The sequence below is a fragment of the Anaerobacterium chartisolvens genome (assembly GCF_003337415.1).
Lineage (GTDB): Bacteria > Bacillota > Clostridia > Acetivibrionales > DSM-27016 > Anaerobacterium > Anaerobacterium chartisolvens.
Genome location: NZ_QPJT01000016.1, coordinates 1 through 57,671, shown reverse-complemented (window position 1 = coordinate 57,671; position 57,671 = coordinate 1). Strand labels below are relative to the sequence as shown.

Genomic DNA, 57,671 nt, shown 5'->3' with positions numbered 1-57,671 from the left:
ATACTAACCGACAGCGGCAAAAATACTGTTTTAATGTTTAACGGCAGTACGGAGAAATTGCGTATAGACCCTATGGGAAATGATAATGAAGCTCTGTTTTCGCTTAACGGCAAAAGGTACAGGGGAGGGCTTGAGGCCGTCAGGCTTGCGGGAAGCGATATGACAATTATAAATGTAGTTCCCTTTGAGCAGTACCTATATGGAGTAGTGCCCTGCGAAATAGGGGCATACCCCGCAAAGGAGGCAATAAAAGCACAGGCTGTTGCGGCAAGGACATATGCAATGGTCAGCATGGGACAGCACGGAAAGCTGGGCTTTGACCTTTGCGCCACACAGCACTGCCAGGTGTACGGGGGGGCAGACAAAGAGGCCGCGGCCTGCACAAATGCCGTAAACGAGACTAAGGGCAAAATTGTAACATATGACGGAAGGCCCGCCCAAACCTTATACTTTGCATCAAGCGGAGGCAGGACGGAGGATTCTGAAAACGTTTGGGGAGGCAGCTTTCCATACTTGAAAAGCGTTGAGGATAAATATGAGCTTACAAATTCGGCTAATTATTATTGGACAAAAAGCTATAGCAACTCGGAGCTGTCAAATATAATAAAAAGCAAGGGAAGGGACTTAGGAAGCATAACGGGAGTTTCGGTGCTTCAGTATACTGCCGCGGGCAGGGCTTTGGAGGTTCAGGTTGAGGGGACAAACGATAAATACATTTATATCAGGGAAGCATTTAAAAGCGCGCTCGGCTTAAAAAGCGGAATGTTCACTATTTCCACCGATGCCGATATTAGCGCGAGAAAATCCGACAATGCCACAATCAAGCTTCAGGCCGCCGGAAAGAAAGCTGTTTCGTCCTCGGGAATCAAAACCGTCGGTACAAACACGAAAGTAACCGTTATGGGGGCAGACGGAGTTAAAAAGACATTTGCCGCGTATCCCACGGGATATGTCTTTACGGGAAAGGGATGGGGACATGGAGTGGGCATGAGTCAGGAGGGAGCTATGGGCATGGCTGAGGCGGGGTTTACTTACGATCAGATTCTGGAATATTATTATACCGGAGCAAAGGTGGAATAGAACTGAAAAAATTTTATTTTACCGCTGCGGCTTGTAAATTTGCTTATTATGCTGTATCATTTTGTCCTGCATGGATAAAATGATACAGGGTGTATAAAAAATATGAACATTAAAGAATTCGATTACTGTTTGCCTCCGGAGCTGATAGCTCAGGAGCCTTTAGAGGAAAGAAGCCTGTCAAGGCTTATGGTGCTGGACAAGCAGACAGGAGAGCTTTGGCACAAAAGCTTTACGGACATTGTACATTATTTGAATAAGGGAGACTGCCTTGTCTTAAACAACACAAGAGTAATTCCTGCCAGGCTTTTGGGCCAAAAGGAGGATACCGGGGCTAAAATTGAATTTGTGCTTTTAAAAAGGCTGAACGGGGACGTATGGGAGGTAATTTTAAAGCCGGGAAAAAGAGCAAGGGCGGGAAGCAGATTTGTCTTTGGAGACGGGCTTTTAAAGGCCGAGATAATTGAGGTGATTGAAGGCGGAAACAGGCTTGTAAGATTTGAATATGAAGGGGTATTTGAAAAAATACTTGACAGTGTAGGTGTTATGCCTCTGCCCCCATATATAACCAAAAAGCTTGAGCATCCCGAGCGCTACCAGACAATATATTCCGAGCACAGGGGCTCTGCGGCTGCTCCGACGGCGGGACTGCATTTTACGGGGGAGCTTCTCGAGGAAATTCAAAATAAGGGAATCGGTATTGCATATGTCACTTTGCATATAGGGCTGGGAACCTTCAGACCTGTAAAATGTGAAAACATATTGGAGCATAAGATGCATTCGGAGTTTTACACAATATCTCAGGAGGCCTGCGACAAAATAAACGCGTCTAAGTCTTTGGGAAACAGAGTTGTAGCGGTCGGCACTACAAGCTGCAGGGTTTTGGAGACGGCCTCCGGCGATGACGGAACATTGTTTCCCGGCACAGGCTGGACCGATATATTCATTTATCCCGGCTATAAATTCAAAGCGGTTGACTCTCTTATTACCAATTTTCATTTGCCGGAGTCAACTCTTATAATGCTGGTCAGCGCCCTTGCGGGGAGGGAGAACACGCTTGCTGCTTACGGTAAGGCGGTAGAGCTGGGATACAGGTTTTTCAGCTTTGGGGATGCAATGCTTATAAAATAAGCAGTAAAACTAAAATGAGGATAAGGGGAAAGCACTATGGCAGCGGTTAAATATGAGCTGATAAAGACATGCGGACAGACAGGGGCAAGGCTGGGAAGGGTGCATACCCCCCACGGCTCCTTTGATACCCCCGCCTTTATGCCTGTGGGTACTCAGGCAACCGTCAAGGGGATGTCTCCCGCAGAGCTTAAGGATGTTGAGGCTCAAATAATATTAAGCAACACATATCATTTATATATGAGGCCGGGAAGCGATATTGTCAGAGAGGCGGGAGGACTGCACGGCTTTATGGGATGGGACAGGCCTATTCTTACCGACAGCGGAGGCTTTCAGGTTTTCAGCCTGGGAGGCATGAGAAGCATAAAGGAAGAGGGGGTAACCTTCAAGTCTCATATTGACGGTTCAAGCCACTTTATTTCACCCGAGAGGGCAATAGAGATTCAGAATGACCTTGGAGCGGATATAATAATGGCATTTGATGAGTGCATACCTTATCCGTGCGATTACAATTATGCAAAGAATTCTCTGGAGCGTACCTCAAGATGGGCCAAAAGATGCAGGGATGTTCATTCCGATACCGAAAGACAGTCGCTTTTCGGCATCGTACAGGGAGGAACCTTCAAAGACCTCAGGGTACAGAGTGCAAACGAGCTTTTGGAGCTTGATTTCCCCGGGTATGCGATAGGAGGGCTTAGCGTTGGGGAGCCTGCGGCTGAAATGTACGATATGCTTGATGTCACCGTTCCGCTGCTTCCCGGTGACAAGCCAAGGTATCTGATGGGAGTGGGCAGTCCCGATTATCTTATAGAGGGCTCTATAAGGGGAATTGACATGTTCGACTGTGTGCTTCCCACCAGGATAGGAAGAAACGGCACCGTTATGACAGGCGCGGGAAGGATAATTATAAGGGATGCAAAATATGCAAGGGATTATTCCCCTATGGATCCTGAGTGTGACTGCTATGCATGCAAAAACTTTACGAGATCGTATATAAGGCACCTCATCAAAGCAGGGGAGGTGCTTGGAATAAGGCTCACCACATGGCATAACCTGAGGTTTTTGTTAAACCTTATGAAAAATGTACGAGAGGCTATATCCGAGGACAGGCTTGGGGATTTCAGAAATAAATTTTTTAGTGCATTTGGGTATAAATAATGGTATTATATTCAATGTCAGATAGAAATAAATAAAAAATATACAGTGGGAGGTTGTTTATGCAACAGTTAATTACTCTGGTACCTTTAGTGTTAATGTTCGGGCTCATGTATGTAATTCTTATTCTGCCTCAGAGAAAGAAGGAGAAAAAGACGCGTGAAATGCTGAATGCTCTTAAAGTGGGTGATAATGTAACTACTATAGGCGGCGTGATGGGAAGAGTCGTAAACATTAAAGACGATGAAATAACTATTGAGTCCGGGGTGGAAAAGACTAAGGTAAAATTCAAAAGGTGGGGAATAAAAGAGGTTGAGAAGGTAATAGAGTCGTAAGGCCGGGTATTTGACAACTTTTTAGTTCTAACCTTAAGCTGCCCTCAATATACTGTATCAGAGAAGTCCTTCGTATATGAAAGGAAGTCTCTGGGATAAGCGTATTGGGGGTATTTTAACATGGAAAAGCAATCAAATCAGGGGATTCCCGATGCCGTAAAGAAGCATATATGCTTTGCCTCAATAGGAAAGGGCATTATTATTTCCTATGCTGTCACCATACCGGTATTTCTAATATTTTCTTTCATTCTTTCACATACCGATTTCCCTGAAAAATATATTTCCTCCGCCGTCATAATAGGCACCATGATAAGCGTGTTTACGGCAGGGTTCATAGCCACAAGGAATGTATCAAGCCGCGGGTGGCTGAACGGAAGCGCGGTAGGGCTTATTTATGTATTGGTGCTCTATCTGGCAGGCAGCGCAGCCTTTGGCAGCTTTAAAATAGACAGAAATGTAATTTATATGACGATAATATGTGTTTTGACAAGCTCAATAGGGGGAATTATCTGTATAAACCTTAAAAGGAACAGTGGCGCGAGACATAAAAGAACAAGAAAATAATACTTTTCAATAATCTCCCGATATGCTATAATTTTTATGCCATATTAGTGAATGTTGTGTTTTGGCGCCGTGTGCCATTAGCACTTTGTGCCATTAGCGTTTTGTACTAAAAGGTATTACGTTAAAAATTTATAGGGGGAAGAGCAATGAAGCATATCAAAACAATAAGCGGTTCTACATTAAAGGAAAGCATGAGCCATGGGGGCTGCGGGGAGTGCCAGACATCCTGCCAATCCGCCTGCAAAACATCTTGCACCGTAGCAAACCAAAGCTGCGAAAAGAAATAATAAATTATTAATTGAAGAAACGTACATAAGCGGAATTCAAAAAGTGGAAGGTGAAGCGTTTATTCACTTTTCATTTTTTTGCTATAGGGGCAATGCTATGAAGGCTACTCATCCTCCTTTAAAGCAGTATGCATATTGCTTTTTTCAGGGAAGGAATATTTTTTTGGAGGTCACAGCATAAAATGATTCACAGATTTAAAATGCATGGAACAAACATAGTAGTAGATGTAAACAGCGGAGCTGTACACATTTTTGACGATGTAGCCTATGACGCGCTGCAGTATTATGAGGACGGGGATAAGAAGAATACCATAGACCGGCTGTCGGGGAGGTATAAGCCCGAACAGACACAAGAGGCGCTTTTGGAAATTGACGGCCTTATTGAAAGAGGACAGCTTTATTCAAAGGATGAATACCGTCAGGTTATGCCGTTATTGGACAAGGAGCCTGTTGTAAAGGCTCTGTGCCTTCATGTATCTCACGACTGCAACCTAAGGTGCAGGTATTGCTTTGCATCCACAGGGGATTTCGGCGGAAGCAGAATGGTTATGCCTCCCGAGATCGGCATAAGGGCAATAGACCTGCTCATACAAAAGTCCGGAAGCAGGAGGAATCTTGAAATAGATTTTTTTGGCGGGGAGCCGCTGATGAACTTTGAAACCGTCAGGACTGTTGTGGAATACGCCAGAAGCAAGGAGCGCGAGCACAATAAAAATTTCAGGTTTACCATTACGACAAATGCCGTGCTGCTAAATGAAGAATTTAAACGATATATTAATGAAAACATGTCTAATGTTGTTTTAAGCATTGATGGAAGAGAGGGCACAAACGACCGTATGCGCTTTAAGGTGGACGGCTCGGGCACATACAGGCACATTCTTCCTAAAATAAAGGACATGGCTGAATCAAGAAATCAGGATAAATACTATGTAAGAGGTACATTTACGAGGCATAACCTTGATTTTTCCAAGGATGTGCTCCATCTTGCAAACGAGGGTTTTAAGCAGATTTCGGTAGAGCCGGTTGTGGCGGCAAAGGGCTCGGGATATGACTTAAGAGAGCAGGATTTGCCTGTTCTGTTTGAAGAGTATGAAAAGCTGGCGTATGAATATGTAAGCAGGCAAAGGCGCGGAGAGGGCTTTAACTTCTTTCATTTCATGATTGACTTAAGCCAGGGCCCGTGCATTGTGAAAAGGCTGAGGGGATGCGGTTCGGGACATGAATACCTTGCGGTTACTCCTGACGGGGACATATACCCATGCCACCAATTTGTCGGCATGGAGGATTTCAGAATGGGCAATGTGCTTGATGAACAGCTTAACAACAGCATATTAAGCGTGTTTAAAAATTCGAACATATACTCTAAAAAGGAATGCTCTTCATGCTGGGCGAAGTTTTACTGCAGCGGAGGATGTGCCGCCAATGCCTATCAATTTAACGGGGATATAGACATTCCCTACAGTGTGGGCTGCGAGCTTGAGAAAAAGAGAATAGAATGTGCGCTATGGATAAAGTCACAGGATTAAATTATTTCCAAATATATAGCGATAAAGATTTTACATGGAGGATATAATTTGATGGAAGAAATTTTTTTGACCCGTAAGGAATACATCTAAGAAAAGTGCCTGATGACAGACCCGGGAGACATTTCCCCTCAAGGCATCTTTTCGTTGGAGTTAAAAATTTCTGTAAGCAATTATATCCTCCATGCTTGTAAAATCTTTATCGCATCCTATATAAATATAACTTTAAAGACATAAAAAATTTATTTTATGAGAATTATAATTATTATGAGGTATTGATATGGGTATTGTTACATTAAAGGAAGTAAAGGAAAATGAGGAAGTAAAGGCTTTCTTGGAAATATCCGAAAGGCAGCTTGCGCAGAGGGGGTACACTGAGCATTCCTTCAGACATGTAACAATGGTTTCCGACAATGCGGGAAGGATAATGAAAAGCCTCGGATACTCCCAAAGGCAGGTTGAGCTTGCAAGGATAGCAGGCTACCTCCATGACATAGGAAATGCAGTAAACCGTGTGGATCACGCTCATACCGGAGCTATTACAGCCTATAACCTTCTCGTAAAAATGGGTATGCAGTACGCGGAGGCTGCTGAAATAATGATGGCTATAGGGAACCATGATGAAGATTCGGGAACAGCGGTAAGCGAAATTTCGGCAGCCTTAATTCTTGCCGATAAATCGGATGTACACAGGAGCAGGGTAAGGAACCAGGATTTTGCGACCTTTGACATACATGACAGGGTAAACTATGCCGTAGAGGATTCCAGAATATCAGTAAGCAGGGAGGATTCAACCGCCGTTCTGGAATTAAAAATAGACACAAAAATATGCCCGGTTATGGATTACTTTGAAATATTTCTTGTCAGAATGACAATGAACCGAAGGGCGGCAGATTTTCTGGGTCTCAGCTTTCAGCTCATAATCAACGGCAACAGGCTGCTGTAAAAGCTCTTAAAATAACAGCGTTTTGCTATTGACTGGCAGTTGCTATAGTTATATAATATCGTCATGCGGACAACAAAAAAAAGGGGGAATTTTACAGATGAGACGTAGCAACGGGATTAAATTCCTGGCGGTAATTGTCGTAATTGGTATATTGGCTTGCGTGGCAGGCTATGGTATACCTGCCTTGGGAATTAATGACGTTAGAAACATGAGGTTTGGAATAGACATAAAGGGTGGAATATCCACCACGCTGTATCCCGACCTGCCTGAGGGACAAAGGCCTACCGCCGAGGAGCTTGCTTCTGCAAGGGCGGTTATAGAGAGAAGGCTGGATTCTCAGGGTATTTATGACAGAAACATCACTACGGAGAATGAAAACGGACGAATAGTTGTAGAAATTCCATACAAGCCCGGAGAGAAGGATTTTAACCCTCAAAAGGCGGTAGATGAAATAGGGAAAACAGCTCTGCTTACATTTCAGGAGGTTGACGAAAACTTAGTAGATGAAAACAAGCTTTACAAGCCCACTAATAAAATTGTAATAGAGGGAAAGCATGTAAGTGATGCAGGTATTGCCACGGATCCTCAGACGGGAGAGGTGGTTGTTACCCTCAAGCTCAATGGAGAGGGTAAGACGAAGTTTTCAGAGGCCACAGGCAGGCTGATTGGAAAGAGAATTGCAATATTTATGGATGACACCCTTATAGTTGCTCCTACGGTACAGTCACAGATTCCCGACGGAGAAGCCACGATAAACGGACAGAGAGATGCCAAGGAAGCGGGAGAGCTGGCAGCCACAATAAGATCAGGTTCTCTGCCCTTTAAGCTGGTCGCAAGGGATTTGAATTCCATAACCCCCACGCTTGGCGAGGGTGCCTTAAAGGTTACAATAATGGCGGGTATATTGGCGTTTATACTTGTAGCCCTGTTTATGATACTGTATTATAGGCTTCCGGGAGTAATAGCATGTATTGCGCTTTTCGGCCTTGTTGTAATTCAGATGGTAGTTCTTTCGCTGTTCAAAATATCTCTGACTCTCCCCGGTATTGCGGGTATTATTCTCTCAATAGGTATGGGAGTGGATGCAAACGTAATTATATTTGAAAGAATCAAGGAGGAGCTAAGAAGCGGAAAAACACTTGGAGCTTCTGTTGATTCAGGCTTTAAAAGAGCCTTTTCGGCTATCTTGGATTCCAACGTTACAACGATTATATCGGCGGTAGTTCTTTACTTCCTTGGAACCGGAGCAATCAAGGGCTTTGCCGTCACCCTGTTTTTGGGAGTGTTATTAAGCTTCTTTACGGCAGTAACTGCTTCAAGAATAATGCTGAGAGCCGCTGCGGATATTAATATTGCAAAACACCGCTGGCTTTATGGTTCATAGGAGGTGCTTATATGGTAGATTTGTTTAGTAAAAGGCGTTATTTTTTCGTTTTGTCCATAATACTCGTTTTGAGCGGGATTATAGGGCTGATGGTAAAAGGAGTAAAGCTTGACATACAATTTCAAGGCGGCACTCTTATGCAGATTTTTATGAGTGACGACAGCTATAACACTGAGGATATTCAGGCTGCTATAAGCAAAGCTATAGGAAAGAGTGTCACCGCACAGAAAATGCAGACATACAACGCTGAAGATTCAAGCAGTAAGATTAATCTCCTTCAGTTGAGGGTTGCAAAGGACAGCACGCTGACAGGAGAAGAGATAAATCAGGTGGTTGAGCTTCTTAAAAAGGATTTCAACGTATCAGAGGATGCACAAATGCAGATTCAGAGCGTAGAACCCTTTATGGGAAAGGAAATGCTTCAGAAGGGGATATTGGCTGCCATTATTGCCTCTGTTCTTATTGTATTGTATGTGTGGTGGAGATTCAGCGTTATGTCGGGTCTGTCCGCAGCCATATTTGCCAATCTGGCTTTGATTCATGACGCATTTATTATGTTTTCCGTTTACGTTGTTTTCGGACTTCCCTTAAATGAATCATTTTTGGCGGCGGTATTGACTATACTTGGATTTTCAATTAATGATACGATAGTTGTATATGACAGGATAAGGGAAAACACAAAAGCAATGAGAAATATGCCATACTCACAGCTTGTAAATACAAGTGTCATACAGACCATTTCCAGAACAATAAATACAACTGTGACGGTTATGATTTGTGTAATTACATTATACGTATTTGCATTCGTGAATAACATTGATTCAATAAAGGATTTTAGCTTCCCTCTTATGATAGGACTTTTAAGCGGAACCTATTCCACTATCTTTATAGCGAGCCCGTTATGGGCTGTGTGGCAGGAAGCGCGTCTTAAAAGAAGGGTTGCCGCTAAAGCTGCAAAGTCAAATTAATTAAAGCGATACCGATGGACAGCTCTTTAAAACGGGCTGTCCGTTATGTTTTACAGCATAAACATTAAGAATCTACTCACCCCCCTGCCCCCCTCTCTTTTCAAAAGAGGGGGAAAAGGGGAATTTGAGTAAAATATTATACAGCGGCCGTTGCTGCAAAGTGTTGATTTGTGGGCTGCCGGTGTGGTAATATATTATAAGACGACGGCATCATGACTATAAATTGAGCCGTACGGTTTAGGAAATAACTGCTTAATCTTAATAAAAGCTGCTTTGATCCTTTAAGGACAGAGACGGGAAGCCTGTTTTTAGTGAGCAATTACTTTATATTGCATATTTGCTGGCCGATCCTGTCATGGGATGGGCCAGTTTTAGTTATAGCGGCAATAAAATGGAACGAATAAGCATCGATCTCAATACATTTTACTTTTGGGAGGCAGGATTACAATGCAGAAAAGGTTTACAATTAACGAATTCAAAAAAGCGAAGGAGAATAAAAACAAAATCTCCATGCTTACGGCGTATGACTATCCCACAGCAAGAATTTTGGATCAGGCGGGAGTTGATTCCATACTTGTGGGAGACTCGCTGGGAATGGTTGTGCTGGGATATGAAGACACCGTAAGGGTGACAATGGAGGATATGCTGCATCATATAAAAGCAGTGTCCAGAGGCGTAAAAAGAGCTCTGGTGGTGGGAGACATGCCATTCTTGTCCTACCACACCGGAAGGCATGAAAGCGTAAGAAATGCCGGAAGGCTTATGAGTGAAGGCGGATGCAAAGCCATTAAGCTTGAAGGCGGAGAGGAAGTAGTGGAAACCGTAAAGGCTATTATAGCGGCGGGAATACCTGTTATGGGGCATCTGGGGTATACACCGCAGTCCATCAATGTGTTTGGAGGACATAAGGCTCAGGGCAGAACCATAGAGACGGCCGAAAAAATATTTAACGACGCTTTGGCGTTGCAGAAAGCGGGAGCATTTGCCATTGTACTGGAATGCGTGCCGTATAAGCTTGCGGAGTTCATCAGCGGAAGGCTTGAGATACCTTCAATAGGTATAGGCTCAGGGGCGGGCTGTGACGGGCAGGTGCTTGTAGCCCATGATATACTGGGAATGTTTAAGGACTTTAGCCCCAGACATGCAAAAAAATACCTTGATATGGAAGGCGACATAACCCGGGCGGCAGAAATGTATATTAAAGAAGTAAAGGAAGAGCTTTTTCCGAATGAAAGCAATTCCTTTACCGTTGAGGATGAAATACTTGTGCAGCTAAAGGAGAAATACAGATGAGAGTAATTGAAAAAATTGAGGATGTTAAGGCGTTAATAAAAGAGCAGAAAAGCATGGGCAAGACAATAGGTCTGGTGCCTACTATGGGATATTTGCATCAAGGGCATGCTTCACTAATAGAAAAATGCTCACAGAGCAATGATTTTAGCGTTGTCAGCATATTTGTAAATCCCATTCAGTTTGGCGCGAATGAGGATTTCGGAACGTATCCAAGGGATATTGAAAGGGACTGCGGGCTGGCTCAGGCAGCGGGGGCGGATGTAATATTCGCGCCTTCGGCGGAGGAAATGTACCCCGGAGGCTGCGGTACCTTTGTCGAGGTTCAAGGTGTTACCGAAAAGCTGTGCGGCAGGTCCAGACCGGGGCATTTCAGGGGCGTTACTACCGTTGTTGCCAAGCTTTTCAATATAGTGGAGCCCGACAATGCTTACTTCGGTCAAAAGGATGCCCAGCAGGCCATAGTCATAAAAAAAATGACAAGGGATTTGAATATGAATGTGAGAATTATAACGTGTCCTATTATAAGAGAGGAGGACGGACTTGCCATGAGCTCCAGAAATGTTTATCTGAATGCCGAGCAAAGAGCGGCGGCACTGGTATTATCCCGCTCTCTTTTTAATGCGAGGGACATGATACAAAAAGGGGAACGCTCAAAGCATAATATAATTGAATACCTGACCCGAAGCATTTCGGCAGAGAGGCTGGCGGATATAGATTATATTTCAATTTTGGATGCCACAGGGCTTGAAGAAATACCCATGATAGAGGGCCAGGTTCTTATAGCTGCCGCGGTTAAATTCGGAGGCACCAGACTTATTGATAACATAATGGTGGAGGTGTGATTTAATGTTTGTTACTCTTATGAAATCCAAGATTCACCGTGCCACAGTTACAGAGGCAAATTTGAACTATGTAGGCAGCATTACAATAGATGAGGATCTTATGGATGCTTCAGATATTCTAAGGAATGAAAAGGTTCAAATTGTAAATAATAATAACGGAAGCAGGTTTGAAACCTATGTAATACCCGGGGAGAGGGGAAGCGGAACCATATGCTTAAACGGAGCGGCGGCCAGACTGGTGCAGCGGGGAGATATAATAATTATTATTTCATACGGAATGTTCGATTCAAAGGAAGCAAGGGATTTCCAGCCTAAAATTATTTTTGTAAGTGATAAAAACAGTGTTATGGAAATAAATAATAAAGAGAGGCACGGGGAAATAAAAGATTTTTAACAAAAAGCAGACCAACCTATATATAGATTGGTCTATTTCTTTTTAAAAAGATAATCAATAATCAAGCCCCCTATAATTACCTCTGCAAGTATCGTTAAGCTGGATTTTATAATTGACACTGCAATAAGCTGGAAATACGCATCATAAGTAAAGGCGGAACGGTTGAAAAGAATAAGCAGCGTTCCAAAAACCAGAAGTAAAAGAGATATATGAGTGCCAAGCTTGATTACTTTTTTTGTAAGAGGGCTGAGCTTGTAAAGCTCATCAAATATTTTTTCTATGCTCTTAGTTTTATTTGTCTGCAAAGGCCCATCCCCTTTCATCAAAGTAAATATTTACTTCATGTTAACATAATACTTTAGGCATGGCAATGCAAAAAGTTTACCAAACAAGGTTATGGGAATAATTTTACAAGTATTGAAACGAAAAAAATTTTTTTACATAATATGTTCTTTTTTTGAAATAATGTGTTATAATTATTGGTATAATAAATATTTACGCATTCTTTTAATATGCAGGTGGAAAGATGAAAAAAGTATTTGTGAGTTTAAGTGAATGTATGCCGGGAATGCAGATGGCAGAAAGCATATATAACGAATATGGTGCGGTAATAGTAGCTGAGAATACTATACTTGACGACCATATTATAAAAAAGCTGGACAATCTCGGACATCATAGCTTCAGAGTTATGGAGCAGCCCGAGGATATTATAGTGTCAAACGATGCTGAAAGCTTTAATATTCAGTACAATGAAAATGTTGATGAAATTAAAAATATACTTCATGAAATATCCATAGGAAATAACATAAACACAAAGTCCATTAATAACATGTCTGATTCCATTATCAGCAGAATAAACGAAAACAGAGATGTGGTAGGGTGCATAAACCAGATCAGAAGCGTGGATGAATATACCTATACGCATGGTATAAATGTTTCCCTGCTATGTATGCTCATAGGAAAGTGGATGAAACTTCCGCCCGACAAGCTTAAGGCTGTTGTGCAGGCGGGGCTTTTGCATGATATTGGCAAGACTAAAATATTGCCTGATATATTGAGTAAGCCGTCGGAGCTGACTGAAGAAGAGTATGAGGAGATAAAAAAGCATACCGTACACGGTTACAGGCTGTTAGAGAGTAACGGAAGCTTCAGCAAGGATATATGCATGGCGGTGCTGATGCATCACGAGAGAGAGGACGGCACAGGCTACCCTGTAGGGCTTAAAGCGGACAAAATACATGAATTCGCTAAAATAATAGCTGTAGCCGATATATATGACGCGATGACATCGGATAGGGCATACAGAGAAAAGGAGTCGCCCTTCATGCTGCAAGGAAAGCACTATAGGCATACTTGATAAATTAGTCACTAATTCGGTTACCCCTGTAGGTCTGCCTTTTATACTTGATGATATGCTTGGAATGTAGTTTATTCAACGTTAAAAATCAGGCAGGCTTTGTACCAACCTATTATCGGCACCTTTTTTAAGGTGCGGCGGATCTATAGCGATAGGAGGGTATATAAGCCTGCTTTTTGCATACCCCGTAATCATACATAGTCTATATCTTTATTGCCTCCTATGTATTACTGTAAATTTCTTATGAATACATATAGTATAATTTTCATGTACAGGTATAAAATTGTAAAAAACAAGAGAAAATAACAGAGTAAAAGTACTTAATATTTTTTATTCAGGTAAGAAGGGAAAGCGGTTGCTTATGTAGAATACATTTAATGTTTTCTCATCTCTTAAGATTTTTGAGATGAGTTTTTATTTTAACATATTACGCGTTTAATATAATTTCGTACTATTATTTAATAAAAAAGAAGGAATATTAATAATTATGTCGAACAGATATTAAGATAACAAGTTGGGAAAAGTGAGACAAGGAAATATGTATTTAAGGAAATAAAATGTATAATAATTACCCAGAGGAGTTAATTGAAGAAGTAAGAATAAACAATGATATTTTAGATGTTGTTTCGCAGTATGTTAAGCTTGAAAGGAAAGGAAGGGATTATTTCGGACTTTGTCCCTTTCATAAGGAAAAGACACCTTCCTTCAGTGTGGTGCCCTCAAAGCAGATATATTATTGCTTTGGTTGCGGAAAAGGTGGAAACGTTATTCATTTTATAATGAGTATAGAAAATCTCGACTTTATTAACGCGGTAAAATTTTTAGCGGATAGGGCCAGAATACAATTGCCTGACGGAGATGGAGAGGAAGAAAAAAACAAGGCCCGTATAAGACAGGAAATAATTAAGATAAACACCGAGGCTGCCAGATTTTTTTATGGCAGTTTAAACGGTAAGGAGGGTGAAAAGGCCAGACAATATTTAAAAAACAGAAGTATAAGCGGACATATAATAAGAAAGTTCGGTATTGGATATTCCCCTGAGGATTGGAGTATGCTGTACAAGCATTTGTCTGCCGCGGGTTTTGACGAAGGGATTATAGCGGAAAGCGGTCTGGTGCTGACAAACAAAAAAGGTGGATTCTATGACAGGTTTCGGGGCAGAATAATGTTTCCTATATTTGATATACGGGGAAATATAATAGGCTTCGGAGGAAGAGTGATAGACTCGTCAATGCCTAAATACATGAATTCTCCCGAAACTAAGGTGTATAACAAGAGTAAAAACCTGTATGCCCTCAATATGGCTAAAAATTCCGGGGAAAAGCAATTAATTGTGGTAGAGGGCTATATGGATGTTATATCTCTTCACCAGAATGGAATAATAAATACCGTGGCCTCACTGGGAACGGCACTTACAGAGAGTCAGGGAAGATTACTTAAAAAGTACGCGGAGGAGATTATAATAGCCTATGATGCCGATATGGCGGGGCAGGCTGCTACTTTAAGAGGTTTGGATTTATTGAATGATATAGGCTGCAATGTAAAGGTTTTGCAGGTTCCCGAGGGAAAAGACCCCGACGAGTATATCAGAAAGAACGGTGAGGAAGGCTTCAGAGACTTATTAAAAGGTTCTGTTTCTCTCATTGAATATAAGCTTAAGCTTTTAAAAAAGCAAACGGCCACGACGGCTACAGATGAAATAGAAGGAAAAATAGTTTTTTTGAACAAGGCTGCCGAATTAATGGCAAAGGTTGACAATCTGGTAGAGAGAGAAATGTATGTAAAAAAATTCTCTTCAGAGTATGATATATCGCCTGAAGCCTTAAATTCTGAAGTATATAAGAGGCTTAGGCCTAAAGGTGGCTTTAAGGCATTGGCCGGCAGACCGGCCGGTCCGGTAAAAAAAAGCGGGGCAACAAATGAAAACCCCGGAGAGGCCAAAGCCATATATGACGAGAGAATGTTATTGGTGCTCCTTTGTGCCGACAGCAGTATTTACAAGACGGTAAAGGCTGATATATGTATTGATGATTTCACTGATGAATATAATAAACATATCGCGCAAATGTTAGTAGACAGGCTTGATGAAAATAAGGCGGTTACTCCCGCGGAGCTTATGAATTTATTGGATAGCCGGTATTCAAGCGAATTTGCCGGAATAGTCAGTGAGGTAAGCAGGTGTGAAGATTATAAGAAGGCTGTGTATGAAAAGATAAAAAGCATTAAATTACATGCAACAGAGAAGAGAATGAAGGAGCTGCAGTTGTTGCTGGGGAATAACAGTGATAGTTTACAAAAGGGAGATGTTGAAAAATTAAAGTCGGAATATATTTCACTTGCTGTAAAGCTAAAGGAACAAAAGAGTTTGTGAGGATGCTTGGACAAGAAAGGAGGGGGAAGGATTGAAATCGGGCAATGATAACAGAAAGATAATTTTAAAGGAACTGGTTGAAAAGGGTAAGTCTAAAGGTATGCTTACCTATAAGGAAATAATGGACGCTTTTGAAGACGTAGAGCTTGAATCGGAGCAAATAGAGAAGATATATGAAACAGTAGAAAACATGGGAATAGACGTAGTTGGCGATATTGAAGCAGAAATGGAAGACATACAGATTACCGAGGATGATCTTAATATCACTATTCCTGAAGGCATAAGCATAGATGATCCTGTAAGGATGTATCTTAAGGAAATAGGAAAAGTACCCCTTTTATCTGCCGACAATGAAATTGATCTGGCACAGAGAATGGAAAAGGGTGATTCGGAAGCGAAAAGAAGATTGGCCGAAGCTAATTTAAGGCTTGTGGTAAGCATAGCAAAAAGGTATGTTGGCAGAGGAATGCTGTTTCTTGATTTGATTCAGGAAGGAAACTTAGGTCTTATTAAGGCTGTTGAAAAATTTGATTACAGAAAAGGGTATAAATTCAGCACCTATGCGACATGGTGGATAAGGCAGGCCATAACCAGAGCAATTGCGGATCAGGCCAGAACCATAAGAATTCCTGTGCATATGGTTGAAACAATAAACAAGCTCATAAGGGTTTCGAGACAGCTTCTTCAGGAGCTGGGAAGGGAGCCTCATCCAGAGGAGATCGCAAAGGAAATGAGCATGTCTGTGGAGAGGGTACGGGAGATAATGAAAATATCACAGGAGCCTGTATCTCTTGAAACTCCTATAGGTGAGGAGGAGGACAGCCATCTTGGAGATTTTATACCCGATGATGATGCGCCTGCGCCTGCCGAGGCTGCGGCATTTACCTTGCTGAAGGAGCAGCTTATAGATGTTCTGGATACCCTTACTGCGAGGGAGGAAAAGGTGCTCAGGCTTCGCTTCGGACTGGATGATGGAAGGGCAAGAACCTTAGAAGAGGTTGGCAAGGAGTTTAATGTGACGAGGGAAAGGATTCGTCAGATTGAAGCAAAGGCCTTAAGAAAGCTAAGGCATCCAAGCAGAAGCAAAAAGCTGAAGGACTATCTGGACTAAAAAAACTCGAAAAAATCGAGTTTTTTTTTATAGTGTGCAGCAATCAGTATATGTAGAGATAAAGATTTTACATGGAGGATATAACTTGATGGAAGAAATTTTTTTGACCCGTAAGGAATACATCTAAGAAAAGTGCCTGATGACAGACCCGGGAGACATTTCCCCGCAAGGCATCTTGAAGACTCTTAGAGTCTTACGTTGCTATTAAAAATTTCTGTAAGCAATTATATCCTCTATGTTTGTAAAATCTTTATCGCGTCCTATATAGTATATGAGGTGTTTTTGAAAAAGTAAAAATATAACATGGATAAAAAATATACCGTTACAAAAAATAATTTGCGGAGAATATCATGATTTGGCGCAATAAAAATTCTATTGTATGGAAAAAAAGGAGGCAATTGAATGGATTACGGTACAATAAGCACGAATGAGACGGATCTTTTTGCGGGAGTGGAGCTTACCACCTATGACAGACTGCTAAGAGCTTGGGAAAACTCAATGGAAATGGTGAGGGATTTTGAAATGTATTCTAAGCGCATAGAGGATGAAGAGGTTAAGTCGGTATTTAAGAAATTTGCAGAGGATGAGGGAATACACGCCGCCAAGCTGCGTGAAATGCTCATAAAGCATAAGGGAGCAGCATCTCATTAAAGCATCTTAAAAAAAGTTTCAAATAAATAAAAAAAGGTATTGACCTTATGTACCTGTGTAAGTATAATATAGTATGTGCTCGGTGATAAAAATGTCGCCGGCGAAGATGTTCCTCAATAGCTCAGTTGGTAGAGCATGCGGCTGTTAACCGCAGGGTCGTAGGTTCGAGTCCTACTTGGGGAGCCACTGGGGCCTTTAGCTCAGTTGGTTAGAGCAACCGGCTCATAACCGGTTGGCCCGGGGTTCGAGTCCCTGAAGGCCCACCAAAAGGATAGATAAGCTAAAAAAAGCTTATTTATCCTTTTTTTCTAGGAAGGTGTCAATATTTTCACTGTTTAAGCATTTAAAGCTCATGCTTAAGGACTTATCGGAGGATTTTTTATTTCTGCCCTCTGTGGTGAGCTCGGCATTGTGCATTATTGTGTCGGGAGCCGCCTCAACATCCTTTATATTCTTCCCTCTGAAGCTTTGAACCAAATTAAAACACTCCTTATATTTTAAATACAAAATTTTAATTTGCCTGCATGTTATATTTATATTATTATTATGTACGATAATATATAAAATAATATAAAAACAGGGGAAAATATATGGAAATAAAAGGCAGGCTAAAGCTTATAGCAGATAAGGTTCCCAATTGCAGGGTTCTTTGTGATGTGGGCACCGACCATGCATACATACCCGTATGTCTGGTAAAAAACAGAAGATGCGGAAGGGCTGTGGCCTGCGACATAGGTGTTGGGCCTTTGAATGCCGCAAAGCAAAACATAAAGCTTTTTGGGCTTGAAGCTTTTATTGAGGCCAGGCTGGGCTATGGGCTTGACGCTGTATTTCCGGGTGAGGCGGATGCTATAGTAATAGCGGGAATGGGAGGAACTCTTATAAACAATATACTTGAGAAGGGCTTTGAGACGGCAAAAAGGGCAAGCTGGCTCATACTCCAGCCCATGAATGCCGCAGAGCTGGTGAGAAAATGGCTGTACGGAAGAGGCTTTGAAATATATGACGAGGAGCTTGCGGCGGAAGGAAGCAAGCTTTATGGAGTTATATGCTCGCGCTGGACAGGCAAGGAAAGGGAGCTGGATGAAATTTATTATTACATAGGAGAAAAGCTGATTTCAAAAAGAGATCCCCTTCTTGAAAAATATATTGAAAGAAAAAGGAGCCAGCTTGAAAATGCTTTAAAGGAGCTTCAAGCTGCGGGAGATAAAGGAGTTGAAATAAGACAAAAATTTGACGAGAGAATCCGGGAATTGGATAAAATATTAAATATAATATCATAGGAGGGATGGTACATGGACTTTAAATGTGGTGAAATCATAGATATTATGGAGGAAATAGCGCCGCCATTTCTGGCGGAGGACTGGGACAATATAGGATTAATGCTTGGCAGCAGGGAGCAAAGAGTGAAAAGAATACTGATTTGTCTTGACGCTTCGGAAGCGGTTGCAGAAGAAGCGGTATGCCTTGGAGCGGATATGATAATATCGCACCACCCTTTAATATTCAAGGGCTTAAAAAGTATTGTATCCGACAATGCCAAGGGCAGGCTTATATATAAGCTCATAAAAAACGGCATAGCTGTTTACAGTGCCCATACAAATTTGGATGCAGCTTCCGAAGGGGTAAACCAGTGTCTGGCTGAAAGCCTTGGACTGCAAAACATACAAAACCTCAACAGCCACAGGCATGAGAAGCTGTTTAAGATAGCGGTATTTGTGCCTGAAGAGAATGCCGACAGCGTGAGGTCCGCGATGTCGGAGGCGGGAGGGGGATGGATTGGAGGCTACAGCCATTGCTCCTTCACCGGAAGGGGGATAGGGACATTTAAAGCCCTTGAGGGTACAAACCCATACATAGGAAGCATAGGGAAGCTGGAGAGTGTCAACGAGTGTAAAATTGAGACGGTTGCCACTGAAAGAGTTTTGGGCAGGGTTGTAGATTCCATGCTTAAGGTTCACCCGTATGAGGAGCCGGCATACGACATATATCCCTTGGAGATAAAGGGCAGGCAGTACGGCATGGGAAGGTCGGGAGTTCTGCCTGGGCCTGAGAGCATGGAGGAATTCATCGGCAGGGTTAAAGCCGGACTTAACATTCAGACAGTCAGGGTAATAGGCAACACAGACAAAAAAATTGAAAGGGCGGCCGTCTTTTGCGGAAGCTTTGACGGAGACTTGAGAAGCTTTAAACGCTCGGGAGCCGATGTGCTTGTCACGGGGGACATAAAGTACCACATGGCTCAGGATATCAGTGACATGGGACTTTGTGCGATAGACGCGGGGCATTTTGCCACAGAAAGAATTATTGTTCCGCGCATTGTAGGGCTGCTGAAAAACAAATTTCCAAAAGTTGATATTTTAGCAAGCAATATGGAAAATGATCCTTTAAGATTCAGTTGACAGAGCTGATATAACAGAGTAGAATATGTTAGTCGAACATTTTGCAAGGCATATTCTTTACAAAAAGCGAATACATAATTTGAGTAAGCCAGATGATCGCGGGTGCAGTGCCGAAAGGCCGCACACGAGGAAAGTCCGGGCTCCACAGGGCGAAGGTGCCGGGTAATTCCCGGTGAAGGCGACTTCAAGGAAAGTGCAACAGAGAGATACCGCATACCAGATACTAGAAACCAGATACCAGATACCAGAATATCAGAAACGCTTCGAAGCATTTCTAGTCTCTAGTTTCTAGTTTCTAGTATCTGGTATGTAAGGGTGGAAAGGTGAGGTAAGAGCTCACCAGCGGCATGGCGACTTGCCGGTCTATGTAAACCCCACCTGGAGCAACACCGCAGAGGGACATTTTGGCGGCCCGCCAGTCCCGGGTAGGTGGCTTGAGCATTACAGAAATGTATTGCCTAGACAGATGATCATCAAATACAGAACCCGGCTTATACGACTTACTCATATTAAATATCAAAAACACCTGCTTTCAAGGCGGGTGTTTTTGATTATGTTCGGCAATAATTAACCTGTTAGACAATGATTAGTCAGATAGATTCTTTTCTATTTATGGGTGCATAAAATATATCTGACACAGCATTTCGGAAAATCGCCATATGGATTACAATTGAAGCACCTTTTTCACATAACAGCATAATTATCCAAAAAAAATGGTTAAAAAGAGCCAATATATTATGGCGTTTTATTCCAAATCCAGATTTTTAATAAGCTCCCTATCTATCTTCCCCTCACTTCGAGGGGAAGGAAAAGAAGGTCCATGTAGGTTTTGTAGGATGTCTCCTCATTTCTTTCGCTAGCTGCTTTACATGCGCCTGCGTTGTTCTTCTCATTTTCTTCTCCAGTGCCCTTCTTTTTCTTCCCCTCAATGTGAGGGGAAGATAGAAGGGGAGTTAAAATTTGCATTTTCATTTATATTACCACAAAATATATTCGTTGGTAACATTTTCGTCACTTAAATTAAATACACCCTCTATTTATTTTTAAACGGCACAAATATTTTCATCACAAATTATAAATACTAATAATTATCTGGTAAAGCCATAATAATTACATACTAAGGATGTGATGAATTGGAGAATAAAAATAAGGTGAGCTTCGGGAAGCTGTCTGAGGAAGCGGACTGTGAGGATGTTAGGAGCAGAGAGTCAATTGAGGAAATAAAGGAGCTCGGGAAGTCCACTGTTTTAAACCCAAAAGGGAATATTCACTGCCTGACTGTAATAGGGCAGATAGAAGGGCATATGGTGCTTCCTCCCCAAAATAAAACTACCAAGTATGAGCATGTAATACCTCAATTGGTTGCCATAGAGCAGGATCCGCAGATAGAAGGGCTGCTGCTTATTTTAAATACCGTGGGAGGAGACGTGGAGGCCGGCCTCGCTATTGCGGAAATGATTGCCAGCATGTCAAAGCCCACCGTTTCGTTGGTATTGGGAGGCGGGCACAGCATAGGAGTCCCGATGGCGGTATCCACCAACCACTCGTTTATAGCGCCGTCAGCTACCATGACTATACACCCTCTTCGACTGAACGGGATGATTATAGGTGTTCCGCAGACATATGAGTATTTTGACAAAATGCAGGAAAGGGTAGTGGAGTTTGTGTCTAAAAATTCAAATGTCACCAGAGAGAGATTCAGAGAGCTTATGCTCAAAACGGGAGAGCTTGCAAACGATGTGGGAACCGTCCTTTTTGGAGAGGAAGCAGTGAAAAACGAATTGATAGATGATGTGGGAGGGCTTGCAGAGGCGTTAAAAAAGCTGTATGAGTTTATAGAAAAGGACAGATACCTTAATGGGAAGCTAAAGAATGATACAGGGGGTGAATTGCAGTAATGCTGTATTCTATAGTACCAACCGAGCTGGTTATGGGAAATATGCAGGACAAAAGCGGCGATGCGCCGGGGTATATAGAAATTGAGTATATGGGGGAGAGGGTGCAGGCTATGGCTCTTGACGACAGGGGCTATGTTATAAACAGAATCATAAGCACCTCTCCCAAGGCATATCTTAATCCCGGTCTGCAGCCCGGAACTGTCATCGGCGGGATTAAGCCGGGGTTAAAAAATGGCATTGGCTATGGAAAATACTATTAAAATGTGATATATTGTATAGACGGCCGGTGAATTGCAGGCAATACAGTCAGGAGGCACCTTTGTTTCATACTGGAATAAGGGTCTCCGCTTTTTTTGGGGGTATTTAAGGTGACGGCTAAAAAGGTTGGCAGAAAGAAATACAGAAGGAAAGAAAGCGGCTTTAAAAAATATAATCATGAAATAATAGGCATTGTAATATTAGCTATAGGTATTCTTATAGGCTTCGGCTTTTATTACAGAAATTCGGTGGGCCTGTTCGGAGAGACCCTGAGAGTTGTTTTTTTAGGGATGATGGGGCTGCCGGCATTGGCTGTTCCTCCTCTTATGGTGGTTTATGCGTTTTTTCTCATATTGAGAAAAGAGGACAAAAACTTTAATTTAAGGTGTATTTATTGCACTGTGCTTCTGCTGCTGCTTTCGGCTATTATACAGACCGGGTTTTATGATGAGGGTGATTTTGAGAATTTAACGGTGTTTGACAGCCTTATCAAGTTTTATAAAAATGGAATTAATTACGAGGGAGGAGGGGTAATAGGAGGTATTATAAGCATACCCTTTCTAATGCTTTTTAAGGTTTTGGGGACAATAATCATACTTACTGCAATATCGATAATAGATATTGTTCTGCTTACGAATATATCAATCGCAAACTTCATAAGAAATATAAGGGGATTATTTGTTGCCGGATATAAAAAATTCGTGCGGCTTATATCCGAGGGCTTGAAAAAGAAGAAAACAGATAAGGATTTAAGGCCTCAAATTAAGGCTGAGTCCAATGTTATAGATTTTGATATAGAAAAGACCTCCAGAGAATCTCAGGAAAAGACAGGCAGCATTGCTGCCGGTGTGCCGGAGGCTGCCGCGGTGCAGGAGGTTCAGACCATAGAGTTTATAATGAAGGATCTTAAAAAAAGCACCGGGGCTGAGGTGGGAAAAATAAAAAATACCGATAAGCAGCCTCCCGGGGAGGGAAAAGTCGTACAGCAGGATACACCTGAGCCTTTGTGTGAAGAGGCCGGGGCAAGCCTCGATAAGGATAGTGCGGCGGTGGCTTACAGGTATCCTCCCATAGACCTGTTGAATCAGAATTTACAGGGAGATACTGATTTTAAAGCAATAAGAAATTCGGCAATAGAGGGAGCCAAAAAGCTTGAGGATACTCTTAAAAGCTTTGGGGTGGAGGCAAGGGTTATAAACGTAAGCAGGGGCCCTGCGGTAACACGCTATGAGCTTCAGCCCAGTCCCGGAATAAAGGTGAGCAAAATTGTAAATTTATCCGACGATATATCCTTAAACCTGGCGGCCTCGGGAGTGAGGATAGAGGCACCCATACCCGGAAAGGCCGCAGTGGGGATAGAGGTGCCAAACAAGGATATGTCGGCCGTGTTTTTAAGAGAGGTTATAGACTGTGCGGAGTTTGCTGAATTTCCCTCAAAGCTTGCTTTTGCGGTAGGAAAAGACATTTCGGGTGAAATAGTGGTGGCCGATATAGCAAAAATGCCCCATATGCTCATAGCCGGAGCCACCGGCGCTGGAAAGAGCGTATGTATAAACAGCCTTATAATAAGCCTCATTTATAAAGCCTCGCCGGAGGAGATAAAGCTCCTTATGATAGATCCCAAGGTTGTGGAACTGGGCGTATATAACGGCATACCCCATTTGCTGATTCCTGTTGTCACCGATCCCAAGAAGGCTGCAGGTGCCTTGAACTGGGCAGTTCAGGAAATGGTAAACAGGTATAAGCTGTTTGCCGAAAAGGGGGTCAGGGATTTAAAGGGTTACAATGAAATTCAGAAGGAAGCGGGAGAACAGGGGACGCTTCCTCAGATAGTTATAATTATAGATGAGCTGGCCGACCTCATGATGGTAGCTCCCAACGATGTTGAGGATGCAATATGCAGGCTTGCCCAAATGGCCAGAGCTGCGGGAATGCATCTTGTCATTGCCACGCAGAGGCCCTCTGTGGATGTAATTACAGGGATAATAAAAGCAAACATCCCCTCCAGAATATCCTTTGCCGTAACATCTCAGGTGGACTCTCGGACAATTTTGGATATGGCGGGGGCCGAAAAGCTTTTGGGAAAGGGCGACATGCTGTTCTATCCCATAGGCCAGCCAAAGCCTATAAGGGTTAAGGGAGCTTTCGTGTCCGAAAAGGAAGTGGAAGGCATTGTACGGCATATAAAAGCCACGGGAGAGGCTGAATATAATGAAAGCATTATAGAAGAGATAAACAGTGAAGGCGGCGGTGAGGAGGAGAAAAAAAACAGTGATAACGACGAGCTGCTTCCTCAGGCAATAGAGCTTGTGGTTGAAGGGGGGCAGGCATCCGTTTCAATGATTCAGAGAAAATTCAAGGTAGGCTATGCAAGAGCGGCAAGAATAGTGGATCAGATGGAGGAGAGGGGAATTGTGGGACGCTTCGAAGGAAGCAAGCCGCGTCAGGTGCTGATTACCAGACTTCAGTGGCAGGAAATGCAGATGAAGCAGGGAGAGTAGCATTTTTGGCTTTAGGAGTCTGGAATTAAATATAGGGGGTATTATATGTCAATTATTGTGGGTTTTACTATAATACTAAAGATATTGTTTCTTGCTTATATGGCCCGCCGCCTGTTTTGGAGAAAAGAAATACTTACACTGTTGGTTTTTTGTCTTCAAATTGTATCTATGACCGTCGCGCTTTTCAATTTCTTTAATAATGTCAATATTATTACCAGCACAAGTGTGGAGGCTTTGTATATTTGCCTCGGCATAGTCATTCCCGGAGCATTCCTTTTTAGCGATCATTATACCGCAGTAAAAAGACTAAGGGAGCAGGGCGTTTACGTTTCTCTGATAAGGCCTGCCGGAAAAGAAGACGCGCAAAAGAAATCAAAGGCGAAGGTCGGCCGGGCGGCTTCTCATGCCGAAGGCATAGGCGCTTATATCGGGGGAATAATTTCTCATATCAGAGGAATAATTTCTCGTGCTAAAGGTATGAGTGCCAATACTAAAGGTATGAGTGCTAATACTAAGGGAATGGATGATAATGCAGGGAGAGTGAGCGCCCACATAGAGAAAGGAAGGCGCAGGCTTGCCTCAAAGCAGTATGATGCGGCAATACGGGAGCTTAAGCAGGCATGTAGGCTGGACGGCTCCTCAGGAGAGGCTTATGAGCTGCTGGGGAATGCATTGGCAATGGCAGGAAGGCACAGGGAGGCTATAGAATGCTTCAGAAGGATATTGAAGCTTAACCCAGGGGATTATTCCGCTTATTATAACTCGGGTATATCCTTCTACAAGCTTGGAGACAGGCCAAACGCGGCAAAAGCGTATAAAAAGGCTCTTGAAATCAGGCCTGACAGCTATGAAAGCTGGTTTAACATGGGGGTTGTGCTTGACGAGGGGCTGAGGGCGGAGGAAGCGGCGGCCGCTTTCAGAAGGGTGATTGAGCTGAAGCCGGGCTTTATGGATGCCTATAATAATCTGGGAATTATACTGTCTGGGCAGGGAAAGCACAGGGAGGCCCTTGAAATATATAAAAAAGGGCTTAATATTAAGCCGGAGGAGTACCGCATTCATTACAACATGGCAATAACACTTGTGGAAATGGGAAGGTACGAGCACGCCGCTGAGGAGTACAAGGCGGCAATGAAAGCAAAGCCGCGCGACAGCAGCCTGTTTTACGGCATATCTGTGGTATACTCACTTATGAAAAAAAGCGATATAGCCATTGACAGCCTTAAAAAGGCGATTGAGCTTGACGGGGCATATAAAAACGAGGCCAAAAAAAACAATGCCTTTGACGGCATAAGAAACAGCCAGGAATTCCAGAGGCTGATTTCATAGAGCGGGGCAGGAGGATGTAAAAAAATAATCCTTGACACTATTTCCCTAAATATTTATAATTATATCTAATTGAATATTCTCGGATGATTGATGGGGGAGAGTTCTTTATTAAAGACACCGAAGGAGTTGCACTCTCAGGTAAAACAGACCTCATCAGGACGAACCTCTGGAGAGACCAGTAATGGAGCCGAAGGGGCAAGACGGGTGCTTTTAACCGCCCGCTCAATCTCTCAGGCAAAAGGACAGAGTACAAGGCTGTTTGATTCGTTGCACAAAATTTTTTGTGTATCGTGTCTTATTGTGCTTATACAGTGGTCAGATCTTTAACGGTTTGGCATTTTATATTATCTTTTTTGGGAGGTATTGGTTTATGCATAAAAGACTTTTTATTCCCGGGCCGGTAGAAGTCAAAAGCGACATTCTGGAAAAAATGGCCACGCCTATGATGGGACACAGAACTAAGGACGCTTCGGCTCTGCAGAGAAGCATTTCCGAAAAAATGAAAAAACTTATGTACACACAAAATGAGATATTGCTTTCCACCTCCTCAGGAAGCGGTCTGATGGAAGGAGCTGTGCGCTCCTGTACTAGACGGAGGGCGGCGGTGTTTTCCATAGGTGCCTTTGGGGATAGATGGCATAAAATGGCTGTGTGCAACGGGGTGCAGGCCGACAAATTTTCTTCCGAGCCGGGCATGGCGACAACACCTGAAATGGTGGACAAGGTGCTTGCAACGGGAAAGTACGATCTCATTACAATTACTCACAATGAGACAGCCACGGGAGTAATGAATCCCGTTCATGAGATAGCCCCCGTAATGAAAAAATACCCTGAGGTGGTATACTGCGTGGATGCCGTAAGCTCCATGGGCGGCACAAAAATAGAGGTAGACAGGCTTGGGATAGACATATGCATTACCTCAACCCAAAAATGCCTTGGGCTTCCTCCCGGCATGTCTCTGTGCTCTATATCCGACAAGGCTCTGGAAGCTGCAAAGCAGGTTGAATTCAGGGGAGTTTATTTTGACCTTCTGGATCTGTATAACTATATAAAAAAGAAGGATTACCAGTATCCCTCAACTCCGTCGCTGTCACATATGTTTGCTCTCGATTACCAGCTGGACAGAATAATGGAGGAGGGGCAGGAGAACAGGTTCCTTCGCCACAGGGAAATGGCCCGATATACTCAGGACTGGTCAAGGCAAAGCTTTGAGCTGTTTGCCGACGAGAGGTATATGTCCGATACCGTGACGGCTATAAAAAACACAAGGGCAATCGACGTATCAGCCCTTAATAAGAAGCTTGGGGAAATGGGCTATGTGATATCCAACGGATATGGGGCTTTAAAGGATATAACCTTTAGAATTGCCCATATGGCAGATGCGTCTCTTGACGACATAAAGGAATTGACAGGGGTTATTGAGAAACTGATTTAATATATATTTATTGGAGGTAGAACAAAATGAAGGTTATAGTAACTGAAAGAATTGCCGATGAGGGCATTGAATACCTTGTACAGAAAGGGTTTGAGGTTGACACGAAATATGGCCTCAGCCGCGAAGAGCTGCTCGACGTTATACCAGAGTATGACGCTATTATTGTAAGAAGTGTCACAAAGGTAGATGAAGAGCTTATTTCAAAGGCTTCAAATCTTAAGGTCGCCGGAAGAGCGGGAAACGGCATAGACAACATTGATGTAAATGCCTGCACAGGCAGGGGGATTATTGTTGTAAACACCCCTGAGAGCAACATAATGGCGGCGGGAGAGCTTGCGGTGGCACTTGCGTATGCAATATTCAGAAACCTTCCCCGAGTACACATTGCAGCCAAAAACAGGGACTTCAGAAGAAACCTTTTCATAGGAAATGAGCTTGACAGGAAAACAGCGGGAGTTATAGGCTTAGGAAGGATAGGCTCGATAGTGGCTACAAAGCTTAAGGGAAGCAATATGAGGGTGATAGCCTATGACCCGTATATAACCGACGACAAGTTTAAAAAGTTTGGTGTGGAAAAGTGCGAGACTCTCGAGGAGCTTTTGACACAGTCCGATCTTATAACCTTTCACACACCCAAAACAAAGGAAACCTATGGAATGATAGGAGAGGAGCAGCTTAAGCTGTGCAAAAGGGGAGTCAGAATTGTAAATGCCGCAAGGGGAGGTCTGGTAAACGAAAAGGCCCTTTACGATTCCCTCAAGGAGGGGCATGTGGCGGCGGCAGGCATAGACGTGCTGGACCCGGAGCCAAGCTATGACAAGGCCCCCGAGAATCAGAGCTACACAAATCCCCTTTTAGAGCTCGAGAATGTAATTGTAACTCCTCATCTGGGTGCTTCAACCGAGGAGGCCAATTACAATGTCGGCACCGAAATAACCAGGCTTGTGGCAGGAGCCTTAAAGGGAGAAATGGTTGCGGCGGTAAACATGCCTCCGATGAATGTAAAGGATCTCTCAGACCTTAAGCCTTACCTCGATCTTGCCGAAATGCTGGGCAAAATCTATTATCAGGCGGAAAAGGAAACGGTGCAGAAGATAGAAATTATATACAGCGGGGACTTGGCTGAAATGGAGACAAGGGTTTTGTCCCTTTCCGTTCTGAAGGGCTTTCTCGAGCCTATATCAAAGGACAAGGTCAATTATGTAAATGCAGAGCTTATGATCAAAAACATGGGAATACTGTTTGTTGAGAGCAAGAGCTCCGAGCTGGACAAGTACACAAACCTTATAACCGTTAAGTTCCATACCAAGAAAAAGCAGCAGAGCATATCCGGCACGGTATTTGCCAGAGAGGAAATAAGAATTGTCGACTTCTTCGGCTATAAGCTGGACTTTGAGCCCACGCCGTATGTCATAGCCATACAGAACATAGACAAGCCGGGGATAATAGGACGCATAGGCACAATGCTGGGGGAAGCCGACATAAACATTGCCGCCATGCAGTGGAGCAGAAACCGCAAGGGTGAAAAGGCGGTGTCTTTTGTCAGCGTTGATGTCGAGGTAAGCAATGAAGTGCTGGAGTCGTTAAAGGGCATAGACGGAGTGCTAAAGGCGTCGATGCTTAAGTTTTAGACCTGATTATTTATGGGTGAGCTTCTATATTATGTAACTTAATTTGCCGACACCCGCCTCAAGGCAGCCCCGCCGCATTATGCAAATGCGGCGGGGCTGATTTTTGTAAAATTTACTTCATAATGTATTATAATCCTGTTATAGTCTTGTTAAAAAATTCTAAGGAAACTGTTGTAATATTTTCCGCAAGCGTATATAATATATATATATTATAGAGGTTCTGGCAGCCTGTACCAATGCCCTGCAACATGTCTACATAATCATTCTCTTTACGCGGCAATATTCACACCCTCTTATTCAAAAGGACGGGCTGCGGAATTTTAAAAAACCATATTCTATATTTATAGGGGGAGATCAATTATGATCGGATTCTTTAGCAAGCTGAGGAATAACAACAAGGGCTTTACACTGGTTGAGCTGATGGTGGTCGTGGTGATTCTGGGCATTCTTGTGGCAATTGCAGTTCCAATTTACAATGTGACTACGGATAACGCAAAAAAGTCGGCGCATAATACTAATGTAAGAAGTTTACAGGCGGCGGCATCTCTTTATATTGCGGATTGTAGCAACAAAGATACTGATCCGGTTTTCACTAGCTGGGCAGATGGTACAGCAGGAGGGACTTGGACTAAATATATGGCTCAGTGGCCTAAAACACCTTATGCAGTTGGAGGAGTCGAAAAAAGCAAGCCTTATAAGGTGGAATTTAACAGTGAAACTGGGATAATAACAGTTACACCGGCTATGGAAGAATAGGATGTTTTGTGATTTTAATAGAGAGGGAGTAGAGAAATGTTCTGCTCTCTTTGTTGTTTAATCTGTTCTATACAAAAGACAAACTTTTCACATAATTCAAAAGCTACATGCAAATTTAAAACAAGGAACATATTTAAAGCTTAAGGGACAATTGCGGCACTACCCTTATTTTCCATGCCTTTTTTTGGCCTGTATGGGGATAAAGAAACGAAAGGGGACGGTTTTTTTAATATGGCGGAGGAGGATTACGGTGTAAGCCGGGGGAAGCAGAGCAAGCTTAAGGAGTATATAAAGAAAAACAAATTTCTTGCCGTAAGCCTGTGTGTGCTGGCAGTGCTTATCGTGGTTATGATTGCGGTATATGCCTCTCTGCCCGGTACGGGAGGCACGCCTGTGATGTCGGAGCCGACAGCAGACGGCAAGCCACCAGGCGCCGAAGGAGAAAGCGTGGAGATACTGCCCCAGACCAGCAGGAGCGACAGCACCGGGGCCGCTGAGAAAGCAGAGGACAATACGGGAGCCGCCGCGGCTTCAAGAGATCCCTTCTCAGGCCCTATGCTTTTAAAGGGCACTGTCATAGGAAATAACGGAAACAGCCAGGCCATTATAACCGCCGACAGCATATCCTATGTGGTAGGCTTAGGCGATGAGATAGGCGGCGGGTGGACGGTAGAGAGCATAGAGCCTAAGGAGGTTCTGCTTAAGTCGGGCTCAAGGGAGCTTTCCTTAAGGCTGGAGGAGACTAAGGCAAGCAAGAGCGGCTCAATCACAAAGTCCGGCACAAACTGACGAATGGAGAGAGTTATAATGGTGTCTAAATGCGGTATAAATGTAGCAAAGGCCGTTTTGATATTGCTTATGGTGCCTGCGCTGTTGCTTTCGGGTGTCGCCCCATGCTTTACTGCCTATCGTGCAAGGGCCTCTGAGGGAGCTGCTTCGGAAGGCTCCTCTTCATTTGTATATCAAGTTAAAAAAGGGGATAATGTCGATCTTATAGCCAAAAGGCTGGGAGTGGATAAGAACGACGTTCTTGAAAAAAATAAAATAAGCAGCGACACAATACTTCAGCCGGGACAAAAGCTTATTATAAGCACAGGCAGCGATGGAGGAGAGCAGCAGCCGGCCCGCCGCTCATACGCTCCGCCCTCCGCAATAACAATGGATGTGGCTGAGGCCGACATAAGGGATGTTTTAAGCTCTCTGGCAATTGGGATGGGGGTAAGCATCATCTACCTTGACGAGCCTGTGAATGTTACCATGCACGCGGAGGATATGTCTCCCGGCCTGATGCTTGAGCTTGTGCTTAAAAAGCACGGGCTGGAATACATACGCGACGGTGACACCCTTGTAATAGGCAAAGCCTCTATGCTGGAAAAAAGCTTCTTCAGCCAGATGGTTATAACGAGGTTCTCTCTTAAATATATTACTGCCGATGCCCTGTCGGCGCAGCTTGGAAAGCTTGGCTTAGAGCTAAAGGAAATGAAGCTGGACGGCAACCCAAAGGCAATATGGATACAGGCCGCACCCCAGACGCTGGGAAAGGTAAGGGAGGTAATAACGGCTCTCGACAGGCCGGAAAACGCAAATAAGGATGATGTGTCTCTGACTGTCTTTGAGCTGTCGCACATATCTGCAAAGGAGCTGGCTCAATTAATTACGGATATGGAGCTTAAGGTAACCACCATAAGGGCTGAGGCAAATCAGAAAAAAATATGGGCGCAGGGCTCCGCTGAGGAAATCAGCAAGCTGGGCAGGCTTATAGAAATGCTGGATGTACCTGAAAACAGGGTATTTGTGGACTCTATAGTTGAGATAAAGCTGAAATATATTACTCCCGAAAAGCTTGAGCCCATTGTTCAAAAGGTAGGCATCCCAGTCAACATTATCTCACTTGAAGCAAATACCGGGGCGTTTTGGGCGCAGGGCGCGGAGGCTGCCATAGCGGATCTTAAAAACCTCGTGCAGCAGCTCGACATAGTGGACAATTACAATATGACGGAGTATGACTCGCTTACAAGAATAAACCTTAAATACATGAGTGCGTCGGCGCTTGCTCCGATAATACAGCAGCTTGGGATAGAGGTAAAGCTTATTACGGTGCAGTCCAACCCCGGAATGATATGGGTAATGGGAAAGGCGGGAGAGCTGGATGCCGTGAACAGCGTTGTGGCGGGAGTGGATATAGACACCAACAGAAGGGATCTGTCGATATTCGCAATGGATTTCTCCTTTGTCACGGCGGATCAGGCGCTGGCGGGGCTGGCACAGGTAGGTCTGGAGGGGGTGAAAACCCTTGCGCTGAATCAGGAGGTATCAAAAAGCCTGTTGATCATATGCCCAAGGGCGATGGAAAGCACCGTAAAAAGTACGTTGTGGGGCATAGATACCGAAATGGGCAAAATACTTAACAGGACTCCAAAGCTTAAGATTCCCGTGGATTACGGCAGCAGCTCGTCGGTTCTGAATTTAAGGGCAAATTTGCTGTCAAGCCTTACGGGAGTGCCCAGGGCCTCCTTTAAGACCTCGGGGAATGTATCAAGGGATTCCGATTCTTCGTATTATGTGCTGTGGCTTGAGGAGACACAGGGAAATATAAAGAAGGTAAAGGACATGATTAATCTCATAGATAAGCCTGTTGAAGCACCTTCCGGCTGGATAGAGGGCGGATCTGAGGGCTCCTCGGAGGGTGAGGCGGAGGATGAGTAATGACGGCTTGCAAAGGGGGACGGCTTTTATGTCGGAGGAAACAAAATTATATAATTGCGGAGATCAGGGGTACCCTGTCAGCCTCGATCACCTGCTCAAGCTGACAGTGGAGAAAAAAGGCTCCGATCTTCATTTGGTAGCGGGTGCGCCTCCTGCCATAAGGGTTAACGGAGAGCTTGAGGCACAGGGCTTTCCTGCGCTTAAGCCGGATGATTTGCAGTGTATTCTGGATTCCGCCATAGGGCCTGAGCAGCAGGAGGAGCTGAGAAGGGAGCTTGAGCTTGATTTTGCGTACTCGCTTCCCGGTATATCAAGATTCAGAGGAAATATAATGCGCCAGAGGGGCAGTCTTGCAATGGTGTTCAGAACTGTTCCTTACAACGTTCCCAATATAGACTCTCTTGGGCTCCCGGAGGAGATAAAGAAGCTTTGCTATCTCACAAGAGGCATTATACTTGTTACAGGGCCTACGGGAAGCGGAAAGTCGACCACGCTTGCCGCCATGATAGACCTGATAAACAGCACAAGGAGCATGAACATAGTTACGATAGAGGACCCTATAGAGTACCTGCACAAGCACAAGATGTCTTCCATAAGGCAAAGGGAAATAGGAAGCGATACCCGTTCCTTCTCAAATGCTCTGAGACATGTGCTAAGGCATGACCCCGATGTAATACTTATAGGAGAGATGAGGGATATGGAAAGCATATCCATAGCGCTTACGGCTGCCGAGACAGGTCATCTGGTCTTTTCAACGCTTCACACTCAAACCGCGCCGCTTACAATCAGCCGTATTGTAGATGTTTTTGAATCCCATAAGAGGGATCAGATAAGGCAGCAGCTTGCCAACTCACTAAGGGCGGTAATTTCACAGCAGCTTGTTCCAAAAAGAGACTTAAAGGGCCGCGCTGCGGCAGTTGAGTTCATGACCGACTCACAGGCGGTGAGAAGCCTTATAAGGGACGGAAAGGAGCACCAGCTTTACAGCGCCATACAGACGGGGCATTCATCAGGTATGCAGACTATGGATCTTGCTCTGGTTAAGCTGTACCAGAGAGGGATTATTACAAAGGAAATTGCACAGGAGTATTGCGTGGACAGGATAGAGCTTGAAAGGATGATGCCAAACCATGGCTTTTCGTCAATGACGGCAGCACAGTGGAGGGAGTAAAAAATGCCTACCTTTATGTATGAGTGTATGAGTAAATCGGGGGATATAATTACAGGAAGGATAGATGCGGTAGAGGAGGAGACGGCGGTCATTCAGCTCCGCAAGATGGGCTATTCCGTTCTGGATTTAAAGCAGGACAGGGAAGCTTCTCTTAACAGCATATTGGACTGGGGCAAAAAGGTGAAAATTTCTGAGCTTGCTCTTTTCAGCCGCCAGCTTTCGGCGATGATTGGTGCGGGAATACCTCTTACAAGAGCCTTGCATACGCTGGGGAGACAGTCGGATAATTCACTTTTAAAAAACGCTCTTCAGCAAATAGCCTCAAATGTAGAAGGAGGAATGAACTTTACAGAGGCTCTGTCCTCGTACCCCAAAATCTTTTCTCCTCTTTATATATCAATGATACACGCCGGAGAGGTGGGAGGGGATCTGGAGATGGCTCTGACGCACCTTTCGGAACAGCTTCAAAAGGATAAGGCGTTAAAGGACAGCATAAAATCCGCAACCTTTTATCCAAAGATGGTGGCGGGCTTTGCGGGAATGATTCTTGTGGCGATGCTGGTGTTTATTGTTCCCATTTTCATGGGCTTTTTCCCGGAGGACAAAAAGCTGCCTCTTCCCACAGAAATTATTATGCATATGTCAAATTCCTTAAGAAGCAGATGGTATATATGGATTTGCGCTGTTGTTGCAGTTGTACTGCTATTTACATACTATGTTAAAAGCCCCATGGGTAAAAAAACCTGGGACATAATTAAATTCAAGCTTCCGGCGTTTGGACCCCTTATACACAAGTCGGTCATGGCGCGCTTCAGCAGAACTCTGGCGACATTGCTGGAGGGAGGAATACCGGTGGTGCAGGCGCTTGAAAGCGCGGGCCCCACCTCGGGAAGCTTTTTGGTGGAAAAGGCGGTAAAGAATGCAAGCCTCAGGATTCAGGACGGCAAAAGCATAAGCAGTGAGCTTGAGGAAAGCGGGATATTTCCTCCCATGGTTATACAGATGATAGCGGTGGGGGAGGAGACAGGCTCCCTTCCCTCTCTTCTGTCAAAAATAGCGGAATTTTATGAGGATGAGGTTACCGCAATGAGCAAGGGGCTTACCGCCCTTATTGAGCCCATTATGCTTGTAATAGTGGGATCTATCATAGGACTTATGCTTATAGCCATGTACCTGCCTATGTTTACGGCTGTAACTGAGGTTGGAAGATAGTATCGTTATAAAAACCGGCAAGGCTAATAATATTACAGGGGTTGGTGCATTTATATGGGCTTGTTTGGGAAAAAGGCGGTTGGCTTGCAGATAGACGCGTATGAGGCAAGGGCTGTAGAGCTTCATGGAAGGCCTGATGCTGCGAGGCTTATAAAATACGGTACCTTAGAGCTGCCGGAGGGCTGTGTGAAGGATGGTGCCGTGCTGGACCCTGAAAAGCTTGGTAAATCTCTTTCACTGCTATGGGACAAATGCAGAATCAAAGTCAGGGAGGCAATAATATCCGTTTCCAATCAGGATGTGCTTGTGCGGTTTGCCACATTTCCAAGGGTGCCGCAAGACAAGCTGGATAATCTGATACGCTTTCAGGCGCAGGATTTTCTGCCCATGCCCGTAAACACCGTGGTTCTGGATTATATAGTGCTGGAGGGGCCGGAAAGCAAGGAATCAAATACCATTGAGGTATTGCTCGTGGCGGCAAGAAGGAGTATGCTGAGCGGCTTTATAAAAGCCTTTGAGTCAGCGGAAATAACGCCCTTAGACATAGATGTAACCTCTCTCTCCCTGCTCAGAATGCTTAAGGGTGAGGATTTGAAAAGAGGGGTTGCGGTGGTTGAGCTTGGAAATGAGCTGGGAAACATACTTTTGTCGGTAAAAGGGGTACCAAGGCTCGCACGGCTCATACCCGTCAGCATATCAGAATTTTTAAAGCAGCACATAAATTGGGGCGGGACAGGTTCCTTTGAAATTGACAAAAGCAGGCTTGAGCCGCATGAGCTGGATGAGCTGGGAGATGTTATAGCGGGGGGGATGCAGTCGTCTATAAATTATTATTATGTTCAAAGCTCCTCCGAAACCATTGCAAAGCTGCTGCTGTGCGGAAGAGGGCTTAAGGTTCCAGGCCTTTTGGATAAGCTTAAAAACAGCTTTGACATGCCTGTTGAGGTTCTTAATCCAATGAGCAGCATACAGGTGTCAAAGGAGTGCGCGGGCATGGAAAAAATTGATGCTTCCGATTATGCAATAAGCATCAGTATGGCACTCAGGGGATTGGAGGGATAATTTCCATGAAAAACATAAGCATATTGCCCTCCGAATATAAAAAAGATAACAAGGCGTACAGGGGGATTTCAGCGATCATACTTATTGGAGTTATATTTACAATGCTTTTTGCGTCAGCCTTTGTGGCATTTTATATAAGCAATAGCGCGCTCCAGCAAAGGCTTAAGAGCCTTGAGGGTGAAAATTCATTGCTTGCATCGAGGGTCGAGGAGCTGAAGCCCTACCTTGAAGCATACAATAAAATTGAGGCTGTTTCGGCGCTGGCGCGTGAGGCCGCCGGCTCTAACCCCGAATGGAGAGGGTTAATGAACGATATAAGCGAAAATATTCCTCAAAATGTCTGGCTGGGCGGCATAGCCTGCACGTATGACGGAAAAGCGGCAAAAGTAGAGCTAAAGGGTTATGCGAGGGACTATAACGGCGTTGCGGAGTGGATCCGGCAGCTTAAAGGGATAAAGGGGCTCGCTGACATAAGCTGCAGCCTTTCGGCCAGCCAGGGCTCGGGCTCCGGCAGGAGTGTGCAGTTTGAAATAAGTGCGGCGGTATCAAGGGTACAGAAGTGGAGCTTGCCTGCGGAGGAGGAATTTGAGAGGTGAGATCTAAAGAGAGCTCAGGAAGCATAATATTGCCTGTCGCTATACTTGCGGTGGTTGTGGTGTTTATGGGGCTTGTCATTTATAACCAGCTTAAGCACCACAATGCTTTAAATGAAATGATAAATGCTCAAGCCGCGCAAATAGACGGTAACAGGACTCAAATAGAAAATTTAACCGCCATTAAATCCTCCCAGTCTGAGCTTCAAAGGAAGGCTGAATTTGTTGAAGGGCTTTTGCCGGAAGGTCCTGAAGAAAATGACATTATTGAGCGTATTGAGAGGATGGCAAGCCGGGCAAATGTCAGGCTTCAGAAAATAACCTTCGATCAGAGGGTGCCTAAGACGGGGTATACCGAAATGCCTCTGAAGCTTTTTTTTACGGGAGGCTACGCCGGTATGCAGACGCTGCTTGAGGATTTAAATACGGCGAAGAGGCTGTTTACCGTGGGGGAAGTAAGTGTAAATGCCGGTACCGACTCTTCCGCGCTGGCTATAGAAATATCCGCAAAGGCATTTTTTATATCAAAATAGAGGCGATTCGTTATCTATAGCATAATGATGAATGCTTTGTGCCGTAAATAAAGATTAACGGGAGAAGTAATGCTGTGATGAAAAACACAAGGAATTACTTGGGAAGCAAGCTTGTTGAAAACGGAATAATAACGGAGAGGCAGCTTGAAGAGGCACTGGTGCTTCAGGAGGAAAACAGCAAAAAGGACGGAAAGGGCCTGCTTGGGCAGGCGCTTGTCCAGATGGGCTACTGCACTGAGGACGATATTGCAAGGATAATGGCAAGAAAAACCGGGGCAACCTTCGTTTCGTTAAGGGAGAGCCCTATAGATATGACGGCGGCCAACCTTATAACCCCTGAAATTGCAAACAGGTACAACGCCATGCCTATTGGCTTTGAAAAAAACAAGCTGCTGGTTGCGATGCTTAATCCTTCGGATATCATAGCTGTTGACGATTTAAGGCTTATTACAGGCTATGACATACAGCCCGCTATTGTGGCGGACAGTGAGCTTAGAGCAGCCATAAATCAGTTCGTTACCTCGGGAAGCATTATAGAGAGCGAGGAGGCGGCAGCGGAAGAGGAGGATGCCGATCAGGACATGGCCGACGCCGCCTCCGAAAAGCCTGCTGTTCAGCTTGCAAATCAGATTTTTAACCAATCTGTAAAGGCGGGGGCCAGCGATGTGCATATTGAGCCGCATGAAAAAAAGCTTATGGTCCGCTTCAGGATTGATGGGGTGCTGCACGAAATCATGCAGCAGCCATCCCGGCTCCACGCATCGCTTGTTTCAAGGATAAAGGTCATGGCGAGTATGGATATTGCAGAGAGGAGAATACCTCAGGATGGCAGGATCACTATGAAAATTGACGGAAAGACTATAGATGTGAGGGTGGCAAGCCTTCCCACAGCCTACGGAGAGAAGCTGACGCTTCGCCTGCTCAACCGCAGCGACAGGCTTATAACCCTTTCCGAGCTGGGCTTTCCTGATATGCAGCTTAAAAAATACAACGATATTATGAGGCTTCCATATGGCTTTGTTCTGATTACGGGGCCTACGGGAAGCGGTAAGAGCACCACGCTTTACGCAACGCTTGCCAAGCTCAACTCACCCGATAAAAATATAATTACTCTCGAGGACCCTATTGAGAGGCGAATGGACGGGATAAATCAGGTGCAGGCAAGCTCAAGGGCGGGAATGACCTTCGCTTCGGGCTTAAGGTCAATACTTAGGAATGACCCCGATATAATAATGGTGGGAGAGATACGTGACCGCGAGACTGCCCGAATTGCTGTTGAATCGGCTCTTACAGGGCATTTTGTGCTTTCCACCCTCCACACAAACAATTCGTCGGGTGCCGTAACAAGGCTTGCCGACATGGGGGTTGAGCCCTATCTCACCGCATCGTCTCTTGTGGGAATTATTGCTCAGAGGCTGGTGAGGGTGCTGTGCAAGGAGTGCAAAACGAGCTATGACATTTCCCGCGGAGAGCTTATTGCAAATGCCCCGGACTTTCCTTCAGAGCATGGGCAGGAGAGTGTGACGCTGTTTCGCCCTAACGGATGCATACACTGTAATAATACGGGGTATAGAGGCAGGAAGGCTATATATGAGCTGCTTGTGGTTACGGAGGAAATACAGAAAATGATACTTAACAGATCCTCTGCAAGGGATATAGAACTGAAGGCAATAGACGAGGGAATGGTAACGTTAAGGCAGGACGCGTATAAAAAGGTTAAGCAGGGAATTACCTCTATGGAGGAAATAGTGAGGGTTATAGTATAAAGCGAGTATATGGGATGTAAGCACTTGAAGGAAGGAGGGGAGATGCTTATGACAGTGAATTTAAAAAGCAGCCAGAGGGGTTCGGCGATGATTGTTACCTTAATGGTGGTTATGGTGCTTACCTTTCTGGGGACGACTCTGTGGTTTTACAGCGTAAATGATGTGATGCGCGCAGACAGGCAGGTTAAAAGGACTCAGGCGTACTATATAGCAAGATCGGGCTGTGAGGCGGTGTCGGACTACATTATAAAGACAAGGGATACGTCAATGGTTGAGGGAGAGGGAGAAGACAGGCAGTCGGACAGTATTCCTCTGGAAAAGGGCAGCTTCAGCGTAAGGGTACGGGAGGAGCCCTCAGGGGAAGTAGTAATTACCTCAACCGGCACGGTGGACGACGTATCGGACAGGGCAATATTGACGTTGGTTAAGAAGCTGGAGGTAAGGAGTGCCTTTAAAAATGCCCTGTTTGCAAAAGAGGATCTTTATTTCAGAGAGAAAGTGGATATACTCGGCGACATTGAAACCAATGCAAATATCTACTACGGCAATGAATTTGACTACGATGGCTTCGATGAATCCTATGATGCGATGGCAGGCTCAACCGCCACATTCACATCAAGGCTTGAATTCCCCAATAGCAGCTCTAATCTGGATTATACAATAAAAGAAGGCGATCGATATATAATATCCGCATCGGAAGGGGAAAAGGAATTCAAATGGCTTACTGTTGAGGAGGGAGGTATTCTGGAGATTGATTTGTCCGAGGGGGATGTAAACATATCGGTTTCCGCTATATTGACGGTGGACGGAAGAATTGTAATTACAGGTGACCCTACCGGCAGAAAAGTAAACCTGTTTGTGCAAAATCTGTTTGCCACGGGGAATATAAATTGCAAAGCCGACGATGAGGAGGATGATGATTATGAGGATGTAGCACCCAACCATCTTATACTTTATATAGACAGAGGCAAGCTGCAGCCGTCGGGAGACGGATCGTCGGGAAAAAAGATGAGCTTTAAGGGATGTATATATGGGCCTGAGGCATCTATACTGCTAAAGTCTATAGAATACTTTGAAGGCTCAATGATTGCCCGCATAATTGACAATACCGAGGCAACGGGGGCCGTTATAAAATACAGCAGCGGAGACGGGACAACGGAGTCTGATGTAAACTTCGGAGTAACACAGGAGGATATTAAGTATAAAAAGGGGCTGTGGAGAAGATAGAGGAGGGAGCATATTGAAAAAATTTAAAACCTTCAGAACAAATAATAAAGGCTTTACATTCATAGAAGTCATAGTATGCATATTTATACTGTCAATCACAATAGCGGCGTTTACAGCTCTTTTTGCAGGCTCCTATTCCGCAATTTTTGGTACGGGATATAAAAGCAGGGCGGTATTTGAAGCTCAGGAGAAGATAGAGAGGGCGGTGGCAGAGGGTGAGGCGGGGGAGGAGCATGATATGACAATAACCTTTCCGGGAAGCCCCTCTGTAACAATACGCTCCGAGGGAGAGATAATTAAAAAAAACGCAGAGGTAAACGGACAAAGGTTTGATGTTTCTACATTTGTACCATATTAAGAGGATGATATTGGAGGAATGCAATGTTAAGAAGCAATAAGGGAGTTTCTCTTGTGGAATTGATGGTTGTGCTGGTGCTTATGGGGCTTGTGCTTGCTTTAGGCTTTGGAATTTACAGCCAGAGCGCCGGAACCTATAATGCCGGATCAAAGCAGTCCAACGTGCAGCAGGATGTAACGGTCTTTTCGGAGTTTATTACAAGCAATTTAAGGAGTGCCGTCTCAGTTAAAGTTTTGGCTTCGGAGCCGGCAAGCTACAACTATGAAAGGGAATATATAATAATACGTTCGGATGCGGTGGTACACAGGCTTCAGAACGGCAATGAGGTTAATGTGCTGGGAGGTGTGAACGACAGAATAGATTTCGGCGGTTCCGGGTTTTATCCCGATGAGGATGGGGACGGCAGCAACACAAACACACTTAATTTTGACATTAAGGGCTTGATAGGAAAACAGTCCTATAACATAAAGGCATCGGTAATCTGCCTGAATATAGATAGTATTGAGGCGACCGATATCCGGGAGGATGCTCCGGGAAAGGTAATAGAATTCCAGAGGGTTTCCGATGAAACCCATTTCAGCATGTATATGTTTGAGAAGGACAAAAACCCTTTCCTCGCCAGTACGGCAGTGGGTAAAATTGACAGCTCAAAGGCTCTGGGGGAAATAAGCATATCGGTCCCTTCAGAGACCGATACGACGGGCTTGATTGCGACATTTGCACTGTCCCCCGGAGCTGAGGCGAGAGTAGGAGGAAAGGTTCAGAAAAGCGGTGTAACGCCCAACAGCTTTTCTTCGGGCCAATTGATATATAATGTTGTCTCTCAAAATACAGATATTAAGATTTACCGGGTAACCTTAAGGTAGGGGCAGACCTATGTGTCTGCCTTGATGTCCGCCCTTACGATTTCTATGATAGAATGAAAATGATTTGGCATAATCATATTAAAATCTAAGGTTTAATTTTTCTGCACTCCAGATAGAACCTTTTTTCGCTGGCCTCCCCCATCGAAAAGGTCTTTCTGGGGAGCACCCCGTCCAATATAACTGTTTTAAACAGATCATTTTTATCCATTGGAGGCAGGTAAAAGCCCATATTCCCCTCCTGACTGCCTAATGAGTCTACAACGTCCTCGCCATGGATGTAGTCTGTTTTCACGTTCTCATCCCTGTTGGACAGCTCATCAAGGAAGTCTTGCAATGTACCTACCTCAAGATTGCATCTGGGGTTGTCAACGGTAACTGCGCCCCAGCCCTTGGAGCTGACGAAAGGAAGTGTATGCCCTGTGCCGGAAGGCGGAAGCTCCGACAGGTAACGGTCAAGTTGCTCCTTTGAATCGAAATACCTGTATGAAGCACAGCAGTCTCCCATATGCTCCACCATGGAGTCCAGCAGCCTGCCGGGCTCAACATTGAAAACAACCCTGTGTATAGGCTCGAATACAAGGCCGTCGTCATGAACGTTTACAAGCTCCACAAGCGCGTATCTTGACGGATGATTTTCCTGCTCCTCAGATGACAGCGACGCCTTTATGCGTTCCCAGCATTCCTTGGCGGTTGCAAGGGAATGGTTTCCGTCTCCCACCGCAAAAAGCAGAACCCCCTTATCATCGCTTACGTTATATTTCTTGGCGAAGGCTTGGGGACATGCCAGCTTTTTCAAGGCATCCAGTATTTCCGCCACAAGCTTCGGGCTGTCGGCCCTATATCCTGAAATATGGCCCCCTCCCATCATAAGCTCAAAATCATACAGCTTTTCCATGCTTTGCACATGGTCTGCCAGAGGCTCAATTACTGTTTTTGCGGGGTCGTCAATAAGAAGCATTATGTGGGGAAGCTCAAGAGAGGCATTTTCCCTCACCTTTATCCTTGGGGGCAGTCTTTCTATTACAGTACCCTCCGTAGCCCTTATAAGGGACTGGGAGCCCTTTCTATAGTCATACCTTTCAAGATCTACAGCCAGCATAAGCCCTTTTCTGGAGCCGGTGCAGCAGGTTTTTCTGTCCACATAAATAAAGCCCGGTTTCTGAGGGGCAAGTATGCCGACTTCCACAAAGCTTTTCATTGAAGCATTTATGCTTTCAATTCTCTGATCGCCTCCGCTATCCTCAAGGTACACCTCGGGAAAAATGAGACTTAGAGTAGAGGGGCTGTCTGCTATATAAGAAGCCGTCTCCTGCCAGTACTCCGGCTGGGAGGTATACTGATCGCAGGCCACAACAGACCATTTTTCCATATCAATGCCCTTTGCGGGCAGAAGAAGCTCGGGTATTTGTATGCCTAAAGACTTAAAGCCTTCATAAATTGCTTTATCCATTTGTATACACCTCACAAAAAAACTATAACGTCCATATAAAATCTTTATTGCTAAATATATTTTGACTACGTTAAATTTTATATTAATACATGATTTTAGTCAAACAATTTGACAATTTTATCCACGCTATTAAGCTGAATTTTTTAGGGCATATGAAGAAATACTAATAACACATTATTAAAATTAACAATTTTATAACAAAAGCGACGGAGACATAAATATATGGAAAGGTACAGCGAGGTAGTTGGATTGCCTGTAATTAGCGCGGACACGGGCAAAAAGCTGGGTTTGGTAAAGGATGTCATTTTCTGTCCCAAAAAGAAGGAAATAAAAGGCTTTATGCTGGAGAGAAAGGGCTGCGAAATTTATAAGCGCATTATATTTCTGAAGGATGTATTAAATGTCGGAAGGGATGCGTTGATAATAGAAAATGGTGCCTCCATAAGGAAAATGCATAGGTCGGAAAATAATGAGGAACTTAAGGAAAAGGGAGAAATAAGGGGCCTTAAGGTATACTCAAAAAGGGGCAGCGACTTAGGAGTGGTTAAGGATATAGTATTTGACTGCAAGACGGGGGTTGTAGAGGGTCTGGAGATATCCGACGGGCTTTTGCAGGATATTATGAAGGGAAGAAGTCTGCTTCCCTTATTTGGAAAAGTAGAATTCAGTGAAGAGAACATAATAGTAGAGAAAGAGGCAGTAGAGGAAATGACCCAAACAGGAGGGGGACTGAGGCGTTTTTTTAAAATAAAAGCAGAAGGGAGTGATTATATTGAGAAGCGGCTTTACAAGGGGAGTTGTAATAGGAAGCCTGATAGGAGCATCGGTCAGTATGCTTATGAATAATGACATGATGAGCGGAAGAAACAGAAAAAGGCTTATAAAAAACGGGAGAAATATGCTAAGGAAATCCGGCTCCATTGTCGGGGACATGGTTGGCTTATTCAGATAACGAAAGGCTCCAGCTTTAAAAAGGGCCGGATATATATCCGGCCCTTTTTAACCTGATATATATAACCTGCATAAATGGGCCCTATTATAAATTGGATAATTGGATAAAGGAAGCTTTTATATGTCTACAAAGAAAAGGGTTGCATTGGCAATAATAACAGTACTTTTGCTTTCTGCCCTTATACTGTTTTTTTATACCTTTAAAAAAGAGCTGGGAAAGATACTTACCCCATTTATAATGGCAATAGTAATAGCCTATCTGGTAAGCCCTGTTGCCGGAGCTATGGAGCGTAAAAAAATCCCCAGATCCGCCGCCATTATTTTCATATACCTGTTGTTTATGCTTGCTGCAATAACCACGGTTATTTTTATAATGCCGGAGCTTATAAAAAACATAAAGGATCTTATGGGAACCATACCCGAAATAACAGAGGGCTACCGCAGCCTGTTCAACAGTGTGTCTTCCTTCATCATCTCGAGCGGATGGCCGGAGGACATTAAGAGCGCCATATTCAGTGAGGTGCAAAACAGCGTTCTGATGGCTCAGAATTATGTTGCCGACAAATTAAAAGACTTTCTTGCCGGCTTTGTAGAGACGGTGGGAATATTTTTGGATGTGATTTTGTCCATGGTAATAGCATACTATTTTATAAAGGATGCCGAGGCGTTTAAGGAGGGCGCGTTATCGCTGCTGCCTAGAAGGTGGAGAAACGGAATGGTGGATACCGCCAGAGAGATAAACGTTATTCTTGCCGGCTTTATACAGGGACAGCTTCTGGTTGCCGTTATAATAGGAGTCCTTGAAACGATAGGGCTATTGATAGTTAATGTAAAATACGCGGTGGTACTGGGCTTTATAGGGGGGCTTGCAAACATAATCCCATACTTCGGGCCTTTTATAGGGGCTGTTCCCGCTGTTGCGATAGCCTTTATGGAATCGCCTGCCAAGGCCCTTTGGACTGCCGTGGTGTTTACAATAATACAGCAGATAGACAATTCCTTTATTTCACCAAAAATAATCGAAGGAAGGCTGGGGCTTCACCCCGTCAGCACCATAGCCGCCGTTCTGGCAGGGGCACAGTTCTTCGGAATAGTCGGTATGCTGTTTGCAGTACCTGTTGCCGCGGTTATAAAGGTAATAATAAAAAGGAGTATAGAAGCAATTGTATAATTACATATATACTATATATCTCAAGATAATCACTTTTCCCCGCGCGATCATTCTTGACACTTACCACATACTTTTATATAATTTTATTGCTATAGAGCAACCCCTTAAGCTGTGGGTCATTCACCCCCTTTGAATAAATATGCTTTAATGCCTTTATTGCAGGCAATAAAGGTGGTGCTGCGTGAAATACTCTCGTTTCCGGGTTTTAAGGGCGGGAGTTTTTATATATTTACAGTAATTTATAGAACATAAAGATAAATGAGGAGAGAATAATATGGAAAAACTAGGGTTAAACCAATTAAGGGAACGTTATTTGAAATTTTTTGAGGGAAAAGGGCATCTTCGCCTTCCCAGCTTTCCTCTGGTGCCTCAGAACGATCCCAGCCTTTTGCTGATAAATTCAGGAATGGCGCCTTTAAAGCCATATTTTACGGGAGAGCAGCATCCGCCGAGAAAAAGGATTACCACATGCCAGAAGTGTATAAGAACGCCTGACATTGAAAATGTCGGGAAGACCTCAAGGCACGGTACTTTTTTTGAAATGCTGGGCAATTTCTCTTTCGGAGATTATTTTAAAAAAGAGGCAATACCCTGGGCCTGGGAGTTTGTGACGCAGGATTTGCAAATGCCCTTGGATAAGCTTTGGATAACCATTTATCAGGACGACGAGGAAGCCTTTGAAATATGGAATAAGGACGTGGGTGTTCCGGCTGAAAAAATTGTCAGGATGGGGAAGGCCGATAATTTCTGGGAGCACGGCACGGGCCCGTGCGGGCCATGCTCTGAAATATACTTCGACAGGGGGCCGGAGGCGGGCTGCGGAAGTCCCGACTGCAAGGTGGGCTGCGATTGCGACAGGTATGTGGAGTTCTGGAATAACGTATTTACCCAGTTCAATCGGGACGAGGAGGGCAATTATACAAGGCTTGCAAGCCCGAATATTGATACCGGAATGGGCCTTGAAAGGCTGGCCTGTATTATGCAGGGAGTGGACAACCTTTTTGAGGTGGACACTGTTAAAAATATTCTTATGCATATATGTAAAACAGCAGGTGTGGAGTATAAGAAATCCGAGAAGGAGGATATCTCCATAAGGGTTATTACAGATCACATAAGAAGCACAACCATGATGGTATGCGACGGCGTAATTCCTTCAAACGAGGGCAGAGGGTATGTGCTTAGGAGGCTTCTCAGAAGGGCTGCAAGGCATGGCAAGCTTCTGGGAATTAAAAAGCCGTTTCTGCATGACGTTGCAATGGTTGTAATAAACGAGTCGAAGCAGGCATATCCCGAATTAGAGGAAAAGGCTGAATATATCCGCAAGGTTATTGGAATTGAAGAGGAGAAATTTGATATAACAATTGATCAGGGGCTTACAATACTCAATGATTTTATCGCGCAGGCAAAATCCGGCGGCATAGATAAAATTGAGGGAGGCATAGTGTTTAAGCTCCACGACACCTATGGGTTTCCCCTTGATCTTACCCGTGAAATCGCCTTTGAAAACGGTCTTGAGGTTGACGAGGAAGGCTTTAAGAACGAAATGAGCATACAGAAGCAGAAGGCAAGAGACGCGCTGAAAACAAAAGGAGCGGCTGCCTGGGGAGACAATATTTATTCCAAACTGGATAAAAGCATAACCACCGAATTTGTGGGATACCGCCAAAGCGAATGCCATGCCCGGATAGAGTTTATCGTAAGGGATGGAGAGGAAGCCGGAAATGCTCAGGAGCAAGACGAAATAACCGTTGTGCTGGATAGGACACCATTCTATGGAGAAAGCGGAGGACAGGTGGGAGACACGGGATATATAGAAGCTGAGCGCGGGCTTATAAGGGTTTGGGACTGTAAAAAGACCGCAGACGGAAAATACCTGCATATGGGCGTGGTAGAGAAGGGTCTTATTGAAAAGGGCTGTACCGTAAAGGCATCAATTGATAAAAAAAGAAGGCTTGCAACAGCAAGAAACCATACCGCCACTCATCTGCTTCAAAGGGCTTTGAAAAATGTATTGGGGGACCATGTTTCTCAGGCGGGCTCACTTGTGGGGCCTGAGAGGCTGAGGTTTGACTTCACCCATTTTTCTCCCGTTTCACGCGAGGAGCTGGAGAGGATAGAGAAGGAAGTAAACGATGTAATAATGGATAATCTGGCTGTGGAGATAAATGAAATGCCCATTGATGAGGCTAGAAAGTCAGGGGCTATGGCATTATTCGGTGAAAAATACGGAGACATAGTACGGGTAGTAAGCGTTGACAGCTACAGCACCGAGCTTTGCGGGGGTACGCATATAGAGGGCACCGCACAGGCAGGCCTTGTCAAGATACTGGGGGAAAGCGGCGTGGCAGCGGGAGTAAGGAGAATTGAGGCCATCACCGGGCTTACCGCCGTAGATTACTACAGGCAGAGGGAAAAAATGCTCGACGAAATGGCGGCGGCTCTTAAGTCCAGCCCTCAGGACGGCTTGAAGAAGCTTGATGCCCTGTCTGCGGAGCTTAAAAGCTCACAAAAGGAAATTGAGAGGTTAAGAAGCAAGCTGGTAAGCGGCTCGATAGACGAGGTGCTGTCAAAGGCCGTGGATGTTAAAGGCATAAGCGTCATAACCGCCCGCTTTGACCAGTTCGACATGGAGGCGCTCAGAAACACGGGGGATATGCTCAAGGAAAAGCTTGTGTCGGGAGTTATAGTGCTTGCGTCGGGCTATGGTGACAAGGTAAGCTTTATTGTGTCGGCAACAAAGGATGCCGTGGCAAGGGGTATTCATTCTGGCAATATTGTCAGAGAGGCCGCACGGGTTGCCGGAGGCGGAGGCGGAGGACGCCCGGACATGGCTCAGGCGGGAGGCAAGGATATTTCAAAAATAAATGAGGCGCTTCAGACCGCCTTAAAAATAATAGAGGGTCAGGTGAAATAGTATGGATGATTGCATATTCTGCAAGATCATAAACAGAGAGCTGCCGTCCACCGTGGTATATGAGGACGACAGGGTTATGGCGTTTAAGGACATAAACCCCGAGGCTCCCGTTCATGTTTTGATTGTTCCAAAGGAGCATATAAAGGATCTGAATGATGTCGATTCCGGCAGTGCGGGCTATATTGTAGATATACATATGGCTGCTAAAAAGATTGCACAAAAGCTGGGAATAGCGGAAAGCGGGTACCGTCTTATAAATAATTGCGGGGAGGACGGAGGACAGACAGTGTTTCATATTCATTACCACCTTGTGGGAGGAAGAAAGCTGAGTACAAAAATTTTATAATACACTTTAAAAAATTCATTGACAGAAGTGTTTATTTGTGCTAGACTGTACTAGCGTGTAAAGAAGGAGTTATCCACTTCTCACCTTGCGGATTAGATTTGTAAGGTTAATAATAGGCTTATTAAGCGAATTTGTGTATGCTTATGGATATTATTTCAAGTGGATTGGTTCTTCAATCCACTTTTTTATTTTGTTGCTTATATTAACGTGCCGATGCTTTTTAATACGGCAGCCTTCCGGCGGGCTGTTAAAAGCTTTAAGGCGGCAGGTGTTTAAGTTCCCTGTATGCCGGATAATAATTTTGTTACAGGGGTGCTAGATTAACTCGGAGGTGTTCTGTTATTAGCAAAAATGATTTAATGATTAATGAGGAAATTAGGGATAAGGAAATAAGGCTGATTGACTCTGACGGCAGTATGATAGGTGTTATATCTTCTAAAGAGGCTCAGAAGATGGCAAATTCAAAAAATCTTGATCTGGTTAAAATTGCGCCTCAGGGAAATCCTCCCGTTTGCAAGATAATGGATTATGGCAAATACATGTTTGAGCTTGCAAAGAAAGAGAAGGAGGCAAGGAAAAATCAGAAAATTATCAATATGAAGGAAGTAAGGATATCTCCGGGAATTGAAGAGCATGATCTTGAATTTAAGGTCAAAAACGCGTATAAGTTTCTGAAGGATGGGGATAAGGTTAAGGTAAGCGTAAAGTTCAGGGGGAGGGAAATGAATTATACCTCCTTAGGACAGGTTGTACTGGAAAAGTTTGCCGAGGAGGTAAAGGAAGTCGGCATTGTTGAGAGAAGACCCAAGCTTGAGGGCAGAAGCATGATTATGATACTTAACCCCAAACAGTAGGAGCTTATTGCTTAAAGCAATTAATATAAAATTAGTGGATGCTGTAAATTTTAAATGCCTTTTGTAAGTTTATATTTGCATAGAGTATAGGAGGAAAATGATATGCCAAAGTTAAAAACTCACAGTGCGTCAAAGAAGAGATTTAAGCTGACTGCCAAGGGAAAAGTCAAAATGGGTCATGCATGGAGAAGCCACAGGCTTGTATCTAAAGATAGAAAGGCGAAAAAGCACCACAGACTGACTGCTTATGCGTCGCCTGCCAATGCAGCTACCATTAAAAAGCTTATTCCATATGCTTAATATTTAAGGAGGAGTATACACATGTCAAGAGTTAAAGGTGCGGTTAGAACCCGTGCAAGACATAAAAAGATTCTTAAGCTTGCCAAAGGGTATTTTGGAGCAAAGAGCAAGCTTTTCAGATTGGCCAATCAGGCCGTAATGAAGTCTCTTGTATATGCATACAGAGACAGAAAGGCCAAGAAGAGAGATTTTAGAAAGCTTTGGATAGCGAGAATAAACGCCGCTGCCAGAATAAACGGAATGTCCTATAGCAGGTTTATAAACGGCCTGAAGAAGTCAGGTGTTTCCTTAAACAGAAAGGTTCTTGCCGATATGGCGATTAATGATGCTACCGCTTTTGCACAATTGGCAGAGAAAGCAAAAAACGCAATATAAAGCATAATGAGAGGAGCTCTTAGAGCTCCTTATTTGTTGGTGCAATAAAAGGTTTCGGAGTGTTATTGTTATGAATTATATTACAAGCGGTAATAACCCCCTGGTGAAGGAAGTAAAGCTTTTAAAATCCAGAAAGCACCGTGAGGGCAGGGGCCTTTTTTTCATAGAGGGCACAAGGTTTGTTGAGGAGGCTGTTAAGGAGAGGGCTCAAATCCAGAAGCTTTTGATTTCGGAGGAATTGTATGAGAGCGGAGCGGTGCAGGGGTTTCTTTCAGATGGGGACAGCATAGGATATGAAGTTTATATACTGCCCCAAAAGCTTTTTAAGGAGATCTCAGACACTGAAAATCCCCAAGGGATTCTTGCCGTAATAAAGCCGGATTATTTTCAGACAGACAGGCTGATGAGCGGAGAGTGCAGCTTTCTTGTTCTTCTCGATTCAATCCAGGACCCCGGGAATATGGGAACTATAATAAGAACCGCTGATGCCGCAGGCGTTCAAGGGATTATAGCATCAAAGGGGTGTGTGGATATTTATAACCCCAAGGTGCTGAGGGCCACTATGGGCTCGGTCTTTCATATCCCTGTTTGCGTAAGTGATGATCTGGCTCAAACGGCTCTTACGCTTAAAGCCCGCGGATTTAAAATATATGCCTCACATCCAGGTGGAAGCGTGGACTACTTCGACATACCCTCATGGACAAACTCCGCTGTTGTAATAGGAAATGAGGCCAACGGAATAAGCGACGAGGTTGCGCACTGTGCCGATTTACTGGTTAAGATCCCCATGGCGGGGAGAGCTGAATCTCTAAATGCTTCGGTAGCGGGGGCTCTTTTAATGTATGAGGCTTTAAGAAGCAAAATCAAGTAAACAGTATTGACAAATCGCAGGTGACATACCGGCTTAGGCTTTTAGCATTATTTTATACCTTTAAGGGTATGGGATCATGTTATAAGTCTTTTTTTATATATGGGGCATTTTTCGCAAAAAGAAATACATTTCGCGGTACATAGCCGAATATATTGTATAGATGCAAGCTTAGAGGGAAAGATCAGCAGGCTGCGCATTTGCAGAGCATATTATAAAAGAGCCGGAAGAGAGATTGGCTATGTTAATTCATATATTGGGTTTGGTTTTGAGTCTTGCGATAATTTTAGTAAGCTGTGAACTGTTTACAAATGGTATTGAATGGCTGGGCAAGAGGCTGAATATGGGGGACGGGGTGGTGGGCAGCATACTTTCAGCAGTGGGAACCTGCCTTCCTGAAACAATGATACCCATAATAGCAATATTTCTTTCAGGCAATGGAGGAATGCGTCAGGAAATAGGCATAGGTGCAATTATAGGAGCCCCGTTTATGCTCAGCACCCTTGCCTTTTTTCTGTCCGGCCTGAGCGTACTGGTTTTTTATAAAAAGAGAAAATCAGGCATGGCGATGCTTATAAACAATAAAATACTCGGCAGGGATTTGTCATTTTTTATAATTGCTTACAGTACGGGTATTTGCGCGGGATTTATAAATGCTTTGACTGTTAAATATATAATTGCTGTTTTCTTAATATGCTTCTATATATATTACATAGCAATAACAGTCAAAAATGATAAGTCGGGACACTTAGACCCGGGAAGCCTGTATTTAGGGGAGCTGCTTAACATGAGGCCGGCCTTGAGAGTGATTTTGCTTCAGATTTTTATATCCTTGCTTGGGATAGTTCTTGGAGCGCATTTGTTTGTAAACATTATTGAGGATATATCGGGGGCTTTGGGGCTTCCCGTATTGGTTTTGTCCATCATAATAGCGCCTGTGGCCACAGAGCTTCCCGAAAAGTTCAATAGTGTTATATGGATAAGCAAAAAAAAAGACACTCTGGCGCTGGGAAACATTACCGGGGCTATGGTGTTTCAAGCGTGCATACCTGTAAGCATAGGTATACTTGCAACCTCCTGGAGGCTGGATATGACAGCCCTCGTAAGCTTCGCTTCGGCTATACTTTCGTCAGGCATGGTGCTTTTATGGCTGAGGATTAAAGGCAGGCTTACTCCTTTGCCCCTTCTGGCGAGCGGATTGTTTTATGTGCTGTTTTTAAGCTTTATTTTTTAGGAGCTTAAAAAATATTCTTAATATTGAAATTCTCTTTTTTAGGAATATTGCTGATGCACTGCTTTAACGCAGCAGTCTCTGCCAGAGTCATGGACTGGTTTTGTGTCTCTATATATTTTTCTGTGCGCACAAAAAGCTCCTTTATGTTATCAATTTCTATATGATCTATCAGCACTGACCAGGCACCCTCCGTATTATCCCATAAAGCATTTGCCATATCGAGCTGTTCTTTGGCGGAAGCCCATTTTTCGGATTTACTGGCTTCCTCAATTTTTATTATATGTGCTTCCAGCTTTTTAGAACTTGAGAGCAGTGCGTGATTTGTGTAAATGCCTGCTGTGATAATCAGCACTAACAGTACAGCTATAGAAGCAGCTATTTTCAGTGTATGCATTATGTTGCTTCCTCCTTATGGTTATCGTTCTTACGCTGACAGAATATGTTTCCCGAGCTGTCAAGGCTGGCAAAGAATACCTCCCGGGGGCTTTTAACGGAAAGCTTGTTTAACTCCCGTATAAGCCAGCTCTCGTCCAGCCGGGCCTTGCAAAGGTTTTTTTTGTTTATTTCGCCGTCAATAATCAGGTCAAGAGGTATCCCCTCGTATTTTGTAGCTATACTCAGATCCTCAGGGGTTACCGGCCTTTTCTGTGATTTTGGTATTACGCTCAGCTGCCCGTTTGTTTCAAGTATTGCAAATTCAACGTCTGCGATATTGGGTATATTTTTACTTCTCAACTGCTCAAGAAGATCGTTTATAGTGTACATTTCTTTTGTAAGCATGTGCTGATCTATTTCTCCATTGCGGATTAGTATGCTTGGACTGCCACATATTATAGATCTTGCTTTTGTACTTTTAATGGCTATCAGAGACATTGTGACTTGAGCGATTAGCAGGGTGACAATTGGGATTATACCGTTAATCAACGGTATTCCGGTGTTTTGCATAGGAACGGCTGCAAGATCTGAAATCATTATTGCCACCACCAGCTCGAAGGGCTGAAGCTGGCCTATCTGCCTTTTTCCCATCAATCTCATTATTACGATGACAATACCGTACAGTATTAATGTTCTGACAAAAATTATAAGCAAATTATCATCCTCTCATAGTAAATATTTCGTTGTAATATTTTTTGCCTTTTGTTTAAAAATTATGTTTTGTAAGAACACGAGCAAAAAGGACTGACAGATAGATTTAATGCGTGTAGCTTAAATAAAGCCCGCTAAACGGCAGAGGTATGCCCGGTATATGACAATTTTAAAAAAAATGGAGGTATACATTTCATGGGCATTAAGATAATATAGTAGCATTGAATTTTTATAACGCTTACTATTTGTCACGGGGTAACCGGGAGGAATATTTATGCAGATAATTGTTATCGGGTGCGGTAAGGTAGGCTCCGGACTTGCGAGGATTTTGTCCGATGAGGGGCATGATGTTGTTATTGTGGATAATGACAGTAACAACTTTAAGAGCTTGGGCGGGGGTTTTAACGGGGTAACTGTCACAGGAGTGCCCATAGATCAGGATGTTTTAAAGCAAGCGGGGATAGAGACGGCGTATGCTCTGGCTGCAGTTACTCCTGACGATAATATAAACGTAATGGCCTGTCAGGTTGCCAAAGAAATTTTCAAGGTGCCCCGGGTTATAGCAAGAATTTATAATCCTGCCCGTGAGCATGTCTTTCATGAGTTTGGGCTTGAAACCATATGCCCGACAAACATGACTGCGGATGTAATACGCTCAATAGTACTTGGGGAAGAGAATTCATGCCATCACATAATAGGCAGCAACGTGTTTTCCTTTAAGTATAAAAAAATACCCAAGGGGTACCAAGGGAAAAGGGTGACCAGTATAAAGCTAAAGGCCGGAACCGCTATTTTCGGGATAGTGCAGAAGGGAAGGTTTATTTTTGCCAATCCGGGCATAAAGCTCGCTGATGATGATATTCTCGTAATAAGTGAAATGGTTGACTGATATTCTAAAAACCGATGTCCTGAGACAGAATTTGTCTATGGCAGGCAGGACACCGACCAAGGAGCTGGGGGAGTGGAGGGTAAGGGATGTATATAGTTATAGCGGGCGGGGGTAAAATAGGGTATTACCTTTGTAAAACCCTCATGCCCTATAAGCATAGGGTTGTAGTTATAGAGAGACAGATGGAGCTGTGCCAAAAAATATCCACACAGCTTAACATCCCCGTTATTAATGGCGACGGTACAAAGCTGGACGATCTATCCAGTGCGGAGGTTCAAAGAGCGGATATTTTTATTGCGGTTACGGGAAAGGATGAGGATAACCTCATTTCCTGCCAGCTGGCTAAGAGAAGCTTTGGCGTAAGACGGACTATAGCCAGAGTCAATAACCCTAAAAACATTACAGTGTTTGAGCGTCTGGGCGTGGATATTGCCGTGAGCAGCACATCCATAATAGCCGATTTGATAGAGCAGGAGGTCGACTACTCAGGGATGAAGACGCTTATGAAAATGAAAAACGGCAGAATTGTGCTAAGTGAAATTATTGTGAAGCCCGACAGCCCGGTATGTGAAAAGAGTCTTAGGGATATAGGCCTGCCTGTGGATTGCGTAATTGTCTCCATAATAAGGGATGAAGAGGTTATTATCCCCAACGGGTATACTGTTCTTAGAATGGGTGATTTGGTGATTGCCGTTTCCTCTCAGCATGATCAGGAGGAATTGAAAAATTATTTCTTGAAATAGGGAAGTATATGCATTATAATGAAAAATAAATTTGAAATGTTTTTAAAAGCAATGAAAGAGCATATGAAATTTCTGTCTATAGGGGCTTTAGGAATTTCATTCAAGTAGTCGTACACGGTTACAAGGCATCTTGGATACAGGTGCCGGCAAGAGAGCAGTCCGGCAGGTGAAAGGGCTGCAGTACGTGGAATGCCTTTTTTTAGGGCGGACGGCGAAATACGGCTTTGGAGCTGTGCATTTAAGCGTGTGCCGGGGCAGACCGTTATATCGAAGCAAGGCATTATACAGTAATTTATGTTGATGCAAATTAAGGTGGTACCACGGAGTCTTTCGTCCTTTATACAGGGATTGAAGGGCTTTTTTATATTTGAAAAGGGAGTGGCTAAAAAATGTCAAACATATTTGATGTCCTTACAGAAAGAGGATTTATACAGCAGATGACTCACAGGGAGCCGTTAAAGGAGCTTCTGGAAAAAGAAAAGGTAACCTTTTACACCGGCTTTGATCCGACTGCGGACAGCCTTCATGTCGGCCATTTTGTGCCGTTAATGGCTATGGCGCATATGCAAAGGGCAGGGCACAGGCCCATAGCTCTTGTTGGAGGCGGTACTGCCATGGTGGGCGATCCTACCGGCAAAACCGATATGAGAAGAATGATGACGCGGGAGGAGATAGACTCAAACGCAGCCTGCTTTAAAAATCAAATTTCCCAGTTTATAGACTTCAGCAATGACAGGGCCATAATGGTAGACAATGCCGACTGGCTGCTGGAGCTGAACTATGTAAAATTTTTAAGGGATATCGGAGTGCATTTTTCGGTAAACAGAATGCTTACCTTTGACTGCTTCAAAAGCAGGATGGAGGGGAAGGGGCTGTCCTTTATAGAGTTTAATTACATGCTCATGCAGAGCTATGATTTTCTTGAGCTGTTCAGAAAATACGGATGCTTTATACAGCTTGGAGGAGATGACCAGTGGTCAAACATAATAGGGGGAGTGGAATTGATACGAAGAACGGAGGGAAAGGAAGCCTTCGGAATGACATTTTCTCTGCTCACCACCAGTGAAGGAAAGAAGATGGGAAAAACCGAGAAGGGCGCTCTGTGGCTGAATCCTGAAAAAACCTCTCCCTATGATTTTTACCAATACTGGAGAAATGTGCAGGACAGTGATGTTAAAAAGTGTCTATCGCTTTTAACCTTTATACCGATGGATGAGGTTACCCGCTTATCCTCACTCAAGGATGCCGAGATTAACGAGGCAAAAAAGATTCTGGCCTTTGAGGTTACCAAGCTGGTACATGGGGAGGAAGAGGCCGTAAAGGCCAGAACCGCTGCCGAAGCGCTTTTTTCAGGTGCGGGAAATTCCGATTCTGTACCATGCACCGAGATTACGGAGGAGATGCTGTCAGACGGAATCCGGCTCATTGACCTTCTGACAATTTCGGGACTTACTCCGTCAAAGAGCGAAGCTAGAAGAGCTGTGCAGCAGGGGGGAGTATATGTAAACGAGAAAAAGGTATCGGATATTGACGCTATTATGAAGAAGGAAGATTTTCCGGATGGTAAGATGCTTCTGCAGAGAGGCAAAAAGAGCTTTAACAGGATAATAATCTCAGGCTGAAAAAGCCGCTGCGGAGGGGGGACATTTCTCAAAAATGTCCCCCCTCTTTAATTATTTAAGACAAAACCCTTATGCATCAGACAAATAAATTTCCCGCATAAATAAAAAGAATTTTCTATGAAGAAAAAAGATTTTAAAGGCATAAAACCAGATATTTTAGCGTCTTTAAAAATCTACAGAAATACTCTTTTCGGGAAATATGTACAAAATTACCCTATAATAGTTTACTTTAATGTAATTTTATAGTAGTATAATAGTACAAAATAAGGTGCAAAAGGGGGTGTTTTGCATGGTTATGAATATATATATGCTGTTTTTTCTATCACTTCCCGAGGCAGTTTTAAATCTGATAATTATGCTGCTCTTTGCAGGGTCAAAGGGCAGGCTTAAAATAAACAAGGCTAATATCCTCCGTTTTACTATTTCCATAGTGCTTATGCTGACGGCCTCATGGTTTATCCGTCCGGCATCGCCCAATATAATTACAAGTGTTATACTGCATCAGATCGCTTATGTTTTAATAATACTTGTGGTATACAGGCTCAAATTTACATATATACTTCTTGCGGTTTCATTTACATATTTAGCCTCTTCAACAATGGAGAATGCCTATACCCCTTATATTATTACTTACATTTGCAATGGGATTGAAAGTTTTCAGAACGCCTATCACTGGTATGTGCTGTATTGCTTGCCTACGAGGGCCATCCAGATAGCGTCCGCGGTGTTTCTGTGGAGGTATGACATCATGGTAGCTACGAGACTTGATCACCGCTTCCATAAAAATTTTATTTCATGTGCCTTAATACTGGTTTCTTTAGAAAATGCCTTTGCTTTTATATTCTATACGTATTGGCATACGATGTCGTTAATATATCAGACCCTTTATTCAGTATCAATTCTTTTAATGGTTTTTGGATTTAATTTTGCTGTTTTTAAGCTTTTATACGATACGATAGGGGGAATTATATCAAAGGGATATAGGCAGTATACAGAGCTGGAGGAAAGTGCCCGGTATGCGTTTGATAAAATTGAAACTTTGCTTCAATGCAATAAAATAAATGAGGCAGTTGAGCTTATTCAGGAAATCAAAGGCAAAGAGAAGTAAAAAATTTTTTATTCGTGATTGGAGGTGACTATTATGAAGAAGAGATTTTATGGTGTATTCTCCATCGTTAGCGGAGTTCTTGCATTAATTGCAGCATTAAGTGCAGGTTGTGCATGCGGTTTTTACTACTACCAGCCTAAGGTTCCAAAATGCCTGTCTGAAAATAAATAGCGGCAGGAGGCAGAGGGCGGGCTGCTGCGGCAGCCCCCCTTGTGAATGGGGACATTTCTTGAAAATAAAGCGGCAACGTCATGGGAGCGGAACGCCACAGGGGGTGTTCCCTACCAATCGTTTTCACGTATTCTCCTGTATTCTCCTGTGTCGGAAAAGTCATGGCTGTTCTGTGGTGATTTTTAGAGATCTAATAGTGTTGATTTTTAAAATATATGGCAACAGGAAAAGAGCGTCATCCTTAATAAGACTCACTATGGTTCTGTTGAAGTGAATTCACGGCTATAAAGTTTTTGTAGGGGTTTGGGATATTTGCCTTTTGTGTGGAGGGGTAAGACACTATACGCTTAAGCCTGCCAGCTCATCGAACACGCTTTGGTACATAGGATTGCCCGAGCTAAGTAGCTCATAGCCCCTCGCAAACATGCGTGAGCAGCCGGATATGGTTATGTTGTGCATGCTGCCGCAGATTTGCCTGTAGCCCAGCCCGCACAGCAC

The 57,671-nt window shown here is 43.9% G+C and carries 59 protein-coding genes, 2 tRNA genes, 1 other RNA gene, 1 riboswitch and 1 other annotated feature (1 of these 64 running past the window's edge); of the genes, 56 read left to right on the top strand and 6 right to left on the bottom strand.

Annotated elements, in window-relative coordinates; all coding sequences use genetic code 11:
* The 13 genes from DFR58_RS13960 to panD all read left to right on the top strand — a co-directional run.
* Positions 1–1,080, top strand: the 3' portion of a protein-coding gene (locus DFR58_RS13960; protein WP_114298469.1) for a SpoIID/LytB domain-containing protein. 567 nt of this gene lie to the left of the window's left edge; only the last 1,080 of its 1,647 coding nucleotides appear in the window; the start codon falls outside the window, past its left edge; the stop codon is at positions 1,078–1,080.
* A gap of 102 nt (positions 1,081–1,182) precedes the next feature.
* The gene (queA, locus tag DFR58_RS13955; RefSeq protein ID WP_114298468.1) at positions 1,183–2,208 is read left to right on the top strand and encodes a tRNA preQ1(34) S-adenosylmethionine ribosyltransferase-isomerase QueA; all 1,026 of its coding nucleotides are present in this window, start codon (positions 1,183–1,185) and stop codon (positions 2,206–2,208) included.
* Positions 2,209–2,244: 36 nt separating this feature from the next.
* Positions 2,245–3,363, top strand: coding sequence for a tRNA guanosine(34) transglycosylase Tgt (tgt, locus tag DFR58_RS13950; RefSeq protein WP_114298467.1), 1,119 nt, complete (start codon positions 2,245–2,247; stop codon positions 3,361–3,363).
* A 59-nt stretch (positions 3,364–3,422) separates the two neighbouring features.
* Positions 3,423–3,695 (top strand): preprotein translocase subunit YajC, encoded by a 273-nt coding sequence (yajC, locus tag DFR58_RS13945; RefSeq protein ID WP_207659234.1) that lies wholly within the window; start codon positions 3,423–3,425, stop codon positions 3,693–3,695.
* A gap of 120 nt (positions 3,696–3,815) precedes the next feature.
* On the top strand, positions 3,816–4,259 hold the full coding sequence (locus DFR58_RS13940; protein WP_114298465.1) for a TIGR04086 family membrane protein: 444 nt from the start codon (positions 3,816–3,818) through the stop codon (positions 4,257–4,259).
* A 146-nt stretch (positions 4,260–4,405) separates the two neighbouring features.
* Entirely contained in the window at positions 4,406–4,546 is a 141-nt protein-coding gene (gene scfA, locus DFR58_RS13935; protein ID WP_114298464.1) for a six-cysteine ranthipeptide SCIFF, read from the top strand.
* 182 nt (positions 4,547–4,728) lie between these two features.
* Positions 4,729–6,072 (top strand): thioether cross-link-forming SCIFF peptide maturase, encoded by a 1,344-nt coding sequence (scfB, locus tag DFR58_RS13930; protein WP_114298463.1) that lies wholly within the window; start codon positions 4,729–4,731, stop codon positions 6,070–6,072.
* A gap of 277 nt (positions 6,073–6,349) precedes the next feature.
* Positions 6,350–7,015 (top strand): HD domain-containing protein, encoded by a 666-nt coding sequence (locus tag DFR58_RS13925; RefSeq protein WP_114298462.1) that lies wholly within the window; start codon positions 6,350–6,352, stop codon positions 7,013–7,015.
* A 97-nt stretch (positions 7,016–7,112) separates the two neighbouring features.
* Positions 7,113–8,399, top strand: a complete 1,287-nt coding sequence (secD, locus tag DFR58_RS13920) for a protein translocase subunit SecD (RefSeq protein WP_114298461.1) — start codon at positions 7,113–7,115, stop codon at positions 8,397–8,399.
* A gap of 11 nt (positions 8,400–8,410) precedes the next feature.
* On the top strand, positions 8,411–9,367 hold the full coding sequence (gene secF, locus DFR58_RS13915; protein ID WP_114298460.1) for a protein translocase subunit SecF: 957 nt from the start codon (positions 8,411–8,413) through the stop codon (positions 9,365–9,367).
* A gap of 447 nt (positions 9,368–9,814) precedes the next feature.
* The gene (panB, locus tag DFR58_RS13910) at positions 9,815–10,660 is read left to right on the top strand and encodes a 3-methyl-2-oxobutanoate hydroxymethyltransferase (protein WP_114298459.1); all 846 of its coding nucleotides are present in this window, start codon (positions 9,815–9,817) and stop codon (positions 10,658–10,660) included.
* Positions 10,657–11,502, top strand: coding sequence for a pantoate--beta-alanine ligase (gene panC, locus DFR58_RS13905; RefSeq protein ID WP_114298458.1), 846 nt, complete (start codon positions 10,657–10,659; stop codon positions 11,500–11,502). Before panB ends, panC begins: the two co-directional genes overlap by 4 nt.
* Before the next feature lie 4 nt (positions 11,503–11,506).
* A complete protein-coding gene (gene panD / locus DFR58_RS13900) occupies positions 11,507–11,896 on the top strand; it encodes an aspartate 1-decarboxylase (protein WP_114298457.1) in 390 nt (129 codons plus the stop codon).
* Positions 11,897–11,928: 32 nt separating this feature from the next.
* On the opposite strand, the gene DFR58_RS13895 is transcribed toward panD, so the two are convergent.
* Entirely contained in the window at positions 11,929–12,201 is a 273-nt protein-coding gene (locus DFR58_RS13895) for a hypothetical protein (protein WP_114298456.1), read from the bottom strand.
* Positions 12,202–12,422: 221 nt separating this feature from the next.
* Here DFR58_RS13895 and DFR58_RS13890 point away from each other — a divergent pair, with 221 nt between their 5' ends.
* From DFR58_RS13890 to DFR58_RS13865, 7 genes are all read left to right on the top strand, one after another.
* Entirely contained in the window at positions 12,423–13,253 is an 831-nt protein-coding gene (locus DFR58_RS13890) for an HD-GYP domain-containing protein (RefSeq protein WP_114298455.1), read from the top strand.
* A complete protein-coding gene (locus DFR58_RS22615) occupies positions 13,189–13,323 on the top strand; it encodes a DUF6514 family protein (RefSeq protein WP_423230838.1) in 135 nt (44 codons plus the stop codon). The genes DFR58_RS13890 and DFR58_RS22615 overlap by 65 nt, the downstream gene beginning before the upstream one ends.
* A 487-nt stretch (positions 13,324–13,810) precedes the next feature.
* Positions 13,811–15,625 (top strand): DNA primase, encoded by a 1,815-nt coding sequence (gene dnaG, locus DFR58_RS13885; protein ID WP_114298454.1) that lies wholly within the window; start codon positions 13,811–13,813, stop codon positions 15,623–15,625.
* Between the two features lie 31 nt (positions 15,626–15,656).
* A complete protein-coding gene (gene rpoD / locus DFR58_RS13880) occupies positions 15,657–16,736 on the top strand; it encodes an RNA polymerase sigma factor RpoD (RefSeq protein ID WP_114298453.1) in 1,080 nt (359 codons plus the stop codon).
* A 402-nt stretch (positions 16,737–17,138) separates the two neighbouring features.
* Positions 17,139–17,387, top strand: a complete 249-nt coding sequence (locus tag DFR58_RS13875; RefSeq protein WP_114298452.1) for a ferritin family protein — start codon at positions 17,139–17,141, stop codon at positions 17,385–17,387.
* A gap of 110 nt (positions 17,388–17,497) precedes the next feature.
* A tRNA-Asn gene (locus DFR58_RS13870) sits at positions 17,498–17,573 on the top strand.
* Between the two features lie 3 nt (positions 17,574–17,576).
* Positions 17,577–17,653: transfer RNA gene (locus tag DFR58_RS13865), tRNA-Ile, on the top strand.
* A gap of 25 nt (positions 17,654–17,678) precedes the next feature.
* Here the strand turns inward: DFR58_RS13865 and DFR58_RS13860 are convergent.
* Positions 17,679–17,864, bottom strand: coding sequence for a hypothetical protein (locus DFR58_RS13860; RefSeq protein WP_114298451.1), 186 nt, complete (start codon positions 17,862–17,864; stop codon positions 17,679–17,681).
* A 113-nt stretch (positions 17,865–17,977) separates the two neighbouring features.
* Between DFR58_RS13860 and DFR58_RS13855 the strand changes: the two genes are divergently transcribed.
* From DFR58_RS13855 to rnpB, 3 genes are all read left to right on the top strand, one after another.
* Positions 17,978–18,670 (top strand): tRNA (adenine(22)-N(1))-methyltransferase, encoded by a 693-nt coding sequence (locus tag DFR58_RS13855; RefSeq protein WP_114298450.1) that lies wholly within the window; start codon positions 17,978–17,980, stop codon positions 18,668–18,670.
* Between the two features lie 12 nt (positions 18,671–18,682).
* Positions 18,683–19,789 carry a Nif3-like dinuclear metal center hexameric protein gene (locus DFR58_RS13850; RefSeq protein ID WP_114298449.1) on the top strand — a complete coding sequence of 369 codons (1,107 nt, stop codon included), beginning with the start codon at positions 18,683–18,685 and terminating at the stop codon, positions 19,787–19,789.
* Positions 19,790–19,869: 80 nt separating this feature from the next.
* Positions 19,870–20,300, top strand: an RNA gene (gene rnpB / locus DFR58_RS13845) — RNase P RNA component class A.
* 269 nt (positions 20,301–20,569) lie between these two features.
* On the opposite strand, the gene DFR58_RS13840 is transcribed toward rnpB, so the two are convergent.
* On the bottom strand, positions 20,570–20,761 hold the full coding sequence (locus tag DFR58_RS13840) for a hypothetical protein (protein ID WP_114298448.1): 192 nt from the start codon (positions 20,759–20,761) through the stop codon (positions 20,570–20,572).
* Between the two features lie 161 nt (positions 20,762–20,922).
* On the opposite strand from DFR58_RS13840, the gene DFR58_RS13835 reads away from it, so the two are divergent.
* The 18 genes from DFR58_RS13835 (at position 20,923) to DFR58_RS13750 (ending at position 41,091) form a co-directional block, all read left to right on the top strand.
* Positions 20,923–21,687, top strand: coding sequence for a ClpP family protease (locus tag DFR58_RS13835; protein ID WP_114298447.1), 765 nt, complete (start codon positions 20,923–20,925; stop codon positions 21,685–21,687).
* A complete protein-coding gene (locus tag DFR58_RS13830) occupies positions 21,687–21,947 on the top strand; it encodes a YlzJ-like family protein (protein ID WP_114298446.1) in 261 nt (86 codons plus the stop codon). The genes DFR58_RS13835 and DFR58_RS13830 overlap by 1 nt, the downstream gene beginning before the upstream one ends.
* Before the next feature lie 108 nt (positions 21,948–22,055).
* Entirely contained in the window at positions 22,056–24,446 is a 2,391-nt protein-coding gene (locus tag DFR58_RS13825) for a DNA translocase FtsK (RefSeq protein WP_114298445.1), read from the top strand.
* Between the two features lie 45 nt (positions 24,447–24,491).
* The gene (locus DFR58_RS13820) at positions 24,492–25,775 is read left to right on the top strand and encodes a tetratricopeptide repeat protein (RefSeq protein WP_114298444.1); all 1,284 of its coding nucleotides are present in this window, start codon (positions 24,492–24,494) and stop codon (positions 25,773–25,775) included.
* A gap of 156 nt (positions 25,776–25,931) precedes the next feature.
* Positions 25,932–26,031, top strand: a riboswitch (glycine riboswitch).
* Positions 26,032–26,145: 114 nt separating this feature from the next.
* Positions 26,146–27,210 carry a pyridoxal-phosphate-dependent aminotransferase family protein gene (locus tag DFR58_RS13815; protein WP_114298443.1) on the top strand — a complete coding sequence of 355 codons (1,065 nt, stop codon included), beginning with the start codon at positions 26,146–26,148 and terminating at the stop codon, positions 27,208–27,210.
* Between the two features lie 26 nt (positions 27,211–27,236).
* Positions 27,237–28,841, top strand: a complete 1,605-nt coding sequence (gene serA / locus DFR58_RS13810; protein ID WP_114298442.1) for a phosphoglycerate dehydrogenase — start codon at positions 27,237–27,239, stop codon at positions 28,839–28,841.
* Between the two features lie 360 nt (positions 28,842–29,201).
* Positions 29,202–29,597, top strand: coding sequence for a type II secretion system protein (locus tag DFR58_RS13805; protein ID WP_114298441.1), 396 nt, complete (start codon positions 29,202–29,204; stop codon positions 29,595–29,597).
* A gap of 174 nt (positions 29,598–29,771) precedes the next feature.
* Positions 29,772–30,386, top strand: a complete 615-nt coding sequence (locus DFR58_RS13800; protein WP_114298440.1) for a hypothetical protein — start codon at positions 29,772–29,774, stop codon at positions 30,384–30,386.
* Between the two features lie 3 nt (positions 30,387–30,389).
* Positions 30,390–32,303 carry a secretin N-terminal domain-containing protein gene (locus DFR58_RS13795; protein WP_114298439.1) on the top strand — a complete coding sequence of 638 codons (1,914 nt, stop codon included), beginning with the start codon at positions 30,390–30,392 and terminating at the stop codon, positions 32,301–32,303.
* A 28-nt stretch (positions 32,304–32,331) separates the two neighbouring features.
* Positions 32,332–33,474: a type IV pilus twitching motility protein PilT gene (locus tag DFR58_RS13790; RefSeq protein WP_114298521.1), complete on the top strand. Its 1,143-nt coding sequence runs from the start codon at positions 32,332–32,334 to the stop codon at positions 33,472–33,474.
* A gap of 3 nt (positions 33,475–33,477) precedes the next feature.
* Positions 33,478–34,686, top strand: a complete 1,209-nt coding sequence (locus tag DFR58_RS13785; protein WP_114298438.1) for a type II secretion system F family protein — start codon at positions 33,478–33,480, stop codon at positions 34,684–34,686.
* Positions 34,687–34,740: 54 nt separating this feature from the next.
* Entirely contained in the window at positions 34,741–35,748 is a 1,008-nt protein-coding gene (gene pilM / locus DFR58_RS13780; RefSeq protein WP_114298437.1) for a type IV pilus biogenesis protein PilM, read from the top strand.
* Between the two features lie 5 nt (positions 35,749–35,753).
* Positions 35,754–36,344: a PilN domain-containing protein gene (locus DFR58_RS13775; protein ID WP_114298436.1), complete on the top strand. Its 591-nt coding sequence runs from the start codon at positions 35,754–35,756 to the stop codon at positions 36,342–36,344.
* Positions 36,341–36,874 (top strand): type 4a pilus biogenesis protein PilO, encoded by a 534-nt coding sequence (gene pilO / locus DFR58_RS13770; protein ID WP_114298435.1) that lies wholly within the window; start codon positions 36,341–36,343, stop codon positions 36,872–36,874. The genes DFR58_RS13775 and pilO overlap by 4 nt, the downstream gene beginning before the upstream one ends.
* 77 nt (positions 36,875–36,951) lie before the next feature.
* The gene (locus DFR58_RS13765; protein ID WP_114298434.1) at positions 36,952–38,640 is read left to right on the top strand and encodes a GspE/PulE family protein; all 1,689 of its coding nucleotides are present in this window, start codon (positions 36,952–36,954) and stop codon (positions 38,638–38,640) included.
* A gap of 48 nt (positions 38,641–38,688) precedes the next feature.
* Positions 38,689–39,867, top strand: a complete 1,179-nt coding sequence (locus DFR58_RS13760) for a pilus assembly PilX N-terminal domain-containing protein (RefSeq protein ID WP_147273180.1) — start codon at positions 38,689–38,691, stop codon at positions 39,865–39,867.
* 13 nt (positions 39,868–39,880) lie between these two features.
* Entirely contained in the window at positions 39,881–40,225 is a 345-nt protein-coding gene (locus DFR58_RS13755) for a type IV pilus modification PilV family protein (RefSeq protein WP_170138154.1), read from the top strand.
* A 23-nt stretch (positions 40,226–40,248) separates the two neighbouring features.
* Positions 40,249–41,091: a prepilin-type N-terminal cleavage/methylation domain-containing protein gene (locus DFR58_RS13750; protein ID WP_114298431.1), complete on the top strand. Its 843-nt coding sequence runs from the start codon at positions 40,249–40,251 to the stop codon at positions 41,089–41,091.
* Between the two features lie 85 nt (positions 41,092–41,176).
* Here the strand turns inward: DFR58_RS13750 and DFR58_RS13745 are convergent, their stop codons facing one another.
* Entirely contained in the window at positions 41,177–42,541 is a 1,365-nt protein-coding gene (locus DFR58_RS13745; RefSeq protein ID WP_114298430.1) for a DUF1015 domain-containing protein, read from the bottom strand.
* 222 nt (positions 42,542–42,763) lie between these two features.
* Between DFR58_RS13745 and DFR58_RS13740 the strand changes: the two genes are divergently transcribed.
* The 9 genes from DFR58_RS13740 (at position 42,764) to DFR58_RS13695 (ending at position 51,554) form a co-directional block, all read left to right on the top strand.
* On the top strand, positions 42,764–43,387 hold the full coding sequence (locus tag DFR58_RS13740; RefSeq protein ID WP_114298429.1) for a PRC-barrel domain-containing protein: 624 nt from the start codon (positions 42,764–42,766) through the stop codon (positions 43,385–43,387).
* Positions 43,388–43,613: 226 nt separating this feature from the next.
* A complete protein-coding gene (locus DFR58_RS13730; protein ID WP_114298428.1) occupies positions 43,614–44,663 on the top strand; it encodes an AI-2E family transporter in 1,050 nt (349 codons plus the stop codon).
* Between the two features lie 274 nt (positions 44,664–44,937).
* Entirely contained in the window at positions 44,938–47,577 is a 2,640-nt protein-coding gene (alaS, locus tag DFR58_RS13725) for an alanine--tRNA ligase (protein WP_114298427.1), read from the top strand.
* A 1-nt stretch (position 47,578) separates the two neighbouring features.
* Positions 47,579–47,923: a histidine triad nucleotide-binding protein gene (locus DFR58_RS13720; protein WP_114298426.1), complete on the top strand. Its 345-nt coding sequence runs from the start codon at positions 47,579–47,581 to the stop codon at positions 47,921–47,923.
* 54 nt (positions 47,924–47,977) lie between these two features.
* Positions 47,978–48,118: a sequence feature (ribosomal protein L20 leader region), on the top strand.
* 164 nt (positions 48,119–48,282) lie between these two features.
* Positions 48,283–48,777, top strand: coding sequence for a translation initiation factor IF-3 (gene infC, locus DFR58_RS13715; protein ID WP_114298425.1), 495 nt, complete (start codon positions 48,283–48,285; stop codon positions 48,775–48,777).
* 102 nt (positions 48,778–48,879) lie between these two features.
* Positions 48,880–49,077 carry a 50S ribosomal protein L35 gene (rpmI, locus tag DFR58_RS13710; RefSeq protein WP_114298424.1) on the top strand — a complete coding sequence of 66 codons (198 nt, stop codon included), beginning with the start codon at positions 48,880–48,882 and terminating at the stop codon, positions 49,075–49,077.
* 21 nt (positions 49,078–49,098) lie between these two features.
* The gene (rplT, locus tag DFR58_RS13705) at positions 49,099–49,452 is read left to right on the top strand and encodes a 50S ribosomal protein L20 (RefSeq protein WP_114298423.1); all 354 of its coding nucleotides are present in this window, start codon (positions 49,099–49,101) and stop codon (positions 49,450–49,452) included.
* Positions 49,453–49,522: 70 nt separating this feature from the next.
* Entirely contained in the window at positions 49,523–50,323 is an 801-nt protein-coding gene (locus DFR58_RS13700) for a TrmH family RNA methyltransferase (RefSeq protein ID WP_114298422.1), read from the top strand.
* A gap of 253 nt (positions 50,324–50,576) precedes the next feature.
* Entirely contained in the window at positions 50,577–51,554 is a 978-nt protein-coding gene (locus DFR58_RS13695; protein ID WP_479722746.1) for a sodium:calcium antiporter, read from the top strand.
* Between the two features lie 4 nt (positions 51,555–51,558).
* On the opposite strand, the gene DFR58_RS13690 is transcribed toward DFR58_RS13695, so the two are convergent.
* Both DFR58_RS13690 and DFR58_RS13685 read right to left on the bottom strand, forming a co-directional pair.
* Positions 51,559–51,948 carry a DUF4363 family protein gene (locus DFR58_RS13690; RefSeq protein WP_114298420.1) on the bottom strand — a complete coding sequence of 130 codons (390 nt, stop codon included), beginning with the start codon at positions 51,946–51,948 and terminating at the stop codon, positions 51,559–51,561.
* On the bottom strand, positions 51,948–52,643 hold the full coding sequence (locus tag DFR58_RS13685; RefSeq protein WP_114298419.1) for a DUF421 domain-containing protein: 696 nt from the start codon (positions 52,641–52,643) through the stop codon (positions 51,948–51,950). The genes DFR58_RS13690 and DFR58_RS13685 overlap by 1 nt, the downstream gene beginning before the upstream one ends.
* A 271-nt stretch (positions 52,644–52,914) precedes the next feature.
* Here DFR58_RS13685 and DFR58_RS13680 point away from each other — a divergent pair, with 271 nt between their 5' ends.
* From DFR58_RS13680 to DFR58_RS22195, 6 genes are all read left to right on the top strand, one after another.
* Positions 52,915–53,529 carry a potassium channel family protein gene (locus DFR58_RS13680; protein ID WP_114298418.1) on the top strand — a complete coding sequence of 205 codons (615 nt, stop codon included), beginning with the start codon at positions 52,915–52,917 and terminating at the stop codon, positions 53,527–53,529.
* An 86-nt stretch (positions 53,530–53,615) separates the two neighbouring features.
* Entirely contained in the window at positions 53,616–54,272 is a 657-nt protein-coding gene (locus DFR58_RS13675) for a potassium channel family protein (protein WP_114298417.1), read from the top strand.
* Between the two features lie 389 nt (positions 54,273–54,661).
* A complete protein-coding gene (gene tyrS, locus DFR58_RS13670) occupies positions 54,662–55,894 on the top strand; it encodes a tyrosine--tRNA ligase (RefSeq protein ID WP_114298416.1) in 1,233 nt (410 codons plus the stop codon).
* Positions 55,895–56,183: 289 nt separating this feature from the next.
* Positions 56,184–57,002, top strand: coding sequence for a hypothetical protein (locus tag DFR58_RS13665; protein ID WP_114298415.1), 819 nt, complete (start codon positions 56,184–56,186; stop codon positions 57,000–57,002).
* A 33-nt stretch (positions 57,003–57,035) separates the two neighbouring features.
* The gene (locus DFR58_RS13660) at positions 57,036–57,173 is read left to right on the top strand and encodes a cyclic lactone autoinducer peptide (protein WP_114298414.1); all 138 of its coding nucleotides are present in this window, start codon (positions 57,036–57,038) and stop codon (positions 57,171–57,173) included.
* A 45-nt stretch (positions 57,174–57,218) separates the two neighbouring features.
* Positions 57,219–57,359, top strand: coding sequence for a hypothetical protein (locus DFR58_RS22195; RefSeq protein WP_207659233.1), 141 nt, complete (start codon positions 57,219–57,221; stop codon positions 57,357–57,359).
* Positions 57,360–57,671: the final 312 nt, after the last annotated feature.

Bases quoted from the DNA above. Each gene is read 5' to 3' on its own strand.
- queA (WP_114298468.1), top strand. From the start codon at position 1,183: ATGAACATTAAAGAATTCGATTACTGTTTGCCTCCGGAGCTGATAGCT.
- tgt (WP_114298467.1), top strand. From the start codon at position 2,245: ATGGCAGCGGTTAAATATGAGCTGATAAAGACATGCGGACAGACAGGG.
- yajC (WP_207659234.1), top strand. From the start codon at position 3,423: ATGCAACAGTTAATTACTCTGGTACCTTTAGTGTTAATGTTCGGGCTC.
- DFR58_RS13940 (WP_114298465.1), top strand. From the start codon at position 3,816: ATGGAAAAGCAATCAAATCAGGGGATTCCCGATGCCGTAAAGAAGCAT.
- scfA (WP_114298464.1), top strand. From the start codon at position 4,406: ATGAAGCATATCAAAACAATAAGCGGTTCTACATTAAAGGAAAGCATG.
- scfB (WP_114298463.1), top strand. From the start codon at position 4,729: ATGATTCACAGATTTAAAATGCATGGAACAAACATAGTAGTAGATGTA.
- DFR58_RS13925 (WP_114298462.1), top strand. From the start codon at position 6,350: ATGGGTATTGTTACATTAAAGGAAGTAAAGGAAAATGAGGAAGTAAAG.
- secD (WP_114298461.1), top strand. From the start codon at position 7,113: ATGAGACGTAGCAACGGGATTAAATTCCTGGCGGTAATTGTCGTAATT.
- secF (WP_114298460.1), top strand. From the start codon at position 8,411: ATGGTAGATTTGTTTAGTAAAAGGCGTTATTTTTTCGTTTTGTCCATA.
- panB (WP_114298459.1), top strand. From the start codon at position 9,815: ATGCAGAAAAGGTTTACAATTAACGAATTCAAAAAAGCGAAGGAGAAT.
- panC (WP_114298458.1), top strand. From the start codon at position 10,657: ATGAGAGTAATTGAAAAAATTGAGGATGTTAAGGCGTTAATAAAAGAG.
- panD (WP_114298457.1), top strand. From the start codon at position 11,507: ATGTTTGTTACTCTTATGAAATCCAAGATTCACCGTGCCACAGTTACA.
- DFR58_RS13890 (WP_114298455.1), top strand. From the start codon at position 12,423: ATGAAAAAAGTATTTGTGAGTTTAAGTGAATGTATGCCGGGAATGCAG.
- dnaG (WP_114298454.1), top strand. From the start codon at position 13,811: ATGTATAATAATTACCCAGAGGAGTTAATTGAAGAAGTAAGAATAAAC.
- DFR58_RS13875 (WP_114298452.1), top strand. From the start codon at position 17,139: ATGGATTACGGTACAATAAGCACGAATGAGACGGATCTTTTTGCGGGA.
- DFR58_RS13855 (WP_114298450.1), top strand. From the start codon at position 17,978: ATGGAAATAAAAGGCAGGCTAAAGCTTATAGCAGATAAGGTTCCCAAT.
- DFR58_RS13850 (WP_114298449.1), top strand. From the start codon at position 18,683: ATGGACTTTAAATGTGGTGAAATCATAGATATTATGGAGGAAATAGCG.
- DFR58_RS13840 (WP_114298448.1), bottom strand. From the start codon at position 20,761: ATGAAAATGCAAATTTTAACTCCCCTTCTATCTTCCCCTCACATTGAG.
- DFR58_RS13830 (WP_114298446.1), top strand. From the start codon at position 21,687: ATGCTGTATTCTATAGTACCAACCGAGCTGGTTATGGGAAATATGCAG.
- DFR58_RS13820 (WP_114298444.1), top strand. From the start codon at position 24,492: ATGTCAATTATTGTGGGTTTTACTATAATACTAAAGATATTGTTTCTT.
- DFR58_RS13815 (WP_114298443.1), top strand. From the start codon at position 26,146: ATGCATAAAAGACTTTTTATTCCCGGGCCGGTAGAAGTCAAAAGCGAC.
- serA (WP_114298442.1), top strand. From the start codon at position 27,237: ATGAAGGTTATAGTAACTGAAAGAATTGCCGATGAGGGCATTGAATAC.
- DFR58_RS13805 (WP_114298441.1), top strand. From the start codon at position 29,202: ATGATCGGATTCTTTAGCAAGCTGAGGAATAACAACAAGGGCTTTACA.
- DFR58_RS13800 (WP_114298440.1), top strand. From the start codon at position 29,772: ATGCCTTTTTTTGGCCTGTATGGGGATAAAGAAACGAAAGGGGACGGT.
- DFR58_RS13795 (WP_114298439.1), top strand. From the start codon at position 30,390: ATGGAGAGAGTTATAATGGTGTCTAAATGCGGTATAAATGTAGCAAAG.
- DFR58_RS13790 (WP_114298521.1), top strand. From the start codon at position 32,332: ATGTCGGAGGAAACAAAATTATATAATTGCGGAGATCAGGGGTACCCT.
- DFR58_RS13785 (WP_114298438.1), top strand. From the start codon at position 33,478: ATGCCTACCTTTATGTATGAGTGTATGAGTAAATCGGGGGATATAATT.
- pilM (WP_114298437.1), top strand. From the start codon at position 34,741: ATGGGCTTGTTTGGGAAAAAGGCGGTTGGCTTGCAGATAGACGCGTAT.
- DFR58_RS13775 (WP_114298436.1), top strand. From the start codon at position 35,754: ATGAAAAACATAAGCATATTGCCCTCCGAATATAAAAAAGATAACAAG.
- DFR58_RS13765 (WP_114298434.1), top strand. From the start codon at position 36,952: ATGAAAAACACAAGGAATTACTTGGGAAGCAAGCTTGTTGAAAACGGA.
- DFR58_RS13760 (WP_147273180.1), top strand. From the start codon at position 38,689: ATGACAGTGAATTTAAAAAGCAGCCAGAGGGGTTCGGCGATGATTGTT.
- DFR58_RS13750 (WP_114298431.1), top strand. From the start codon at position 40,249: ATGTTAAGAAGCAATAAGGGAGTTTCTCTTGTGGAATTGATGGTTGTG.
- DFR58_RS13745 (WP_114298430.1), bottom strand. From the start codon at position 42,541: ATGGATAAAGCAATTTATGAAGGCTTTAAGTCTTTAGGCATACAAATA.
- DFR58_RS13740 (WP_114298429.1), top strand. From the start codon at position 42,764: ATGGAAAGGTACAGCGAGGTAGTTGGATTGCCTGTAATTAGCGCGGAC.
- DFR58_RS13730 (WP_114298428.1), top strand. From the start codon at position 43,614: ATGTCTACAAAGAAAAGGGTTGCATTGGCAATAATAACAGTACTTTTG.
- alaS (WP_114298427.1), top strand. From the start codon at position 44,938: ATGGAAAAACTAGGGTTAAACCAATTAAGGGAACGTTATTTGAAATTT.
- DFR58_RS13720 (WP_114298426.1), top strand. From the start codon at position 47,579: ATGGATGATTGCATATTCTGCAAGATCATAAACAGAGAGCTGCCGTCC.
- infC (WP_114298425.1), top strand. From the start codon at position 48,283: ATGATTAATGAGGAAATTAGGGATAAGGAAATAAGGCTGATTGACTCT.
- rpmI (WP_114298424.1), top strand. From the start codon at position 48,880: ATGCCAAAGTTAAAAACTCACAGTGCGTCAAAGAAGAGATTTAAGCTG.
- rplT (WP_114298423.1), top strand. From the start codon at position 49,099: ATGTCAAGAGTTAAAGGTGCGGTTAGAACCCGTGCAAGACATAAAAAG.
- DFR58_RS13700 (WP_114298422.1), top strand. From the start codon at position 49,523: ATGAATTATATTACAAGCGGTAATAACCCCCTGGTGAAGGAAGTAAAG.
- DFR58_RS13690 (WP_114298420.1), bottom strand. From the start codon at position 51,948: ATGCATACACTGAAAATAGCTGCTTCTATAGCTGTACTGTTAGTGCTG.
- DFR58_RS13680 (WP_114298418.1), top strand. From the start codon at position 52,915: ATGCAGATAATTGTTATCGGGTGCGGTAAGGTAGGCTCCGGACTTGCG.
- DFR58_RS13675 (WP_114298417.1), top strand. From the start codon at position 53,616: ATGTATATAGTTATAGCGGGCGGGGGTAAAATAGGGTATTACCTTTGT.
- tyrS (WP_114298416.1), top strand. From the start codon at position 54,662: ATGTCAAACATATTTGATGTCCTTACAGAAAGAGGATTTATACAGCAG.
- DFR58_RS13665 (WP_114298415.1), top strand. From the start codon at position 56,184: ATGGTTATGAATATATATATGCTGTTTTTTCTATCACTTCCCGAGGCA.
- DFR58_RS13660 (WP_114298414.1), top strand. From the start codon at position 57,036: ATGAAGAAGAGATTTTATGGTGTATTCTCCATCGTTAGCGGAGTTCTT.
- DFR58_RS22195 (WP_207659233.1), top strand. From the start codon at position 57,219: ATGGGGACATTTCTTGAAAATAAAGCGGCAACGTCATGGGAGCGGAAC.